52 protein-coding genes and 1 pseudogene (1 of these 53 cut by a window edge) are annotated in these 56,842 nt (G+C 61.4%); 32 read left to right on the top strand and 21 right to left on the bottom strand.

The features are described from left to right. Both GHK62_RS27595 and GHK62_RS27590 read right to left on the bottom strand, forming a co-directional pair. On the bottom strand, positions 1-265 hold the start of the coding sequence (locus tag GHK62_RS27595; protein WP_153442129.1) for a protein adenylyltransferase SelO. Its footprint begins 1,241 nt before the window's first position; 265 of the gene's 1,506 nt are visible here — the first part of the coding sequence; its start codon is at positions 263-265; the stop codon falls past the left edge of the window. A gap of 151 nt (positions 266-416) precedes the next feature. Further along, positions 417-1,373, bottom strand: coding sequence for a homocysteine S-methyltransferase family protein (locus tag GHK62_RS27590; protein WP_167528380.1), 957 nt, complete (start codon positions 1,371-1,373; stop codon positions 417-419). A 226-nt stretch (positions 1,374-1,599) separates the two neighbouring features. On the opposite strand from GHK62_RS27590, the gene GHK62_RS27585 reads away from it, so the two are divergent. Then, positions 1,600-2,220, top strand: coding sequence for a TetR/AcrR family transcriptional regulator (locus tag GHK62_RS27585; protein ID WP_153442127.1), 621 nt, complete (start codon positions 1,600-1,602; stop codon positions 2,218-2,220). Positions 2,221-2,226: 6 nt separating this feature from the next. Here the strand turns inward: GHK62_RS27585 and GHK62_RS27580 are convergent, their stop codons facing one another. From GHK62_RS27580 to GHK62_RS27570, 3 genes are all read right to left on the bottom strand, one after another. Next, positions 2,227-2,754, bottom strand: coding sequence for a DUF1697 domain-containing protein (locus tag GHK62_RS27580; RefSeq protein WP_153442126.1), 528 nt, complete (start codon positions 2,752-2,754; stop codon positions 2,227-2,229). Positions 2,755-2,771: 17 nt separating this feature from the next. After that, positions 2,772-4,880: a S9 family peptidase gene (locus tag GHK62_RS27575; protein WP_153442125.1), complete on the bottom strand. Its 2,109-nt coding sequence runs from the start codon at positions 4,878-4,880 to the stop codon at positions 2,772-2,774. A gap of 118 nt (positions 4,881-4,998) precedes the next feature. Next, a complete protein-coding gene (locus GHK62_RS27570; protein ID WP_153442124.1) occupies positions 4,999-5,892 on the bottom strand; it encodes a VOC family protein in 894 nt (297 codons plus the stop codon). Between the two features lie 347 nt (positions 5,893-6,239). Here GHK62_RS27570 and GHK62_RS27565 point away from each other — a divergent pair, with 347 nt between their 5' ends. The 3 genes from GHK62_RS27565 (at position 6,240) to trhA (ending at position 8,081) form a co-directional block, all read left to right on the top strand. Then, entirely contained in the window at positions 6,240-6,662 is a 423-nt protein-coding gene (locus GHK62_RS27565) for a universal stress protein (RefSeq protein WP_153442123.1), read from the top strand. 61 nt (positions 6,663-6,723) lie between these two features. Beyond that, entirely contained in the window at positions 6,724-7,065 is a 342-nt protein-coding gene (locus GHK62_RS27560; RefSeq protein ID WP_153442122.1) for a TraR/DksA family transcriptional regulator, read from the top strand. Between the two features lie 353 nt (positions 7,066-7,418). Further along, positions 7,419-8,081, top strand: coding sequence for a PAQR family membrane homeostasis protein TrhA (trhA, locus tag GHK62_RS27555; RefSeq protein ID WP_184108510.1), 663 nt, complete (start codon positions 7,419-7,421; stop codon positions 8,079-8,081). 3 nt (positions 8,082-8,084) lie between these two features. Here the strand turns inward: trhA and GHK62_RS27550 are convergent, their stop codons facing one another. Continuing rightward, on the bottom strand, positions 8,085-8,585 hold the full coding sequence (locus tag GHK62_RS27550; RefSeq protein ID WP_153442120.1) for a hypothetical protein: 501 nt from the start codon (positions 8,583-8,585) through the stop codon (positions 8,085-8,087). Positions 8,586-9,210: 625 nt separating this feature from the next. Between GHK62_RS27550 and GHK62_RS27545 the strand changes: the two genes are divergently transcribed. From GHK62_RS27545 to mucR, 8 genes are all read left to right on the top strand, one after another. Further along, a complete protein-coding gene (locus GHK62_RS27545; protein WP_153442256.1) occupies positions 9,211-11,571 on the top strand; it encodes a putative monovalent cation/H+ antiporter subunit A in 2,361 nt (786 codons plus the stop codon). Then, a complete protein-coding gene (locus tag GHK62_RS27540) occupies positions 11,568-11,987 on the top strand; it encodes a Na(+)/H(+) antiporter subunit B (RefSeq protein WP_153442119.1) in 420 nt (139 codons plus the stop codon). The genes GHK62_RS27545 and GHK62_RS27540 overlap by 4 nt, the downstream gene beginning before the upstream one ends. Next, on the top strand, positions 11,987-12,364 hold the full coding sequence (locus GHK62_RS27535) for a Na+/H+ antiporter subunit C (protein ID WP_153442118.1): 378 nt from the start codon (positions 11,987-11,989) through the stop codon (positions 12,362-12,364). The genes GHK62_RS27540 and GHK62_RS27535 overlap by 1 nt, the downstream gene beginning before the upstream one ends. Positions 12,365-12,371: 7 nt before the next feature. Beyond that, on the top strand, positions 12,372-13,931 hold the full coding sequence (locus GHK62_RS27530) for a Na+/H+ antiporter subunit D (protein WP_153442117.1): 1,560 nt from the start codon (positions 12,372-12,374) through the stop codon (positions 13,929-13,931). Positions 13,932-13,942: 11 nt separating this feature from the next. Next, positions 13,943-14,419, top strand: coding sequence for a Na+/H+ antiporter subunit E (locus tag GHK62_RS27525; RefSeq protein WP_153442255.1), 477 nt, complete (start codon positions 13,943-13,945; stop codon positions 14,417-14,419). Beyond that, on the top strand, positions 14,416-14,793 hold the full coding sequence (locus GHK62_RS27520; RefSeq protein ID WP_380784860.1) for a cation:proton antiporter: 378 nt from the start codon (positions 14,416-14,418) through the stop codon (positions 14,791-14,793). Before GHK62_RS27525 ends, GHK62_RS27520 begins: the two co-directional genes overlap by 4 nt. After that, complete coding sequence (mnhG, locus tag GHK62_RS27515; protein WP_153442115.1) at positions 14,793-15,152, top strand: monovalent cation/H(+) antiporter subunit G; 360 nt, start codon at positions 14,793-14,795, stop codon at positions 15,150-15,152. The genes GHK62_RS27520 and mnhG overlap by 1 nt, the downstream gene beginning before the upstream one ends. 406 nt (positions 15,153-15,558) lie before the next feature. After that, the gene (mucR, locus tag GHK62_RS27510) at positions 15,559-15,990 is read left to right on the top strand and encodes an exopolysaccharide biosynthesis transcriptional regulator MucR (RefSeq protein WP_153442114.1); all 432 of its coding nucleotides are present in this window, start codon (positions 15,559-15,561) and stop codon (positions 15,988-15,990) included. Positions 15,991-16,126: 136 nt separating this feature from the next. Here mucR and GHK62_RS27505 read toward each other — a convergent pair whose 3' ends face one another. Further along, positions 16,127-16,549, bottom strand: a complete 423-nt coding sequence (locus GHK62_RS27505; RefSeq protein ID WP_153442113.1) for a SufE family protein — start codon at positions 16,547-16,549, stop codon at positions 16,127-16,129. A gap of 268 nt (positions 16,550-16,817) precedes the next feature. Further along, positions 16,818-17,243, bottom strand: coding sequence for a DUF5330 domain-containing protein (locus GHK62_RS27500; RefSeq protein WP_153442112.1), 426 nt, complete (start codon positions 17,241-17,243; stop codon positions 16,818-16,820). Positions 17,244-17,882: 639 nt separating this feature from the next. Here GHK62_RS27500 and GHK62_RS27495 point away from each other — a divergent pair. From GHK62_RS27495 to GHK62_RS27485, 3 genes are all read left to right on the top strand, one after another. Further along, positions 17,883-19,424 (top strand): sensor histidine kinase, encoded by a 1,542-nt coding sequence (locus GHK62_RS27495; protein ID WP_153442254.1) that lies wholly within the window; start codon positions 17,883-17,885, stop codon positions 19,422-19,424. Beyond that, the gene (locus tag GHK62_RS27490; protein ID WP_153442111.1) at positions 19,396-20,334 is read left to right on the top strand and encodes a peptidoglycan-binding domain-containing protein; all 939 of its coding nucleotides are present in this window, start codon (positions 19,396-19,398) and stop codon (positions 20,332-20,334) included. Before GHK62_RS27495 ends, GHK62_RS27490 begins: the two co-directional genes overlap by 29 nt. Positions 20,335-20,476: 142 nt before the next feature. After that, positions 20,477-20,836, top strand: a complete 360-nt coding sequence (locus GHK62_RS27485; RefSeq protein ID WP_153442253.1) for a DUF1491 family protein — start codon at positions 20,477-20,479, stop codon at positions 20,834-20,836. Positions 20,837-20,859: 23 nt separating this feature from the next. Here GHK62_RS27485 and GHK62_RS27480 read toward each other — a convergent pair whose 3' ends face one another. Then, positions 20,860-21,906, bottom strand: coding sequence for a DUF2336 domain-containing protein (locus tag GHK62_RS27480; RefSeq protein WP_380784857.1), 1,047 nt, complete (start codon positions 21,904-21,906; stop codon positions 20,860-20,862). Between the two features lie 293 nt (positions 21,907-22,199). On the opposite strand from GHK62_RS27480, the pseudogene GHK62_RS27475 reads away from it, so the two are divergent. Continuing rightward, positions 22,200-22,640 (top strand): annotated as a pseudogene (locus GHK62_RS27475) (SH3 domain-containing protein); the annotation flags it as partial. Positions 22,641-22,902: 262 nt separating this feature from the next. Continuing rightward, on the top strand, positions 22,903-23,187 hold the full coding sequence (locus GHK62_RS27470) for a hypothetical protein (RefSeq protein WP_153442110.1): 285 nt from the start codon (positions 22,903-22,905) through the stop codon (positions 23,185-23,187). Between the two features lie 643 nt (positions 23,188-23,830). Here GHK62_RS27470 and GHK62_RS27460 read toward each other — a convergent pair. The 3 genes from GHK62_RS27460 to GHK62_RS27450 all read right to left on the bottom strand — a co-directional run bounded on the left by GHK62_RS27460 (position 23,831) and on the right by GHK62_RS27450 (position 27,332). Then, positions 23,831-24,376, bottom strand: coding sequence for a DUF1254 domain-containing protein (locus GHK62_RS27460; protein WP_153442109.1), 546 nt, complete (start codon positions 24,374-24,376; stop codon positions 23,831-23,833). Next, positions 24,369-24,956, bottom strand: coding sequence for a DUF1214 domain-containing protein (locus tag GHK62_RS27455; protein WP_153442108.1), 588 nt, complete (start codon positions 24,954-24,956; stop codon positions 24,369-24,371). Before GHK62_RS27455 ends, GHK62_RS27460 begins: the two co-directional genes overlap by 8 nt. Positions 24,957-25,052: 96 nt before the next feature. Beyond that, positions 25,053-27,332 (bottom strand): transglycosylase domain-containing protein, encoded by a 2,280-nt coding sequence (locus GHK62_RS27450; RefSeq protein ID WP_153442107.1) that lies wholly within the window; start codon positions 27,330-27,332, stop codon positions 25,053-25,055. 80 nt (positions 27,333-27,412) lie between these two features. On the opposite strand from GHK62_RS27450, the gene GHK62_RS27445 reads away from it, so the two are divergent. After that, entirely contained in the window at positions 27,413-27,880 is a 468-nt protein-coding gene (locus GHK62_RS27445) for a YcgN family cysteine cluster protein (protein ID WP_153442249.1), read from the top strand. 125 nt (positions 27,881-28,005) lie between these two features. Here GHK62_RS27445 and GHK62_RS27440 read toward each other — a convergent pair whose 3' ends face one another. Continuing rightward, positions 28,006-28,341: an MmcQ/YjbR family DNA-binding protein gene (locus GHK62_RS27440; RefSeq protein WP_153442106.1), complete on the bottom strand. Its 336-nt coding sequence runs from the start codon at positions 28,339-28,341 to the stop codon at positions 28,006-28,008. Positions 28,342-28,479: 138 nt separating this feature from the next. Further along, positions 28,480-28,620 carry a hypothetical protein gene (locus GHK62_RS33770; RefSeq protein WP_167528379.1) on the bottom strand — a complete coding sequence of 47 codons (141 nt, stop codon included), beginning with the start codon at positions 28,618-28,620 and terminating at the stop codon, positions 28,480-28,482. Between the two features lie 616 nt (positions 28,621-29,236). Here GHK62_RS33770 and GHK62_RS27435 point away from each other — a divergent pair. From GHK62_RS27435 to GHK62_RS27380, 12 genes are all read left to right on the top strand, one after another. Next, positions 29,237-29,488: a hypothetical protein gene (locus GHK62_RS27435; protein WP_153442105.1), complete on the top strand. Its 252-nt coding sequence runs from the start codon at positions 29,237-29,239 to the stop codon at positions 29,486-29,488. A gap of 41 nt (positions 29,489-29,529) precedes the next feature. After that, positions 29,530-30,201 (top strand): two-component system response regulator FeuP, encoded by a 672-nt coding sequence (feuP, locus tag GHK62_RS27430; protein ID WP_136504056.1) that lies wholly within the window; start codon positions 29,530-29,532, stop codon positions 30,199-30,201. Next, on the top strand, positions 30,191-31,576 hold the full coding sequence (locus GHK62_RS27425; protein ID WP_153442104.1) for an ATP-binding protein: 1,386 nt from the start codon (positions 30,191-30,193) through the stop codon (positions 31,574-31,576). Before feuP ends, GHK62_RS27425 begins: the two co-directional genes overlap by 11 nt. Positions 31,577-31,754: 178 nt before the next feature. Then, positions 31,755-32,201 (top strand): hypothetical protein, encoded by a 447-nt coding sequence (locus GHK62_RS27420; RefSeq protein WP_153442103.1) that lies wholly within the window; start codon positions 31,755-31,757, stop codon positions 32,199-32,201. Between the two features lie 142 nt (positions 32,202-32,343). After that, on the top strand, positions 32,344-33,489 hold the full coding sequence (gene ccmI / locus GHK62_RS27415) for a c-type cytochrome biogenesis protein CcmI (RefSeq protein WP_153442102.1): 1,146 nt from the start codon (positions 32,344-32,346) through the stop codon (positions 33,487-33,489). Then, positions 33,486-33,938 carry a cytochrome c maturation protein CcmE gene (ccmE, locus tag GHK62_RS27410; RefSeq protein ID WP_153442101.1) on the top strand — a complete coding sequence of 151 codons (453 nt, stop codon included), beginning with the start codon at positions 33,486-33,488 and terminating at the stop codon, positions 33,936-33,938. The genes ccmI and ccmE overlap by 4 nt, the downstream gene beginning before the upstream one ends. Next, positions 33,935-35,923: a heme lyase CcmF/NrfE family subunit gene (locus tag GHK62_RS27405; protein ID WP_153442100.1), complete on the top strand. Its 1,989-nt coding sequence runs from the start codon at positions 33,935-33,937 to the stop codon at positions 35,921-35,923. Before ccmE ends, GHK62_RS27405 begins: the two co-directional genes overlap by 4 nt. Further along, the gene (locus tag GHK62_RS27400; protein ID WP_153442099.1) at positions 35,920-36,375 is read left to right on the top strand and encodes a cytochrome c-type biogenesis protein; all 456 of its coding nucleotides are present in this window, start codon (positions 35,920-35,922) and stop codon (positions 36,373-36,375) included. Before GHK62_RS27405 ends, GHK62_RS27400 begins: the two co-directional genes overlap by 4 nt. A gap of 351 nt (positions 36,376-36,726) precedes the next feature. Then, positions 36,727-38,280, top strand: coding sequence for a Do family serine endopeptidase (locus tag GHK62_RS27395; protein WP_153442098.1), 1,554 nt, complete (start codon positions 36,727-36,729; stop codon positions 38,278-38,280). A 304-nt stretch (positions 38,281-38,584) separates the two neighbouring features. After that, the gene (locus GHK62_RS27390; protein WP_153442097.1) at positions 38,585-39,283 is read left to right on the top strand and encodes a response regulator transcription factor; all 699 of its coding nucleotides are present in this window, start codon (positions 38,585-38,587) and stop codon (positions 39,281-39,283) included. Beyond that, entirely contained in the window at positions 39,280-40,686 is a 1,407-nt protein-coding gene (locus GHK62_RS27385) for a sensor histidine kinase (protein ID WP_153442096.1), read from the top strand. The genes GHK62_RS27390 and GHK62_RS27385 overlap by 4 nt, the downstream gene beginning before the upstream one ends. A 32-nt stretch (positions 40,687-40,718) precedes the next feature. Then, the gene (locus GHK62_RS27380) at positions 40,719-43,676 is read left to right on the top strand and encodes a bifunctional [glutamine synthetase] adenylyltransferase/[glutamine synthetase]-adenylyl-L-tyrosine phosphorylase (RefSeq protein ID WP_153442095.1); all 2,958 of its coding nucleotides are present in this window, start codon (positions 40,719-40,721) and stop codon (positions 43,674-43,676) included. Positions 43,677-43,700: 24 nt separating this feature from the next. On the opposite strand, the gene GHK62_RS27375 is transcribed toward GHK62_RS27380, so the two are convergent. After that, a complete protein-coding gene (locus GHK62_RS27375) occupies positions 43,701-46,034 on the bottom strand; it encodes a PAS domain-containing sensor histidine kinase (protein WP_167528378.1) in 2,334 nt (777 codons plus the stop codon). Between the two features lie 446 nt (positions 46,035-46,480). After that, the gene (gene pepN, locus GHK62_RS27370; protein WP_153442094.1) at positions 46,481-49,129 is read right to left on the bottom strand and encodes an aminopeptidase N; all 2,649 of its coding nucleotides are present in this window, start codon (positions 49,127-49,129) and stop codon (positions 46,481-46,483) included. Between the two features lie 421 nt (positions 49,130-49,550). Here pepN and GHK62_RS27365 point away from each other — a divergent pair, with 421 nt between their 5' ends. Further along, positions 49,551-50,489, top strand: coding sequence for a DMT family transporter (locus tag GHK62_RS27365; protein ID WP_153442093.1), 939 nt, complete (start codon positions 49,551-49,553; stop codon positions 50,487-50,489). 16 nt (positions 50,490-50,505) lie between these two features. On the opposite strand, the gene GHK62_RS27360 is transcribed toward GHK62_RS27365, so the two are convergent. From GHK62_RS27360 to GHK62_RS27340, 5 genes are all read right to left on the bottom strand, one after another. Continuing rightward, entirely contained in the window at positions 50,506-51,798 is a 1,293-nt protein-coding gene (locus GHK62_RS27360) for an MFS transporter (protein ID WP_153442092.1), read from the bottom strand. 288 nt (positions 51,799-52,086) lie between these two features. Beyond that, the gene (locus tag GHK62_RS27355; RefSeq protein WP_153442091.1) at positions 52,087-52,242 is read right to left on the bottom strand and encodes a hypothetical protein; all 156 of its coding nucleotides are present in this window, start codon (positions 52,240-52,242) and stop codon (positions 52,087-52,089) included. Between the two features lie 63 nt (positions 52,243-52,305). Continuing rightward, complete coding sequence (locus tag GHK62_RS27350) at positions 52,306-52,485, bottom strand: hypothetical protein (RefSeq protein ID WP_153442090.1); 180 nt, start codon at positions 52,483-52,485, stop codon at positions 52,306-52,308. 140 nt (positions 52,486-52,625) lie between these two features. Further along, positions 52,626-53,510 carry a uracil-DNA glycosylase gene (locus GHK62_RS27345; protein ID WP_153442089.1) on the bottom strand — a complete coding sequence of 295 codons (885 nt, stop codon included), beginning with the start codon at positions 53,508-53,510 and terminating at the stop codon, positions 52,626-52,628. Positions 53,511-53,519: 9 nt separating this feature from the next. Then, the gene (locus tag GHK62_RS27340) at positions 53,520-54,842 is read right to left on the bottom strand and encodes an Hsp70 family protein (protein ID WP_153442088.1); all 1,323 of its coding nucleotides are present in this window, start codon (positions 54,840-54,842) and stop codon (positions 53,520-53,522) included. A gap of 316 nt (positions 54,843-55,158) precedes the next feature. Here GHK62_RS27340 and GHK62_RS27335 point away from each other — a divergent pair, with 316 nt between their 5' ends. Beyond that, positions 55,159-56,823 carry an electron transfer flavoprotein-ubiquinone oxidoreductase gene (locus GHK62_RS27335; protein WP_153442087.1) on the top strand — a complete coding sequence of 555 codons (1,665 nt, stop codon included), beginning with the start codon at positions 55,159-55,161 and terminating at the stop codon, positions 56,821-56,823. Positions 56,824-56,842 lie beyond the last annotated feature (19 nt).

Raw genomic sequence — 56,842 nt, 5'->3', positions numbered from 1 at the left:
ACTGGTGTCCCGCATAGGCCATGGCAAGCGGCTCCGCACCCGGCGGCACTCTGTTGCCCGAAAGGACCGCCGCGCCGTCACGTTCGAGCGCTTCCGTGTCTATGCCAAGCTCTTCGGCGAGCTTTCGGTTGAACTTGATCAGCCAGGGCTCCGCAACCGGTGTCGGCTCGACACGAGCATAGAAATTCGCGGGCAACCGCGCATAGCTATTGTCGAAGGGGAAGGGGCCCGTTTCAGAGGCCGGTTGCGGGGGTACGTAGTTCATCGTTCCTGGTCCCGTTGCGTGCGCCGGAGCGGTGCCGACGAGCCACACTCTCAGGACAAGTCTACACGAGCGCCGATTGTTCCGCGAGGCCGGGACTTAATCCGTCGCCTCTCCGGTGTATTGCCGGAGAGGCGACGGTTCTATCTCCGCGTCAGGCGCTGAGCGCGGTGCGAGGAAGGCAAGCCTCGCAGATCGCCGCGATGTGGCGGTGGTCGGTGCCGCAGCAGCCGCCGAGCACACGCAATTGCGGCAAACGGCCGGTCAGCGACCGATAGCGCCGGGCGAGATCTGCAGGATCCCCCGCATCGAGCGTCTCGCTCTCGTCGAGTTCGGCATGGCTCATCATCGAGGCATTGGCGCGTATGCCGCCGATCCGCTTGACCCACGCTTGGCCTTGGTCCAGTGCGCCATCGAAATGGCTCGGATGGGCGCAGTTGATCATGTAGTAATGCGGATAGCCATTCGTCTCCGCGTCCACGGTCTCGATCGCATCCTGCAGTGACTGGCCGGTCACCAGCCGGCCATCGGTCTCGACCGTGAAGGAGATCGCGCAGGGCATGCCATACCTTCTGGCCGCGCGAGCAATGCCGATGCCTTCATTGACATTGTTCAACGTAACACCGGACACCAGATCGGCTTCGCTTGCGGCGAAAGTGGCAATCTGGGCCGCATGGTAATCCTCCGCCTCGTCGGCGCTCATCCTGCCGGCCTTGTAACCGTCGCCGCGCGGGCCGATCGCGCCATTGAGGACAATAGGTGCTTGTGGCCGCTCGTATTGGTCGCGCAACTCGGTCAGCAGATAGACGGCGTCTCGGTTGGCCGTTGCCAGCGCGTCCGCATCGTAGCCAAGCTTCTCGCCCCAATCGGCATTGGCTCGCCACGTGGCAGTGTCGAGGATGAAGCCGGTATTATGACGTCGGGCGATGTCGAGATAGTGCGTGTAATATTGCAGAAGCTTCCGGCGCCCCTCGGCCGACGACAAGAGCACGAAGGAAGCGAAATGCGGAAGCTCGAAGCCGTCATGAAAAATCAGCGTCGTCTCCATGCCGCCATCGCTGAGGAATGTGCCTCCGTTCAGTAGCGGCAGGTTTTCTCTGTACTTGGCCATCTCTTGCTCCATCCTCTTTCCTCCTGACCGGATCTTCCGTGCCAGGGATTGGATGAATTTCTGCCTTTTTATCATCTGCTAAACTAGAGGAGTTGCGGTATACTACTTACGGGAGATCCCCATTTCGATGTGAAAACAGATACTTGCCGTTGAGATCGGATGGCGGCGGAGGACGTGGGAGGCGTTTTCTAAGCTGAAAACCGTACCGGCGGTACAGGAGCGGACCATGCGAAAGGGTGAGGAAACGCGGACGAGGCTCCTCGATGTCGCCGAAGCCGCCGTGCTGGCGAAGGGTTTTGGGGCAACCTCGATCGACGAACTGATCGCCGAAACCGGCATCACCAAGAGCGGTTTCTTCTATCATTTCCGCGACAAGAACGAACTCGCCAAGGCACTCCTGGAACGCTACATCGAAAACGACGAACGGATCTACGACGAGATCTTCAGCCGGGCACACGAACTCTCGGATGATCCTCTGCAAGCCTTTTTGCTCGGCCTGAAGCTGCTGTCTGAATTGCTCTCGGACCTGCCGAACGGCCATCCAGGTTGCCTTGTTGCAACCATGTGCACGCAGGAGCGCGCCTTTGACCGCGAGATCCAGGAGATCAACCGGCAGGCTGCACTGATGTGGCGCCGGCGCTTCGGCGGGATGTTCCGGGACATCATGCGCCACTACCGCCCGCGCGAAGCGCTCGACGCCGACCAACTGGCCGACATGGTCTCGACCGTGATCGAGGGCGGCATCGTAATTTCGAAGGCGTTGAAGGAACCGAAGAGCCTGCCCGACCAGTTGCTGGTCTTCCGCACCTTCGTGCGGATGCTGTTTCAACCAATCGCGCAGGCGTGATGGGGTTCAGGCACGGCTTTCCTCGAGCTCTGCGGCCAGCTCGGCGAGTTTCCGGACGGTGTTGAGATTGCGGGCTGTGCCTGGCTTGAGTGCAGGCAATTTCAGCTTCGACTTTCCCGAGCCGTTGGGGAAATGGATATAGATCTCCCTGCCGCTGATCCGCACCTCTTCGCCGTCCGGCGCGACGAGCTTCTCGAGCGCATCGGCCGGCGGCGGCTCGGGCAGGAAGGTCACCAGCAGAAAATTCGGCTTGGCGCCCGCGAACGGCGCCTCGTCGGCAATCTTTTCGAGTTGGCTCCGGCTGCGCAAGATGACGCCGGGCGCCTTGCCCATTCGTTCCGCCAGAGCATCTTCGAGCCGTTTCTGCACCTTGGCTTCGGAAAGCTCGGAGCGAAAGAGCACATTGCCGCTCTGGATATAAGTTCTCACATCGGTGAAGCCGAGGCTCTCGCAAATAGCCTTCAGCTCCGCCATTGGAAGCATGCCGGTCCCTCCGACATTGATCGCCCGCAGCAGTGCGACGTAAACCGGCATTCGCCTCCTCCAGCCCGTTACATCTTTTCCGCGACCTTGATGGCGAAGGCGTATTCGAAGGCGATTTCTTCAAGCCGCTGGAAACGCCCGGACGCGCCACCGTGGCCGGCATCCATGTTGGTTTTCATCAGGATCGGAGCGCTGCCGGTGGTCTTCTCCCGGAGCTTCGCCACCCATTTCGCCGGCTCCCAATAGGTCACGCGCGGATCGGTCAGGCCACCGAGCGCCAGGATTGCCGGATAAGGCTTCGCCTCCACCTTGTCGTAGGGCGAGTAGCTGGCGATGATGTTGTAGAATTCGGCGCTCTCGATCGGGTTGCCCCATTCCGGCCATTCCGGCGGGGTCAGCGGCAGCGTGTCGTCGAGCATGGTGTTCAAGACGTCGACGAAGGGAACCGCGGCAATGATGCCCTTGAACTTCTCCGGCGCCATGTTGGCGACCGCCCCCATCAGCATGCCCCCGGCTGAGCCGCCCTCGGCGATGATGTTCGCGTAGGACGTGAACTTCTCCTGATTCAAATAGTCAGCGGCAGCGATGAAGTCCTTGAAGGTATTGGTCTTCTTCGCCATCTTGCCGTCTTCGTACCATTGGAAGCCCTTGTCCTTGCCGCCGCGGATATGGGCGATGGCATAGACGAAGCCGCGGTCGACGAGCGAGAGGCAGTTGGTGTTGAAGCCCGCCGGGATGGTGATGCCGTAGGCGCCGTAACCATAGAGCAGGCAAGGGGCGGAACCGTCGAGCGGCGTATCCTTGCGGTAGAGCAGGGTGACAGGGACGTCGACGCCATCCCAGGACGGCGCGAAGACGCGGCGGGTCACATAGTCGTCCGGATTATGGCCGGAAGGCACTTCCTGGGTCTTCAGGAGCGTGCGCTGACGCGTTGCCATGTCGTAGTCGAAGAGCTGCGACGGCGTCGTCATCGACGAGTAGGAGAAGCGGATGACGTCGGTGTCGTATTCGGCAGCGCCGGAGAGCCCCAAGGAATACGCTTCCTCGGCGAAGGCGATCGCGTGCTCCTCGCCGGTGCTGCGGTCACGGATGACGATTTCCGGCAATCCCTCACGCCGTTGCAGCCAGACCAGATGGCGGGCATAGGCCATGTGATTGAGGATCAACGTGCCTGGCTTGTGCGGCACGACCTCGCGCCAGTTTTCCTTCTGCGGCGCCTCCACAGGCGCTTCCATGATCTTGAAATCCTTGGCGCCGTCGGCATTGGTGAGGATGTAGAAGACGTCGCCGCCTTCCGTCATCGAGTATTCGAGGCCGGTTACCCGCTCGGCCACGAGCCGCGGCTCGGCCGTCAGATCCGTGGTCGAGAGCAGCCGGTATTCGCTGGTTTCGTGGTCGTGGATATCGATGTATATGAAATCGTCGAGCAGCGACCCGCCGACTGACATGAAGAAACCCGGGTCCTTTTCCTCGTAGACGAGCCGGTCGGTCTTCTGCGGTGTGCCGATGACGTGGTGGAAGATCTTCGACGGCCGATGGTTCTCGTCGAGCACGGTGTAGAAGAAGCTCTTGCCGTCCGGCGCCCATGCGCCGCCGCCACCCGTATTCTCGATCACATCGGGCAGATCCTCGCCGGTCGAAAGATCGCGCACCTTCAGGGTGAAATATTCCGAACCCTTGTCGTCGTAACCCCAGATGCCTCGGGAATGGTCGCTGCAATGGTCGATACCGGCGAGGCGGAAATAAGCCTTGCCCTCGGCTTCCTTGTCGCCGTCGAGCAGCACGTGGCGGATCGCCTCATCCTTGGGGTTGCCGTCGCGCGGAATCCGGAAGTAGCGGGGCTGTTCGCCGCCCGTCACGTAAGAGGTACCGTAAGCGAAGGCCCCATCCTTCATCGGAACCGAAGAGTCGTCCTCCTTGATGCGGCCGCGCATCTCGCCGAAGAGCGCCTTCTGCAATTCCTTCGTGTCAGCCATCGCCGCGTTCATATACGCGTTTTCCGCTTCGAGATGCTTGCGGATCTCCGGATCGAGAATGGAAGGATCCTTGAACATCGCCTGCCAGTTGTCGGCCCTGAGCCAGGCATAGTCATCGGTGCGGGTAATGCCGTGACGTGTATCGGTGACCGGCTTCTTCGGAGCGACGGGGGCGGTGGGCAGGTTCTTGAAAGCAGACAAGGCGCGTCTCCGGATTTCATGGGAGACCATGAGATAGAGAGCGTCACCGCAGCGATCAAGCAGAAAGCAGGTGCCCGTTCTTCCTATTGGCGCTTCTCGACGATTGCTCGCCACCCCCTTAGGGGGCGACGAGCAGGAGGCCGATGCCCCATGGATCGACCAGGCTGTGGACACTGCCTTCCGTGCTTACCGGTATTTCCAGTTCGTCGAGCTTGCCCAGCGCCGCTGCGAGCTTCGCGGGATCGTTGAAGCGGACGGTATAGTCGGCAAGACCAGTCATGTTGCCTTGGCGTTTGGACGCACCTCGGGAGTTCCAGATGTTGGCCGCGACGTGGTGATGATACTTGCCCGTAGCAAAGAAACTTGCCCCTGGGTAGCGCGCCATCAGGTCCAGCCCGAGCGCGTCGCGGAAGAACGCGTCCGCCTGAGGGATGTCAGAGACCTGCAGGTGGATATGGCCGATAGCAGTTCCCTCCGCGATGCCTTCCCAATGGTCCTTCGGTGCTTCGTCGTAGAGGGCCTGCAGGTCGAGCGGCAGCGTGCTCATCGCCACGGTGCCATCGGGCTGGTAGTTCCACTCGCCGCGCGAACGGTCGCGATAGACCTCGATGCCGTTGCCCTCGGGATCGGCGAGATAGACCGCCTCGCTGACCAGGTGGTCGGATGCGCCCTGGAGGCGAATGTTGTTGTGCGCCGCGTGCGCAAGCCAGTGTGCGAGATCACGTCGATTGGGAACCAGAAAAGCCGTGTGGAACAGACCCGGCGCACTGCGCGGTGCTTTTGCCGCGTTCCGTTCGGTCGTCAGCGTCAAGAGAGGTCGGCCGGCGACGCCGAGGGTTTCGCCGTTGGCGCCGCTTTCGATCGGCGTCAGCCCCAGAATTCTCTGGTACCAGTTGGAAACCATCGGCAAGTCCTGGACCACGAGGTGGGACCGTTCGACATAGGCCGGCATCGCGACCGCGTGGTCCGCGGGTATGCTAACTGCAGGGTGCGACTGGGTTGTAGCTTGCATGGCGTCGCCTTTCGGGGCCGGACCGGTAAGCCCCGTGGCTGCCGGTCGCAATTTGTTGAAAGTGCCACAAATATCGGCCCGTGACCACGTTCAGGAAAGCTATTATATTACTTGATGTTGTGTTCGATGAGCGTTGACAGTCATGACCACCGCACTACCTGATCTTTCAGTGATGCTAATACGACGGTGGCGGCCGATTTGATTTCAATCAATGCTGGAACATCGCCTCCGCGCAAATTCATGTTGGCGCGGAAACGGGAGAAGTGAAGACCGGTTTTCTCCTTGATCCGCGCTAGGGGCTGGCCTCGCCATATGGCGACCCGGGAACGCAGCAGAAGGAGTGCAGCATGTACAAAAAAATCATCGTCCCGATCGCCATGGATCAGCTGGAGCATGGCGAATCCGTACTCAATATCGCCGAGAAGCTGATCGACGAAGGGGGGGAAATCGTCCTGCTCAACGTGGTCGAGGACCTCAACGCCTATGCACAGGGATACATGATCGTCGATTTTCCGCTCGAGATGATCGAGGAGTCACGCAAACACGCCGTCAGGACGTTGGAAGCGCTGAAGACCAAGCATGGGATCAAGGGACGTATCGAAATCCGTACCGGCGGAGCGGCGGGCACCATCAACGCTCTCGCCAAGGAAGAGAATGCGGACCTCGTGATTATTGCGTCGCACCGGCCGGGTTTGATCGATTATTTTATCGGTTCGACCGCCAGCCGCGTGGTCAGCCATTGCCCCTGTGCCGTTCTCGTCGACCGGTAAAATGCCAAGAACAAGAAGGCGGCGTGATTCGAACCGCGCCGCGACCAAGGGAGCCCTGCAAATGGATAAGTACGCGCTTGATGACTTTCGCGAACAGCTTCTCCGCCGCAAACGCGAGCTTTACGGTCGGCTGGTGAAGATCGAGGAGGATCTCGATCAACCGATGAATGCCGATGTTCCGGATCGCGTTACCGAACGAGAAAACGACGAGGTATTGGAGGGCCTCGGCCTCGCAGGTCAGAGCGAGATCCGCGCCATTAATGCCGCTCTGGACCGAATTGAGTCCGGAACATTCGGCATCTGTGTGCGCTGCGGTGACCCGATTTCGCCGGAAAGATTGCACGCCGTACCGCACGCGCCGCTCTGCCAGACCTGTGCAGCGGAGGTAGCAGGCGCAAAATAAGCTAGGCCCCCACGCATTTTCGTCTGGCGTCGCTCTCGCCCGCTGACGCATTTAAGCGCCGACGATTGTCGCTCCGACAGCCAGCCGGCGAGGCATGCCGCGTCCGCTTTCCGGGACATTAGCCGACTGTTGTAATAGGTTGCAAAAATTGATCCTTTCGTCGTCCGGCTGCTCTTTGCTGTGGGCGCATGTTGTGGCACGTTAAACGGGTAGAACACGTGCCTTACCGGACCGAACATCAGCCGCCAATTGGGGAAATTGTGTCGATTTCCGGTCGCTGTGCGGACCCGGGCATGAGCAGGCCCTTTGTGCATCCAAGGGATGTTTGGCGCTGGCGTCGAGGGGAGGAACGCGTGGAGATCGACGGTGTCAAGTGGAACTATGACCGATTCGAATTGATTGCGGATGGAATCGTTCACGGCATCGGTCTTGCGGCAGCGCTCTGCGGTGTCACGGCGCTGATTTTCTATGCGACGCTATGGAGCACGTCCGGTCAGCTTGCCGCCGCCTGGATCTATGGTGTCGGGCTCGTCACCACCCTTTCGGTGTCCTTCCTTTACAATCTCTTCCCGATCTGCCGGTTGAAGTGGCTTTTGCGCCGGTTCGACCATTCCTCGATCTTCCTGCTGATTGCGGCGACCTATACGCCGTTTCTCCAGCGCGGCTGGGACAACCCGTTCCTTTCCAGAATGCTGATCGGCATCTGGGTCATCGCCGCGCTCGGGGTAGCGATCAAATGTCTCTTCCCCGGGCGGTTCGACCGGCTTGCGATCCTGCTCTATATGGGCCTGGGCTGGAGCGGCGTGCTCGCCGCCCGGTCGCTTTTATCCACGCTGACGGCGACGACACTGATCCTGATCCTGATCGGCGGCGTCATTTACTCGACCGGAGTGATCTTTCACGTCTGGGAACGCCTGCGCTTCCAGAACGCCATCTGGCACGGCTTTGTCGTCGCCGGTTCGGCGGTACATTATTCGGCGGTCGTGACCTGCTTCAGCGGCACGGCCCTCTCCTGACTCTCATTCCGGTGCGGGCCGGCAGCCGTCGGACGGCCTGAGAGCTGCGGCCATGCGCGAGATGATCCCGTCGAAACTCGTCAGCGGGTTCTTGCGATATTGCAGGCGGAAATAGGCGGCACTGCCGTCGCAAAGGGCGATCGCCCGGGCATAGAACACCTCGCCGTTACGCGCGCCGGAGAAACTGGCCCAGGCAGGCGTCACGCGCGAAAACAGCATTCTCCAATCATCCTGTGTCTCAAGGCTGATGCGATCGGCGACATCCGTTTCGAAATCACCATCCGGCGGATGGCTTCCGAACACAGCAAGCGTCGCTCCGTTGTCATCCGCATGGAATCTCGCGCCGTCGCCATCATCGGGCGCGTCCTGGCGCAGCTCGAAACCCGGCGGGATCTCGACGGTGTAGCCGAAGCGAGGATTGGCATAGGGGTGCCAGTCGTCCTCCGCGGCTGCGGGGAACGCAAGCCCCGTGGCAAGGGCGAGGGCGAAGAAAGCGCGGCGCATGCGGGGCATCCTCTTGGCTCGCTTCGATCTGCCGCTCCCTCGTAGCCCGGCCCCGAAGCCCTTGCTATTTGTCCTGCAACAGCAGGAGCGCCGCGTGTTCGACACAACGTACAAAAGCAGCGCTCGCGCTCATGGCACTGCTTCCGTCTCGCGCTGTCAATCCTCTTCGAAGGTATGGCGTGCCGTCGAAGCAGCAACGCGAAGCTTGTCGCCGAGGGCGGCCGGGAAAACATGGCCGAGATGGCGTCGCGCTGCGCGCAGCGGATTTCGGTCCGCACCATGAAATGCGTGCGATCAACATATTCTTTGATCGTCCGCTCGTCGATGGGTGCGAAATAGCTCCACCTGAATGGAATTTCGTATCTGACGAAAGGGAGCCCGGCTGCGACAGGCCCGCATGTCGGCGCCGACCGTTTCTCATTATTGGGTAAGGCTCGGCAAAGGGGTACTCCGTACCATCTTCGCGCATGACGCGACACTGTAAGATTTGCCTGCGCTTTGCATTGTATTACTGTCGCGCAACTCCGATTCGTGCCGATTCACTCTTGAGGCGTAGCAGGCCTTATTTTATGTCCGGTGACAATTTGATCGGATGGTCAAAACGGCGAAGGAGCTTGCCAAGACGATGGATATCGCGGCCCTGACATTTCTGGCCCTCGGTCTCCCCTTCGTCGCGGCGCTCGTGGCCCCGGTGCTGACGCGGCTTCTCGGTCACAATGCCGCCTGGCTCCTGGCTCTCGCGCCGGTCGCGATCTTCGTGCATTTCCTCCACTTCGTTCCGGAAATCGCCGACAGCGAAATTGTCACCGGCGGCTATGCCTGGATTCCTTCCTTCAACGTCAGTTTCTCCTGGCTGATTGACGGCCTGTCGCTAACCTTCGCACTTTTGATCTCCGGCATCGGGGCGCTGATCGTCCTCTATTCGGGCGGTTATCTCAAAGGCCACCCGCATCAGGGCCGGTTTTTTTCCTTCATCCTGATGTTCATGGGCTCCATGCAGGGGCTCGTCCTTTCGGACAGTTTCCTGATGCTCTTCGTCTTCTGGGAACTGACGTCGATTACGTCCTTCCTGCTGATCGGCTTCGATCACGGCCGCGAGGCCGCACGGCGCGCGGCGCTACAGGCATTGGTCGTGACGGGGGGAGGAGGCCTGCTGCTGCTTGCCGGCCTTCTCATTCTCTGGAACGTGAGCGGCATCACCCAATTCTCTTTGCTTCTTTCCTTCGGCGCCGAGTTGAAGGAAAGCCAGTTCTATCTCGCAGCACTTCTCCTCGTGCTGGGCGGAGCCTTCACCAAGTCTGCGCAGTTTCCGTTTCATTTCTGGCTGCCGAATGCGATGGAGGCGCCGACGCCGGTTTCGGCCTATCTGCATTCGGCGACGATGGTGAAGGCGGGCGTCTACCTGCTGATGCGGCTCAATCCAGTGCTTGGGGGCACGCCGGAATGGCAGATCCTGCTGCCATTGTTCGGGGCGGCGACGCTCGTGAGTGGTGCGGCGCTGGCAGTGCGTCAAACCGACCTCAAGCTGATGCTTGCCTATACGACGATGGCGTCGCTCGGTCTTCTGGTCCTGCTGACGGGCCTTGGTTCGCCGCACGCGATCGAGGCGGCGGCGCTCTATCTCGTGGCGCACGCGCTGTTCAAGGGCGCACTCTTCATGGTCGCCGGCATCATCGACCACGAGACCGGCTCTCGCGACCTGACGAAGCTCGGCGGGCTTCGCTCGGCCATGCCGCTGACCTTCGTGATCGCCCTTGCTGCCGCGCTTTCGATGGGCGGTCTGCCGCCCTTTTTCGGCTTCCTCGCCAAGGAAGAAATCTACGAAGCGCTGTCCAGCTTCGACCGACGCTCTGTAGTCTTTGCTGCGCTCACCATTCTCGGCAACGCCCTGATGTTTGCCGTCGCTTTCGCCATCGCCTTGAAGCCGTTCCTCGGATCAAAGATAGAGACGCCGAGGCGCGCCCACGAGGCGCCGATCCTCCTCTGGCTTGGTCCGGCGATCCTGGCACTGAAGGGTCTCTCGATCGCTCTGATGTCCGCCTATGCCCATCGCCTGATTTCTTCGCCGATGTCCTCCGCCATTGCCGGCGAACCGCGAACGGTGACGACTTCGCTGGCACCGCATATCGGCGCGCCGCTGCTTCTTTCCGCTGTCACCCTGCTGCTGGGCGTCGTCTTCTATCTCAACCTCGACCGTCTCCGCGCAGCCATGACGGTTATCCTTGCCGATATCGGCTGGGGCCCGGATCGGGGTTTCGACCAATTCATCCGCGGGCTCTTGCGGCTCGCCGTGGCCGTCACGCGCCGCCTGCAGAGCGGCAAGCTCGATGTCTATATGACCGTCGTGTTCGTGTTGATCGCGGCCGTTCTTCTTGCAACTCCGGTACATTTTGGAGAACTGCCGCGCGCGCCGTTCTTCGCTGCGGATGTTCCGGTGCATGAACTTGCGATCATGGCCATTGCGGTCGCTGGCCTTTTCGCCGTCGTGCTGGCGGCCGATCGTCTGACTGCGATCGTCTCGCTCGGCATCCAGGGCTTTGCCGTCGCGGTTATCTTCTTGCTCTACGGTGCGCCGGACCTCTCCTTCACGCAGTTCATGATCGAGACGCTGTCGGTGGTGGTGCTGGCGCTGGTCATGACCCGGCTGCGACTTTCCCCTTCGGATCGGCGGCCGCTACGCCAGAAGGTTCCCGATTCGATGATCGCGCTCGCTTGCGGGCTCGGTTTCGGCCTCTTCCTGCTCAAGGCCACGGGCAGGCCGTTCGACGCGACGTTGACGGATTTCTACAATCTCTATTCGAAGTCGATCGCGCACGGAGCCAATGTCGTCAACGTCATCATCGTCGATTTCCGCGGTACGGACACGCTTGGCGAAATCGCCGTGGTGATGATCACCGGTCTAGCCATCCTCTCGCTCGTGCGGCTGAGGGCGGGGTCGCTCAAGCGCGGCGCCGATGATCGACAGGATGTGGAGGAACGCGCATGAAATCGGTGATTTTCAAGACCGTCGCGCCGTTCCTGACAAGCCTGATGACGCTGTTCTCGATCTTCGTCCTGTTGCGGGGCCATAACGAACCGGGCGGCGGGTTCATCGGCGGATTGATCGCCGTCTCCGCCTTGGCGATCTACGGCATCGCCCACGGCGTCGAGACTGTCAGGCATGCAATTTACTTCCATCCTATGGCGATCGCCGGCGCGGGGCTCTTTGCGGCGACGGTCGCGGGTCTAATTTCGCTCGTCGCACATGTGCCCTTCTTGACCGGCCTGTGGATCTATCCGTCGCTCTTCGGCATCGAGATCCCGCTCTCGACCGTAATGCTCTTCGATACCGGCGTTTATCTCGTCGTTGTCGGATCGATCAGTTCGGTCGCGCTTTCGCTTGAGGAAAGGGGAGGCGAGTAATGGAGGCCTGGTTTGCATTGCTTGTCGGCATCTTCTTCGCTGTCGCGGTCTACCTGATGCTGTCGAAGTTCATCATCCGCGTGCTCCTTGGCGTGGCGGTTCTCGGCAATGCCGTCAACCTGTTGATCTTTACCGGGGGGCGGCTCACACGCGATGTGCCGCCGGTCATTGCCGGCGGCGCCGACGCGCTGGATGGCCCTGCCGCCAATGCGTTGCCGCAGGCGCTGATCCTGACCGCGATTGTCATCTCCTTTTCCTTCTTCGCCTTCCTCCTGGTTCTCGCCTGGCGCGCCTATGAGGACCTGTCGACCGACAACACGGACGAGATGCGTGCGGCCGAGCCGGTGAAGGAACCAATGCCGCCGCTTGGATATTGATCGACCCATGGCTGTTACGACCTCATCCCCCGTCGATCTTTCCGCCGCGCTCGTTCTCGGCCCGACGGCGTTCGCCGATTGGCTGGTGATACTGCCGGTCGCCTGGTGCTTCGCGATCGGCGCGCTTCTGGTCATGTTGCGCCGCGTGATCGGCCTTCATCCGATCATCGCGGTTGCAGGGCTTGCGGGACTTGTCCTGATCGACGCCTTGCTGCTTGGACATGTGGCAGCCAAGGGGCCGGTGACCATGGTCATGGGCCGATGGTTGCCGCCCTTCGGCATTGCCTTCACTGTCGATCTGACGGGTGCGCTCTTCGCACTGGTCGCGGCAATCGTTGCGCTCGCGGGCGGTATCTATTCGCTCGCCGATATCAACGACGGCGGCAGGCGCTACGGCTTCTATCCGTTCCTGATGCTGCTGATGGCGGGCGTCTCCGGCGCCTTCCTGACCGGGGACATATTCAACCTCTACGTCTGGTTCGAAGTTCTGCTCATTTCCTCGTTCGGGCTCCTGGTTCTCGGTTCCGAGCCCGAGCAGATCGACGGCACGGTGAAGTACGGCTTCCTCAATCTCGTGGCAACGACGCTGTTCCTGGTCGCGACGGGCTATCTCTACGCCGTGTTCGGGACACTGAACATGGCCGACATTGCCCGCAAGGCAGAAGGCCTGCGGGGGAGCGCGCCGTTGATGACGCTGACCGCCGTCTATGTGCTCGCCTTCGGAATGAAGGCAGCGGCATTCCCCGTGAATTTCTGGCTGCCGGCCTCCTATCACACCCCGCGCGTCGTCGTATCGGCTCTTTTTGCCGGCCTGCTCACCAAGGTCGGTATCTACGCGCTGATCCGCGTGATGGTCATGCTTTTCCCGGTTGAAAGAGAGGAGCTGAGCTTCGTCATCGCATTGGCGGGAGCCTTGACGATGGTCGTCGGCGTGCTCGGCGCGCTGGCGCAGACCGACTTCCGCCGCATCCTCGGCTATCTCGTCGTTTCAGGGATCGGGTCGATGCTGGCGGGGATCGCCGTCGGCGGTCCCGGCGGCATCGGTGGCGCGATCTTCTATGCGCTCCATTCGATGGTGGTGATGACCGGCCTCTATTTTACTGCCGGAATCGCCGCGCGGCTCGGCGGTGACTCTTCCATCGCGACAGTCTCGGGTCTCTACCGCAAGAACGTTGGATTCGCCGCGCTGACCCTGATGCTGTGCTTCGCCGTTTCCGGGCTGCCGCCCTTTTCCGGCTTCTGGCCAAAGGTTATGCTCGTGAAGGCGTCGCTCGACATCGGCGCCTGGTGGCTTGCGGCGACGCTCCTTCTGGCCGGCTTCTGCACGGTGATTGCGACCGGCCGCCTGTTCCTGCTTGCCTACTGGCGTGACGAGGCTGGCGCGGCCGTCGAGACGGTGCGGCTGCCATCGGCCGTGTTGGCGCCGCTTGCGGTCCTTGCCCTCCTTACGCTCGGGATCGGCCTTTACCCGGAGCCGCTGCTGGCGACGATACGGAGCGCGGCCGCGGGGCTTGCCGAGCCGTCGGCCTATCTGAACTCGGTCTTTCCTGCGGGAGGCCTGCAATGAAGTTCACTGGAATGAAGTTTCTTGCGATCAACGTGATCTTCACCTTTATCTGGGGCGCCATCAGTTCGAGCTTCACGCTCGCAAATCTCGTGCTTGGCTTCCTGGTCGGCGCACTGTCGCTGGCGCTCATCCGGCGTGAGCTGCGGCCGGTGACCTATCCGATCCGGCCTCTGCGCATGTTGCTTCTCATGCTGCTCTTCTTCAAGGAACTTGCCGTTTCCGCGACCAAGGTCGCCATTCTCGTCATGCGGCCGAGGATGGCGCTGAAGCCCGGCATCTTCTCCTATCCGCTGACGCTCAAGAGCGACTTCGAGATCACCCTGCTCGCCAATCTGATCACTTTGACGCCGGGAACCCTGTCGGTCGACGTCTCTGACGATCGTAAGACCCTCTATGTCCATGCGCTTGATTGCGCCGATCCCGGCGCGCTTCGACAGGACATCGCGCGCGGCTTCGAGCGCCGAATCCGGGAGGCCTTTGGATCGTGATGGCTCAGACCGTGCTATCCGCAGCGATAGGCTTCGCGCTGGCGCTCCTCTCCGCCGCCCTGTTGCTCACGGTGTTGCGTATTGTCCGCGGGCCCACCTTGCCGGACCGCGTCCTTGGGCTCGACATGCTGGTGGCGATCGCGATCGGTTTCATCGCCGTGATCGCCATAAAGACCGGCTTCAGCCTTTACATAGACATCGCCATCGCTTTGGGCCTGGTCGGCTTTCTTGCGACCGTGGCTTTCGCCCGTTTCATCCTGGCGCGCGGACTGGCGCCCGAACAAGCCGCGGAGGCCGTTTCGGCCAAGAAGATACCCGCGAAGCGCGGCAAGACAGTCCAGTCGGCGCGCCGCAAACGCAGAGGAGCACGGTGATGGAAGCGCAAGTCAATGCCGCAGTCGAGCTTGGCGTCGCGTTGATCGTCGTTGTCGGCGCCGCCTTCTCGTTGCTGGCGGCTTTGGGGATCGTTCGGTTTCCTGATCTCTACACCCGCATGCATGCCGCTTCGAAAGCGGGAACCATCGGGTCCGGCCTCTTGCTCCTGGCAGCGGGGTTGCATTCCCTTGATGGTGCAATTCTTGTGCGGGCGCTTGCCGGCTTTGTTTTCTTCGTTCTGACCGCGCCGATCTCTGCCCATCTCTTGGCCAAGGGCGCGCACCAGGCGGGTTACAAACTGACGAAACTGTCGGTCATAGATCAGCTTCCACAAAAGGAAGAGCCACGTCGGCTTTGATTGACGCCGTTTCTGTCTCTGTATTTCCGAACAATTCCGCGCGCGGGGACAATTTTAGCAATTTGGAATAAAGTTGCTGCTTTTCCATAAATTTATGTTTGGACTTTTCGGCGATCAGTGTTAATGCAGTAAATGCAAAGTGTCGTCGTGGAAAATACTTTGAACTGAAATTCCAGCTTGAGTTGTGAATATTATCCGTTGCTTTGAGGTGTCGATTGTCCTGATGCCTTGGTGGCGGGTTTCGCTATCCCAATTCGAGCCTTGATGTTGCGGCAGAACCTTGGTCCCTGCCGCGCAGTTATCGGTCAATTCCAAGGCAGCGGGCGCTGTTCGGCGGCATTTTCGCGAATTCCTCCCTCTGAAACGCTGTTTCAGATTTGTTGCTGGATTCCGATAGGAGAAAGAAATGATAGAAACCACGCCCGGCGCGAGCCATGAACTCCTGGTTGAGTTGACGGCGGAAATCGTTGCCGCCTATGTAAGCAACCACGTGGTTCCGGTTGCCGAGCTTCCGACACTCATAGCCGATGTTCACTCGGCGCTTAACAACACGACGGCTCCTGCACCGGTGGTGGTTCCGGTCGAGAAGCCGAAACCCGCGGTTTCGGTGCGCAAGTCGGTTCAGGATGATCAGATCACCTGCCTTGAATGCGGCGGCACGTTCAAGTCGCTGAAGCGCCACCTGATGACCCATCACAATCTTTCGCCTGAAGAGTATCGCGAGAAGTGGGATCTGCCTGCCGACTATCCCATGGTGGCGCCCGCCTATGCGGAAGCCCGCTCGCGCCTCGCCAAGGAGATGGGCCTCGGACAGCGTCGCAAGCGTCGCGGCAAGTAATCCCGTTCGCCGCTTGGCCCGGCTAGGCTGAGCGCGCGCAAGCGTGCGCCCAGCGTTTCGTCTTGGAAAGAAGGGTCGGGCCGAGCAAGGGTCCGGCCTTGCTTGTTTTTGCGACAAAGTCTCCGACCGCGCGGCGTCAGGCAGCCAGCCGGACCTCCGCCTCGTTCTTGATCCGCCGGACCATGGAGCGCAGGCCATTGGCGCGCTGCGACGACAGATGCTCGATGAGGCCGATCTTGCCGAAGACGTCGAGGGCGTCGAGCTGTGCGATTTCGGAAGCGTGCTTGCCGGAATAGAGGGCGAGAACGATTGCCACGAGACCCCGGACGATATGGGCGTCGGATTCGCCTTCGAAGGTGAGGACGGGGTTCTCCGGATCACCGCTCGTGTGCGTCACGAGCCATACCTGGCTTGCACAACCCTGAACCTTGTTCTCGCTCGTCCGCAGGGCCTCCGGCATCTCCGGTAAGCCCTTGCCCAGCTCGATCACGTAACGGTAGCGGTCCTCCCACTCGTCGAGGAAGGAAAAATCGTCGATGATCTGGTCAAGTGAAGTCATAGTCCGTCCAATTCTCGGCGCCGCTTCCTGAACTGCGCCTGTCTCGATCCCGCCCATGCCGGCGTCATCGGGATTTCACCCTTTCATATAGGAGATGCGGGCGGCAATGAGAACAGCCAATACCATTTCGTCCCGCACATCGTCGCACTCTCGTTCCATCTCGTCAAAAAAAGACACCGCGCAGGATGGGCATCCTCGCGGCGGCCGAAACGGAACGGCTAATCAGGCAGTTGAATTGTGCTGACTGCAGGCGTCTGTAGTCCGATCGTCATTGCGCCACGGCGGCCTTTGGGTCGAGACGCTTCTCGGGAACCGGTGTGCGCTTGAAGATCGGCGCGCTATCGATCGCTTCTTCATGCGAAGAGCCCGTGGGCGCCACCGTGCCCGTCATGATCTTGGCATCGGGAACATCGGTCTCGGCGAACTGTGTGTCGAGAAACTCATATGCGATGCGCGCGCCTTCACGGGCTCGATGGCCAAGCGCGACGAAGGTCTCGGCACCTTTCTCGCAGACGTCGGGCTTTTGCACGCAGATGGCGCTAACATACCGGAAAGCCTCGCTGGCCGCCGAAAAGGTATCGCCGATCTCAACCTTCGGTCCGTGCTGAAGCTTCTCCGTGCTCGATGGATCCAGGAACGGCAGGAGTACCAGGACCAGAGAAAACCAGAATGCTGCCTTGACGAGAAACCACATCTTCTGCCCATCCTTTGTTCGGCTGTCGCAGGTCCCGGTCTTTTAACCGATTTTGCCCTTCTCGACAGTCCCGGACGAGTGTTATCGCCTGATATACCCGCCCGCTTGCATTCGCTCCATGTCCGGAACCGATCACGCGTCCGGCTCTTCCATGCGTTGTGGCCGACATTAGAGCGGGAATCACAAGGTCGCTTTTCCAAAACCAGTGGAATTTGTCTCGAATTTTAATGAAATGCGCGATCTTGGTATCCGAGGTGGCATTTATCTCGAATTTTAGCGATAGCCGTTAAGGTTCATGGCAAGGCTCCAGCCAGCGACCGCATATGGCGCGGGCGACAGGCCTCAAAGCGGCTGCCCAAATTCTTAACAAGAACCGGAAAATCCACGGAAATCCGGCGCTTACGCCCCGTTAACCAAAAGCAACGAAGCTCGCCGGAATTGCCCCAAAACAGGATTTTTCGCCGGTTTTGCGCCCGCTCCGAGGCGGCCCGTTTATTCTTTCATTAAGTCGGGAGTGCGAGATTCGGACCATCACGAGACAGCCCGGCCAACCGCCCTGCGAAAGCGAAAAAAGGCGTTCCGGATCGGCTCGAAAGAACAACAAAGGTGGCAGGGCAAAGCGTGAATGTATTGCGTGACATGGCTGGCAGATGGGCATCCCGCGTGGATGAAGCTGCCGCCGCGTGGCTGCCACATCGTGACCTCAAGCGTCTGCGCGCCGTCGCGGCCGTCTCTCTGACGGCTCTGCCGGTCGTACCACTGGCGCTCATGGCTGTGTTGCCGGTCTCCGCCGCCCTGCCGGTCGGGACGGCGCTGTGGGCTTCGGCATCGCTCCTGGCCTCCGCCGCTGCCATTGGTTGGGATGATCAGCGTCAGGCATATGGCGAGCGCGGGCCTGCAACTGCGCTTCCCGATCTTTCTGCAGCCTACGATCTCTTCGCCGGTCTGGTTACGGTGCATGACCTGCGCGGCAATGTCCTGTCCGTGCATGGTCGCGATGCCGCCGAACATCTCACTCTGATGCGCGATCCATGCGGCCGCGGGTTCATCGAGCAGATCCACGTCTCGGATCGGATCACGTTCCTCACGGCTATCGATGCGCTGCGCCAGAATGGCGAGAGATCGGCGGTCGATATCCGCCTCGAGCGGCTGTCGGCACCGGCCGAAGGGGCGCAGTTCGTGCACATGCGTTGCGAGATGACCCCGATCCGGGATGCCGAGGATCGGCTGACTGCCATCGTCGTGCAATCCCGCGACGTCTCCGAGGAAGCCCGACTGCGGGCGGAAGCAACCGCCAAGGCAGCCCATGCCGAATCGGCGAACGACGCGAAGACGCGTTTTCTCGCGGCCGTCAGCCATGAACTGCGTACGCCGCTCAACGCCATCCTGGGCTTTTCTGATGTGCTGGCCGGTGAATATTTCGGGAAGCTGGAGAACGACAGACAGCGCGAATACGTCTCGCTGATCCACAAATCCGGCGCTCACCTCCTGTCTGTCGTCAACACGATGCTTGATATGAGCAAGATCGAGGCCGGCCGTTACGAGCTTGTTCCGGAGCCCTTCCGTGTGGCCGATGCCGTTGCCGCTTGCGAGGCCATGCTTTCCCATCAGGCGCGCGAGAAGGGCGTAAGGCTGGTGAGCCGCGTCACGCGCGCGGTCGGTGAAATCAATGCCGATCAGCGCGCGTTTCAGCAAATATTGATCAATCTTGTCGGCAACGCGATCAAGTTTACCAATCAGGGCGGGCTGGTCACCATCGATGCCGAAACCGACGGCGCCCTATTGAAGCTCACGGTGAGCGACACGGGGATCGGCATTGCCGAAGACAAGCTGCAGATGCTCGGCCAACCTTTTGTCCAGATTCAGAATGACTATACGCGCCGCTACGAAGGGACCGGACTCGGTTTGTCGCTGGTGAAGGGGTTGGTCACACTGCACGGGGGCAAGGTTTCGATCCGTAGTTCCGAGGGCGAGGGGACGGTAATCGTCGTTTCAATCCCGCGCGACGGATCCGGCATTGCGAACGGCGAACAAACGAGCATTCCCGTTACCGTGGAGTTCCCTCCGCGCCTCAAGGAGCGCGGTGAGGGAGGAGCGGCACGTATACGGGGGGTTGGCTTCCAGGACGAGGGATTGAACGAGGACCGGGGACATGGCTCCGCGCAAGCGCAAACAGCCTGAGCGGAAGAGAGCGGCACGAAATCGACCAGGCGTCGCACTGCGCGGCCTGGCCGTCGCCGCTCGCGGTCTTGCATTTGCCGGCAGAATGATGGCGCGCCACCCCGTCGGCGCCGGCGGATCGGCAGCCTTCGTCGTCGTCTTCAGTTTCGTCGCTGCCAATGCCATGTGGTATCAGCACGGGGCCCACCCGTCGCCGCTTTTGCGCACCCGTGTTCCGTTGGTCGGACCCGAAGTAGCCGAGCGCCTGGCGGCTGCCAAGGGTGAGCCGGTCGAGCGTCGTAACGTAACGACCTTCGTCATCGAACGGGAAGGCGCCGAAAGATCCGAGACCATCGGCGACGCGGCCGCTGCACAAGACGAGCCGGATGAACAGGCGAAAACCGCCTCGTCTGCCTCGCCGCTTGTTGCGGACGTACAGAAAGAGCTGGCGCGGCTGGGACTTTACGACGGAGCCCCGGATGGGCGTAGCGGCCCGAAAACCTCAGCCGCGATCCTGCGCTTCGAAAAACAGGCCGGCCGTATGCAAAGCGGCGAGGCCAGCGACGAGTTGTTGCAGGCGTTGCGTGCGGCGGGCGATACCGGACGTGCCGTAGCAACCCCTGGCGATCGTCCCTATTCAGACCCGAAGGCCGCACCGGCAGAAGTCGATCCGATCGCCGCGGCGATCCGCACTGCCGAAGAGGACAAGACATTGCTCCCTCGGGCCGACATTCCTGTATCGAGCGAAATGGTGGTGAGCATCCAGAAGGGGCTCAGCAATCTTGCCTATGCCGACATCGTGGTCGATGGCGTCGCGGGCGATCAGACGCGCGCCGCCATCCGGCATTTTGAAAAGCATTACCGCCTGCCGCAGACCGGTGAACCCAATGCGAAGGTTCTCAAGAAGCTGAAGGAAATCGGTGCGCTTTGAGCCGCGCCGGCAATTTGAGTTCGTGACCGCAGCGGCTTGACGTTTCCCACTACAGCACCGCGCGTCCAATCGAACGCGCCAAGATCGCTTGGTTTGAATTGCTGCAATTGCATGCCGGTGGTCTCACGTGTATCAGCCTCCGATGCGCCTGAAATCCGATATCTTCGTGTCCTCCTTGCTGCGCCGCGTCTTTGCCGTCGGTGGCTATGCCGCCGTGCTGCGCAAGGGTGCGCAAGAGGCCGGCGCGATCTTCATTCGCCAGCGCTCGCGGTTGGGGATCGAGACCCTCTACGCGCCCGCGCCGCAGAACTTCTTCGAAGATGAGGCCGATACGGGCCGCAAGTTCGAGATACGATTGCAGAATACGGAAGCGCATCACGTCGACAGCGCGCTTTCCTCCGAGATTCGCTTCGATCCTGATTGCTGGATTGTCGAAATCGAACTGGACGATTGCGACGGTCTGTTCGAGGTCGTGGACGACGACGTCGATCGCCGGCGATAAGCAAGGCGCGGGCGATGTCAGGGTTAGCGCCGCCCGAACCCTCGCATGGGCTGGGTCGTGCCCTGATGAGCGACGGCTGGACGGGCCTCTTGCTGGCGAGGGTCGGCGCCACGATTGTCGGCGAAATGGGCTTCGTAGCGGGCTGGCTCGGCGGCACCCTGGCCATCCGCACGCAGCCAGGCCTCTACCCGTTCGACGCTCGCTTTCTTCGCAACGGACTCAACCAGGGCGGTGGCGCGAGTGCCGCCGCCGAGCCTCTCGGAAAGGTGCGGATAAAGCGCCTCGAGCAGAGGTCTAGTCTCGCCGGCTGGGAACTCAAGTGCAGAAAGGGTTGCGGCGAGTTGCCGGCCTGAAATGTCGAGCAGGATCCGCTCCGCAAGCGCTCGACTCGATCGCAATGCGTCGGCGAGAGCCGTAGCGAAGAGAACCGCTTCGCCACTGCGGGCAAACCGCATGAGCAACGCCTGGTGCAACTCGTCGATCGGCCGAATTCGCGACGTGCCTTCTCGCGGCTCCGCCCGCACCAATGCCTTGATTTCCTCGCGCAGCTTGTCTTCGCGGGCGATGCGATCGGAGGAAGCGCTGCCCCCGGCTGACGGCGATGGACGTACGGCGTTCGGCTCCGGCTGATTCACGCCGGATTGCCCGCCGGGATACACGGACTGGTGGTGTTCGACTAACGCATCGACGACCGAGGGCGAAAGGTTTTCCCGGTGCGCGATCGCGCTGGCATGGGCCGGTCCCTGCCGACGGATGATGGAAACCAGCACGCGATCGGAAACTGCTTTCGATCGGGTCAGAAAGGTGGCGGCGATGGAAATCGGCATGCTGCCGATCAGCAGGGCGACGGGTTCGGGCACCTGTGCACATTGCGAAAGCGCGGCGGCCGCCTGCCGGCGGGCTTCGTCGCTTGATCCGAGGAAAAGCGGTTCAAACAGCTCGGCAAACTGCTTCATATCCGACTTGCGCGGGACGCGAAGGCTCTCGAAGCCGGTGACGGTCGCCATCAGCACGACGTCCTTCAGTCGGCCCGTTTGCGGCCTTTCCAACTCACGAAACCGGTTCGTCACAATTTATCCTTGCACGCAAAACACGACCGCCATCGGCGATGGCCCGGAACGGCACACGTCATCAAAAATAGATCTAAAACGTTAGCGTAGCATTAACTATGGACGTTGGGGCTTTATTCAGGCTTGCGGCACTGTCGTGGCGAAGCGGAATTTTCCTTGATCCACAGAAGTCGGGCGCCCGGGCTGCTTTCAGCCATAAAAACTCCACATGCACTTCTATGTGATCCGCAAATCGGCGAAGCGCTGGTGCCAGCCGAAGGGGCCGGAGGTAGGCCCTCTATGGAGATAGATCTGTGAAAGATGCGTTTTTTCGGGCAGCCATTGTTTGTGCGCTTCTGCTCGTCCCGGCGGTAGCCGATGCTGCGGAAGGTTTTTCCACCGCCAATGTCAACATGCGATCGGGGCCGAGCACACGCTATCCGGCCGTGACCGTCATCCCGGCCGGCGAACCGGTGGAAATCCACGGCTGCCTGGCGGACCTGCCCTGGTGTGATGTTTCCTTCTATGGTGGCCGCGGTTGGGTTGCCGGCCGCTATGTGCAAGCTGCCTACCGCAGCCGGAGGGTTTATCTGGAGCCGGAATATTACCGCCCGCTTGGCATTCCCACGGTCGTCTTCCAGTTCGATCGTTACTGGGATCGCAACTACCGGGGCCGCGACTTCTATCGTGACCGTGACCGCTGGCGCCGTGGTCCCGACTGGGCAGAGGATCGGGACCGGCGTGAATGGCGGCGCGACGATGAAATGCGCATGGTTCCGGTGTGTGGTTTCGACAACGCCTCGTGTGAGAACGACTGACGCGCCGTGCGATCTTTCGCCGGCGGGCCGCTGGAAGATCAGGGTGCGAAACGCAGGTAGTGAGAACGGCTACAGATGGTACCGAGAGGGCGGGCGGCAATTGCCGCCCGCCCTTTTTCGTCGGTCTATTTGCGTCGCCTCGCGGGAACCAATCCTGCCTGGGTGCGTTGACATCGCGCGAAGATAAGGGAGCGACGAAATGGCGGAGAAGAAACTGGCAGCCGTCGCGGCGGAAGCGGATGCTGAAGCACGCACTGCGAGCGCGCAGGCGGAAGTGGAAGCGCAGATTGCTGACCTCAGAACGGAGATTGCTCGGCTAACGGAGACGGTTTCAGCCATCAGCACCGGGGCAAGGGCCGTCGTGCAGGGGGAGGCGGAGTTGATGACGGAGCGCGTCCGTGAACGCGTTCGCGACGAACCGATATCGAGCCTGTTGACGGTCGCGGGTGTTGCGTTCCTTTTCGGGCTGCTTGCGAGACGCTGAGCGCTCCAACTCAAGACACCGGGATAGCGCACCAAAATGGGGGAAGCACGATGAGATTAAGATAGTGTTAACTAGGCTATGGCTCAATCAGGATGGACCGGCTATCATCGGTCCGGCATCTGATGTGAACCGAAACAACGTCCGGGTCACCGGAAGAAGGAGCAAATGAGAACGGCGCGTCTGTCCAGGGAATGTGGTCTTTGGAAAATGCGTCAGCCCGAGGGCGGGCAGGGTGAAATCGGTACGGTAGTTCATCCGTCTCATGGAAATCTGGAGACGAGCATGGCAGACGTAATCAGAATGCAGGACCGGAGGGTTCAAAAGCCGCGAAGGCGGCCCGTGAAATCGGGCAGTGCCACTGTGCTGTTGTTTACAGGTATCCGCTACGAGCGTCTCGATGGCCGAGGGCCACAGCCCAACGCACCAGCCGGACGGCGGATCAAGAAGCAGTAGTTTAATTTGTAGCGTGCGGCACTGCCGCCCACGCGGGTGCGGCCGCGCGACTTAAGTCGTCACTTCAAAGCCCGGGATGCCGGGCGCCTCCACCGACCTTCGAGCATAATGCCATCCGGAATGCCCGGTCGATGTCGGACTCGGGTTTTGCCTGCGATAACGAGGCACCGACAATGCCGGCCGTATCGCGTCAACGCCGGAAGGGCTCGCAACTCGACTCCGTCAGGAAATTGCGAACCTGTTCCTCGAAGCTGTCGAGCGGGGCAAGAGCCCGCAGAACCGCATAGCCCTCATCGTCCTTCATCTCGATCATGATGGACTGAGCCAGCGTTTCGGGGGGCGATTTGCGCAATTCGACCAGTTGGATAGGCGTGGCGACGACCAGGTCGAGACTGCCGTTGACGGCCGTGTGGTCGTTCATGCTGAACACCTCGTTCGAGTTGCTGTCGAAGACGGAAAGCGACCAGAACGGCACCGCGCCGCGGGCGATGAAGCGCGCCGGCGCCTCGGCGATCGAAAAGCTGCAGACGGCGGTTCGCAGATAGGGGTCGCTGTTGTCGAGCCCGGTTGCCCCCGGCTCGGCCGTCAACGGGAAGAAGCTGTCCATCTCGAGGAGGCCGAGCACGCGCGTATAGGCGTCCCGGCCGGTGAATTGCGGCAGGGCAAGCACGATAATGATATGCAGCAGGGCCGCGCCAAACAGGCCGACGAGAATGGCGAACAGCGTGCTACGCATTTCCGCATCCCGTCTTGACGATTTTCGGCATCGCAAGATCGATCAACCCCGAGGAGCCGGCAGTCGGGGTATCGAGCAGGGTCAGGACAAGCTTGAAGCTGCCGCCGTGGCGGATGGCGAGCCAGTTTTCCGGCTGAGCGAAAGGCGAGGCGTGGACGACGAAACTGCTGTCTTCGGCGCGCAGCACCGTCCAGGAGTTCACCGCCGACGGCAGGTCCGGTCCGGCCCGCAAGGTCATGCCGTCGGATGTCGTCGCATAGAGGGTCCAGAAACGGGCCGGCGGCGTTATGCCCGAAATATCGTAGGAGCAGGCAGCCGAAAGGCGGGCGCCGCTGTCGTCGGTCGCCGCGGTGAAAATCAGCCCTTCCGCGCCTCCAAAGAGCAACTCGCCGGCGCGGGCGCGATGCGCCTTGGCGTAGGGGTCCGCCGCCGCCGTCTGTGCCTCGGGGAACGCGACCCAGGGGCCGATCGCGATTGAGCCGAAACCGACGGTCGCCTTCAGCGCCCAGACGGCCGAAGTGATCCCGCCGCCAAAGGCGACGATCAGAGCGAGAGCGACGAGGAGGGGGATGCGAAACAAGGAGCGGCTCTATCGTATCTCGTTTGCCTGGCAATTTGCGAAAGCCACGCGGCGTGATCGCTACGTTCGTCAGGGAACGGATTTTTGGCTACAAAGTCAATTGTTTGTGGCATTCGTCGTAACGCGGTCCGGGGAGTTCGTCGTCGGCGTCTCAAGCACTGCGACCCTGCCGGAGTTCTTTTCGGGTGCTTTGAGCGGAGAGGCTTTTTCGAACGTTGCGCCGATCGCTTTCAGCAGCCTGGTCACCTCGGCAGAGAGAGAGCGCGGGCGAACGAGCGGCGGAAGGGCACTTTCATCGGGCTTTGCATCCGCCACTGCCTCCGGCTTCTTGGTGGCGCCGGGAAGCGGGTTGTCTATGCCGGGGATCGCGCGATGCTCGATGCCCTGCTCTGCATAATCCATCAGCCGTTTGAAGGTCATGGCCGGCAACGAACCACCGGTCATCTCGTTCGTCGATGTATAGTCGTCATTGCCGAACCAGACAGCCGTCGTATAGTCGCCGGTGAAGCCGATAAACCAGGCATCGCGATAGGCCTGCGTAGTGCCCGTCTTGCCGCCGGTGATGATGCCGTTGTCGAGGGCCGCGCGCCGCGCGGTGCCAATCACCGGAATCTGCGTCAGAATGCGGTTCATCGACGAGACCGCCTGCTCGCTTAGAACCCGTTGCGGCGGAGGCGCATCGCGGCCGAAATCGTAAAGGATGTCGCCGTCGTAGTTGAGGATCTGGCTGATGCCATGTCGCCGCGCCTGCAGGCCGCCCGCAGGAAAGACGGCGTAGGCCGTCGCCTGGTCGAGCACGGTCACTTCGGAGGTGCCGAGCGGCATGGTTTTGTCGGTGCGGATGGGCGTTTCGACGCCCATCTTCTTTGCGGTGGCGGCAATGATCTCGGTGCCGAGCTTGTCCTTGGCGAGACGGACAGGGACGGTATTGATCGATCTCGCCAGCGCGTTCATCAAGGTAACCCGACCGGCATACTTGCGGGCGTAATTCTGCGGCGACCAGCCGCGCCAGGTGATCGGCGCATCGACGACCACCGTCTCCGGGGTCATGCCCTTTTCCATCGCCGCGGCGTAGGTATAGACCTTGAAAGAGGAGCCCGGCTGCCTCAGCGCCCTTGTTGCCCGATTGAACTGGCTTTCGCCATAGTCGCGCCCGCCGACCATAGCACGTACGGCACCGCCATTTTCCACCATGACCAGAGCGCCCTGCTTCACCTCATAACTTTCGCCATACTGCCGGAGGCTTGACTCGACCGACTCCTCGGCCGCTTGTTGCAGGCCCATGTCGATCGTCGTGCGCACGATCAGCGAGTGCTGCGCGAAGGGGGCGGCGACACGCTGGACTTCGTCAAAGGCCCAGTCGAGGAAGAAGTCGGGCGCCTTGACTTGGGCGCGGTCGACCACGGTCGCGGGATTGAGGCGGGCGGCAATCACCTGGCCCTCAGTCATCAGGCCGCCCTGAACCATGTTGGTGAGAACCTCGTTGGCGCGGCCGCGTGCGGCCGGCAGGTTCACGTGCGGCGCATAGCGCGCCGGGGCCTTGAAAAGGCCGGCGAGCATGGCGGATTCGGCGAGATTGATGTCGGTGATGGCCTTGCCGAAATAGAATTGCGAAGCCGCAGCCGCCCCAAAAGTGCCGCCGCCCATATAGGCGCGATCAAGGTAGAGGCGCAGGATTTCCTTCTTTGACAGGTTGCATTCCAGCCAGACGGCGAGGAAGGCCTCCTTGATCTTGCGCTCGATCGTGCGTTCGTTCGACAGGAACAGGTTTTTGGCAAGCTGTTGGGTGAGAGTCGACCCGCCCTGGACCACGCCGCCCGCCCGGGCATTCTCGGTCATGGCGCGTGCCAGGCCGAGAAAATCGATGCCCCAGTGATCGAAGAAACGCCGGTCCTCGGTGGCGAGCACTGCCTTGATGAGATGGTCCGGCAATTCGTCGATTGGGGCCGAGTCTTCATGGATGATGCCGCGGTGTCCGATCTCATTGCCGTAACGGTCGAGGAAGGTCACCGCAAAGTCGCTCTGGGCGCGCCAATTGCCCTTGGTTTCCTCGAATGCCGGCAAGGCCAGAGCCAGCATCAGCACCGAGCCCGCAGTCCCCCACGTCGCCGCTTCGCCAAGCAGTTCGAAAACCGCCCTCTTCCAGCCGCGTACGCGAAAGCGCCGGAAGAAGATCGTCGTGTCTTCCCACCATTCGCCCAGCCGGAATCCGGCATTCCACACCGTCGAGTCGATCCAGGAATCGATTCTGAGAAAGATGTGTCGCCTCTTCGGCCGGTTGTCCTCTTTCTTCGGTTCCTGCACGGCGTTCTCGTCTCGAAGGTTCGCTTGCCCATAATGATATTTGCACGAGGCGAGTTTCCAATCTACTTGCATATCGTGCTGCCGGCCTTAAAAAACCGGCAATTTTCTGCGAATGTTCCATGTTGGCATGGAACGGACGAAAGTGTGACATGATGGGCGAAATGCCTTTCTGGAAAACCAAAAGCCTTGAAGAAATGAGCAATGCCGAGTGGGAAAGCCTTTGCGACGGCTGTGGGCTTTGCTGCCTGAACAAGCTCGAGGACTGGGATACGGGCGAGATCGCCTGGACGTCGATCCGCTGTACTCTGCTCGATGGTGAAAGCTGTCGCTGCAAGGATTACGACAACAGGCAGGCGACTGTACCTGATTGCATCCAACTGACGCCGAAGGTGGTTCATGAGATCTCATGGCTGCCGCCGACCTGCGCTTACAGGCTGATCGGCGAGGGGAGGGACCTCTACTGGTGGCATCCTCTCGTCTCCGGCGACCCGGAAACCGTCCATGCGGCCGGCATATCCGTGCGCGGGCGCACGGTCGCCGAGGACGGTATCGATGTCGAGGATTATGAGGACTACCTGGTTACCTGGCCGCTGGAAGTTGGACTGGAAACGGCCCGCTAATGCATGTCGCCCAAAAGTGTGCATCGGTTTTGGACAAGGACATAAAAGCAAAGACCGCGTGAGTCCGATTGAACGCCAGGTGCTTTAGCGACCGTAGTGGAGCGGCCCGAAAGGTGAGGCCAGGATCAAGCGCCGCCGTTCTTCTTCACGAGGCTTTTCGGCGCGACGTTGCGCCATGCGGTTTCCATCGACTGCCGGACAAGCGCCTCGTCGGCGTCGGCGAAATAGAGCGAGGTCCAGCCGCGCTCTCCCCAGCCGCCGGGCACGGCGGCGCAAAACCCGGGCTCCATTTCCAGCAACATGCGCTGTTGATCGGGGGTGAATTTGAAGACCGCGCGACCTGCCTCCGGCAAGGACATGAAAATCCGCTTGCCCACGCGAAAATCCCGCGTTCCGAAATGGGCATTCTCTTGCGTTCCGGGCAGGCTGAGCGCCAGCCTTTCGAGCTCTTCGGTCAGCATGGCCGAAGAGTAGCATGGAATTGTGGAATGGTAAAAAGGCCGCAAAGGCTGCGTCATCGACGATCAGCAAGAGTTGCGACGCCGTTTTGGTGGGGTGGCACCGCTGTAGAACCGCGTTCTTTCAGCGGTGCCGGAACATCATTCTGCAGGCGGAACGGGCTTCTGTGCAGCCTCGCCAGCCGTGCGCATCTCGCGCCACTCGTTCTCGAAGCGATCGAGAAGGGATTGCGGAATCCTGGATTGCGGTAGTGCGGGCTGTTTGTTCGCGAGCGTCTGCATCCGTTTCTCCCGGGTTCATGATGGTTGAAGGATGCGAGGACCATTCCACATCGTAAATACTTTGTAAATCAGTGGCTTAAATCATTTAAACGATTGAAAATTCTTTAAATCGATTAATGTTCGATTGATCCACAAATTTGTTCGTGAACTCGTTGCCGGGTGAAATCGCTGCTCTCGGAGCCGGCAGCGGCGCAGGTGGAAACGTTCGCATTTTCAAATGCTTGAACAAGGACATGGATTCGCGTTCGGAGATCGCCGCTTCACCTCTGAAGGATCGGACTCAAGTCTTGAGAAAACGGCCGCAAGCCGCTCGGAAGAATCGCGAATTCAGGAAGGATTAAAGCCCCGGGTGGGTGGTCCGACCTCCAGAAGGGGCGATCGCGGTTCTTGTGGCGGATGTTCGTGAGCATTCTCCCGCGAAGATCTAATGAACCACTGTCCGTGGCGTGCGACGCCGTTGACGTCGTGCGAACTTTTGCAAGCGGGGGAATCGCTGCAATCTACGGTCGTTCTCCCGTGACGCCGGAGCAGGTGCGGCATCCGACATTCATTTGCCATTCAGCCTGTATCAGTTAATGATTTTCGCCATGATGCTTCCCAAGTCGAAAGTGCGTTCATGTCTTCACCAGTGATCATAGCCGCGCTTGCCGCAGGCCTAGCGGGCATGTCGCTGCCTGCCATCAACGTGCCTTCGGCTGTTGTCCGCGCGGCTGGCGATTGCAGCGCTGCCGCCGCGCAAGTGGTTGCCGAGACGGGTGGAGAGTTGCTCTCCGCCCAGCCGACATCCGACGGCCAGTGCGTGATCACGGTGCTCATCCCGGGCAACGGTGGGCGGCCGAAGAAGGTGACGGTGAAGGTGCCGATGTAGGCTGCTTGCGGGCAACCTACGAGCAAGGGAAATGAACGCAGATGCGCATACTTATAGTCGAGGACGACGCCAACCTGAACAGGCAGTTGGCGGACGCGTTGAAAGAAGCCGGCTACGTCGTCGATCAGGCCTTCGACGGCGAGGAGGGCCACTATCTTGGCGACGCGGAACCCTATGACGCGGTAATCCTCGACATCGGCCTGCCGGAGATGGACGGCATTACCGTTCTCGAAAAGTGGCGCGGCGACGGCAAGACCATGCCGGTCCTGATTCTGACCGCGCGCGACCGCTGGAGCGACAAGGTGGCCGGTATCGACGCCGGCGCTGATGATTATGTCGCCAAGCCCTTCCATGTGGAGGAGGTTCTTGCCCGTATCCGCGCATTGATCCGCCGGGCCGCAGGCCATGCGAGTTCTGAGATCGTTTGTGGTCCGGTGAGGCTCGATACCAAGGGCTCCAAAGCGACCGTTCGCGGCGTGCCGCTGAAGCTCACGTCACATGAGTTCCGGCTGCTCTCCTACCTGATGCACCATATGGGGCAGGTGGTTTCGCGTACGGAACTGGTGGAACACATGTATGATCAGGATTTCGACCGGGACTCCAACACGATCGAAGTGTTCGTCGGCCGGTTGCGCAAGAAGATCGGCAACGACCTGATCGAAACGGTCCGCGGCCTCGGATATCGCATGCAAGCGCCCGGCAATGGCAATTAGATCACTCACGGCCCGCGTACTGGCGGTTTCGACCGTTTGGGCCGTCGTCGCCCTCGTTGTGATCGGAGTGGTTATCTCCGCGCTGTACAGGCAGGGGTCTGAGCGCGGCTTTCAGGATCTGCTGCGCGCACAGCTTTACAACGTTATCAATTCGATCTCCGTCAACGAGAAGGCCATTCTGACCGGAAGCCCGCAACTCGGCGACCTCCGCTTCTCCCAGCCCCAAACCGGATGGTACTGGATCGTCGAACCGATCGGCGAATTTGATACGCCGCCGCTGCTGTCGACGTCGCTCGGCTCCGCAAAACTGCCGATCGCCAGTGTCGACGAGGTTCCCTTCGATATTCGCTACGAGCGCTTCTACACGACCATGGATCCGTTCGGAAACGAGGTCGAGGTGGCCGAAACCGAGGTCGTCCTCGATATTCAGGGCCATGCCGCCCGCTTCCGCGTCGCGGGCAATCGCGATGTGCTGGAGGCGGATATCGATCGCTTCACCCGCAATCTCACCATCGCGCTGTCGATCTTCGGTCTCGGCGGCCTTGGCGTCAATGCATTGACCATTCTGTTCGGTCTCAGGCCGCTTGACCAGGTGCGCCGCTCGCTCGAAAAGATCCGCGCGGGCGAGAGCGAGCGCCTGGACGGTGCTTTCCCGCGTGAGATCCAGCCGCTTGCCAACGAGGTGAACGCGCTCATCGACAGCAATCGCCGCATCATCGAGCGGGCGCGCATGCAGGTCGGCAACCTTGCCCATTCCCTGAAGACGCCAATCGCCGTTCTGCTTAACGAAGCGCGTGTACTGGAAGTACCGCACGGGGAATTGGTGAAGACGCAGGCCGATGCCATGCAGACCCAGGTGCAAATCTATCTCAGCCGCGCGCGGATCGCCGCGCAGCGGGGCTCGATCCTCGCCAGAACCGAGGCCCAGCCCGCGCTCGAACGGCTTGTCCGGGTGATGCGCCGCCTCAATCCCGAAAGGCAGTTCAGCCTGTCGATCAATCCACCTGGTTTGATATTGGCGATGGAGCAGCAGGACGTCGAGGAGACGGTCGGCAATCTGCTCGAAAACGCCGCGCGGCATGCACGCGACCATGTCTCGTTAACTGTCCGGCCCGCCCCGGAAGACGTGCACGGCAAGGACCACGGCCGGCACTGGATCGTACTCGATGTCGATGACGACGGCCCGGGGCTCGACCCCGACCAGATCGCCTTGGCAATGAAGCGTGGCAAAAGGCTCGATGAGAGCAAGCCCGGCACCGGGCTTGGACTTTCGATCGTGAGCGAGATTGTCGGAGAATACCAAGGCACGATCGAGCTTTCGCGGCGCGATGAGGGAGGATTGCGGGCCCAACTCGTTCTGCCTGCTGCGGTTTAGCGGCCACACACGGGCCGAAAATGCCGATCCCCAAGTGGGTGTGGTTGCCTGATGCGTTGGGGAGTGCCAAAAGAAATCGACAGGGTGCCACCTGTCCGCCACCGGATGCGCGGGAAGGCGGATACGGTTGTTCGCGGTAGAGTTGAGTTGTCGGGGGATCATGAGGAACCACGCAGTAATGACACGAGCCTTTGTCGCCAGCGGTAGGATCGCGGTCATCGCGTCTGCCGTCGCACTGGCGGGTTGCGGCACGGCATCGAACGGCCAGCGTGGGGCCGTCTCCGGTCTTTCTGCGACCGCAACGCGAGGGGCGTCGTCGACGGCCTATATATCCGCGCTGCAGGGTGGTGTCATTGCGCGCATCGAGGGCATCGATCTCGGCAAGTCCGATCGGCAGAGGGCACTGGAGGCGGAGTACCGGGCGCTGGAGGCCGCACCAGGCGGGCAGCCGGTCGTATGGGAGGGGCGCGGCGTCAGCGGTTCCGTCGTCGCCGCGGCACCCTATCAGGTCGGCTCGCAGAATTGCCGGCAATACAGCCACACGGTGACCGTGAAGGGACAGCAGACGACGGCACGCGGAGCGGCGTGCCGCAATCCCGATGGAAGCTGGACGCCACTCACATAAGCTCGCCGCGTCACTTCGGTGACGCGCCTTCGGCCGTCAAGCCGGCGAAACACGCGGGCGACCTTGCGGCGAAACGCCTCAAATCTCCGTCATTGCCTGTTTTCGAGTTGGAATGGCACGGGGCTCATAGTATTTCCCCTCCATGTTGTTTTGGATCCTCGTCGCTATTTTGACGGCGGCAGTTGCTGTCGTGCTCGTTCTCCCGCTGATGCGGGCAACGGCGCCGCTTTCGTCTCCACACAGCCATGACATCGAAGTTTATCGCGACCAGCTCGAGGAAGTGAAGCGGGATCAGAAGTCCGGCCTGATCAGCGGCGAGGACGCGGAACTCGCGAGCGCCGAGATCGCGCGCCGGCTGCTTGCGGCAAGCGCCGCGGACGCGCCCATCGAGCAGAGCGGTTTGAAATCTCTGCGCTCGAATCGCATCGCGCAGCTCTTCGTTCTTGTCAGTCTTCCCGCCGTGGGGCTTTTTGTCTATCTCGTCACCGGCAGTCCCGGCGTGCCGGCGCAACCGCTTGCGGCCAGACTTGCCAATCCGGGCGACGACATCAACATTTTGATCGCGCGGGCCGAGAACCATCTTGCGGCAAATCCGGGCGATGGCCAGGGCTGGGATCTGCTGGCACCGATCTACATGCGCAGCGGACGGGTAGAGGACGCCATTGCCGCTTACGACCAGGCGATTCGCCTGCTCGGACCGACACCCGCCAGACTCGGGGGTTATGCGGAGGCCTTGATCGTGCAGTCCGGCGGCCTTGTGACGGCCGATGCGCAGGAAGCCTTGAAGAAGTCGCTTGCCCTCGACCCCAACGACCCGCGCTCGGAATTCTATCTGGCTCTTGGTCTCAAGCAGGAGGGTAAGCAGCAGGATGCGCTCGCCGCGTTCCGCAGGCTTGCCGGCAATTCTCCTGCCGACGCGCCCTGGGTGCCATTGGTGAACCAGCACATCGCGGAGCTCTCCGCTGGTCAAGCGCCCGCCGGCAATACGATGCCCGCAAACCCGACATCCGAGGATATGGCGGCTGCCGCGCAGATGGACGCTGGCGATCGCCAGGCCATGGTCCGCGGCATGGTCGACAGCCTGTCGAGCAAGCTGAAGGAAAACCCCGCGAACTTTGAAGGATGGATGCGCCTGATCCGTTCCTACGTTGTGCTTGATCAAAGAGACGAGGCGCGCGACGCTCTACAGCAAGGGCTGAAGGCGTTCCCGGCCACCGGGGATCAGGGAAAGCAGTTGCTGGCTCTCGGCCGCGAACTCGGGATCGAGGCGGGCGGAGAAGAAAAATGACACGCAAGCAGAAACGGTTGGCGATCATCGGCGGTGGCGTTGGCTTCTTGATGGCCGCCGTCTTGCTGGTGATGTTCGCCTTCAGCCAGGCGGTCGCCTACTTCTATGTTCCGGGTGATCTCGCCAAGGCAGGCCTTGCGCCGGGAACGCGCATTCGCCTCGGCGGCCTCGTCGAAAGCGGCTCGCTCAAGCGTGGCGAGGGCAAGACCGTGACCTTCAACGTGACCGATACGCTGGGAACGGTACCGGTGACCTATACCGGCATCCTGCCCGACCTCTTCCGCGAGGGACAGGGTGTGGTGGCCGAGGGTGCATTTGTTGCAGGCAGCCCGGTGTTTGTCGCGGATACGGTGCTTGCCAAGCACGATGAAACCTATATGCCGAAAGACGTTGCAGACCGCCTGAAGGCCCAAGGTGTTGCGCTCGGCGGCAAGGAAAACATTCAATGATCATCGAGCTCGGACATTATGCCCTGGTGCTGGCACTCGCGACCGCGCTCGTCCAGGCGATCTTGCCGATCGCCGGAGCGCGGCTCGGTGACCGCGCGCTGATGGAACTCGCCTCGAGCGCTGCACTTGTCTGCGCCTTGCTCGTTGCCTTCTCCTTTGCGGTGCTGACCTTTGCCTACGTGACCTCCGACTTCTCCGTGCGCAACGTCTGGGAGAATTCGCATTCGCTCAAGCCCTTGATCTACAAGATTTCCGGTGTGTGGGGGAACCACGAGGGGTCGATGCTGCTGTGGCTGCTGATCCTCGTCTTCTTTTCCGCTCTCGTGGCGTTGTTCGGCCGCAACCTCCCGGAAACGCTGAAGGCAACCGTGCTCGCCGTACAGGCTTGGATCGCGGCCGCCTTTGCGCTCTTCATCCTGCTGACGTCCAATCCCTTTGCTCGCCTCATCCCGGCACCGGGCGAGGGCAAGGACCTGAACCCGGTGCTTCAGGATGTCGGCCTCGCCATCCACCCGCCGCTGCTCTATCTCGGCTATGTTGGTTTTTCCGTCTGCTTTTCCTTTGCAATCGCGGCGCTGATCGAAGGCCGCATCGACGCGGCCTGGGCGCGTTGGGTGCGTCCATGGACGCTTGCCGCCTGGATCTTCCTGACGGCGGGCATCGCCATGGGCTCCTACTGGGCCTATTACGAACTCGGCTGGGGCGGCTGGTGGTTCTGGGACCCGGTTGAAAACGCCTCCTTCATGCCGTGGCTTGCAGGCACGGCGCTGCTGCACTCGGCACTGGTGATGGAAAAGCGCGAGGCGCTGAAGATCTGGACCGTGCTGCTGGCGATCATGACCTTCTCGCTGTCGCTGCTCGGCACCTTCCTCGTCCGTTCGGGCGTGCTCACGTCGGTGCACGCTTTCGCCACCGATCCGACGCGCGGCATCTTCATTCTCGCCATTCTCGTTGTCTTCATCGGTGGCGCGTTTTCACTCTTCGCGCTCCGGGCCTCGCGTCTCAAGTCCGGCGGGCTTTTCGCGCCGATCTCGCGCGAGGGAGCCCTCGTTCTCAACAACCTCATTCTCACGACGGCGGCGGCGACCGTGCTCACCGGCACGCTCTATCCCCTGGTGCTCGAGGCCCTGACGGGGGAAAAGATTTCGGTTGGCGCACCGTTCTTCAACATGACCTTTGGTCTGTTGATGCTGCCGCTGCTTTGCGCAGTTCCCTTCGGTCCGCTGCTTGCCTGGAAGCGCGGCGACCTCACCGGCGCTGCCCAGCGTTTGTTCGTCGCAGCCGCGGTCGGCCTCCTTGTCGCTGCGGCCTATTACTACGCAATGAATGGCGGCCCGGTAATTGCCCTCCTCGGCATTGCGCTCGGCGTCTATCTGATCGTGGGCGCGCTGACCGATCTCATTCTGCGCTCCGGTATCGGCAAAGCGGCCGGCAGCGTTGCCTGGAAGCGGCTCTCGGGCCTGCCGCGCTCTGCCTTCGGGACGGCGCTCGCCCATGCGGGACTCGGCGTCACATTGATCGGCATCGTCGCCGTCACCGGCTTCGAGACCGAGACGGTTGTCGAGATGAAGCCGGGCATGACGGTGGACGCCGGTGGCTATACCCTGCGCTTCGACGGCATGCGCCCAGGGCGCGGGCCGAACTATACCGAGGAAACCGGGCATTTCACCGTCAGCCGGGGCGGCGTGGCGGTCACGGAAATCTCGTCGTCGAAGCGGCTTTATACGGCGCGCCGGATGCCGACCACGGAAGCCGGAATTCGGACCTTCGGCCTCAGCCAGCTCTATGTATCCCTCGGCGATCAGATGACCGACGGCGGAATTGTCGTGCGTGTCTGGTGGAAGCCGCTGATCCTTTGCATCTGGGGCGGGGCGCTGGTCATGATGGCGGGCGGCGTTGTCTCGCTCAGTGACCGCCGCCTGCGGGTTGGCGCGCCGACGCGCGCAAGAAGGGCCGCACGGCTCGCCTTGGGGGCAGCCGAATGATCCGCCTGCTGCTTGCGCTTTTCCTTTGCCTCGCTTCTGTGCTGCCCGCTTTGGCGGTCAATCCGGACGAGGTGCTTGCCGATCCGGCACTCGAAGCGCGCGCACGGGCGATCTCGGCCAAGCTTCGCTGCATGGTCTGCCAGAACCAGTCGATCGACGACTCCAATGCCGAACTTGCCAAGGATTTGCGGGTGCTGGTGCGCGAACGGTTGACGAATGGCGACACGGACGAAGCGGTGATTGCCTATGTCGTCTCCCGCTACGGTGAGTTCGTCCTGTTGAAGCCGCGCTTCGAGGCAAAGACTGTCATCCTCTGGGGCATGCCCGTCATCCTGCTTCTTTGCGGTGGCGTTGCCCTCGTCGTGGCTGCGCGCCGACGCAGCGCCGGTATGCCCGGCACGCCGCTTTCCGACAAGGAAAGGGAAGAGCTGGACAAGCTTTTGAGGTCCTAGGGCTTCTTTCCCCAGATGCCCCGGACCTCGAAAACGGGGTTTTGATACCGAAGGATAATTCAGGATGCTGAGGCGGATTTCGCCTAGTCGAAACGAGATATCGCGCCTTACTGCACGGCGCTGAGCAGTCTCTCTCCCGCTTCCGTGCGAACATTACCAAATATTCATCTGTCGGACAGAACTCAGTAAGGTCCCATCCGTTACACCTTTCATCATCGGCTGTTCCTCCAATCACAGCCAGGCGAGCAGTTCCCCGAACGCCAAATACCGCTTCGGGAGTGCTCGTGGTCAAGGTTTTGAAGCCGCATGCCGATTGGCGATGGCTTCAAGGAAGAGAGAAGGCAAAAGCGAATGTCCAAGATCACACGTCCATCCCTGAAGACGGTTCTGAAAACCTCCACCGTCGCCGGTCTCGCGGCGGTCATGCTGACCAGCGGCCTGCCGGCTCAGATTTCGCAGTCCTTCGCCGAGGCGGTGAAGGCAGAGGCTCCCTCGGTCCCGAGCTTCGCGAATGTCGTCGACGCGGTTTCGCCGGCCGTCGTTTCCGTTCGCGTGCAGTCGCGCGTGAACACTTCCGAAGATGAATCCAGCAACTTCAGCTTCGACTTCGGCGGCCGCGGCCTCGAAGATCTGCCCGATGATCATCCGCTGAAGCGCTTCTTCCGCGAATTCGGCGGCCCGCGCGGCGACGATCGTGCCGAGCGTCGGTCTGATCGCCGTGGTCCGCGCGACGAGGGTCGCCTTCGCCCCCGCGGCCAGGGTTCCGGTTTCTTCATCAGCGAAGACGGTTACCTGGTGACCAACAACCACGTCGTTGCCGATGGCTCCGCCTTCACGGTCATCCTGAACGACGGAACGGAGCTGGATGCCAAGCTGGTCGGCAAGGACAGCCGTACTGACCTTGCAGTACTCAAGGTCGACGACAAGCGGAAGTTCACCTACGTGAGCTTCGCGGACGACAGCAAGGTGCGCGTCGGCGATTGGGTCGTTGCGGTGGGCAACCCGTTTGGCCTCGGCGGAACCGTGACGGCCGGTATCGTCTCGGCTCGCGGCCGCGACATCGGCTCTGGCCCCTATGACGATTACCTGCAGGTCGACGCTGCCGTGAACCGCGGCAACTCCGGTGGTCCGACCTTCAACCTTTCGGGTGAGGTTGTCGGCATCAACACCGCTATCCTGGCCCCCTCGGGCGGTAATGTCGGCATCGCCTTCGCGATCCCTGCATCCGTTGCCAAGGACGTCGTCAACGATCTCATGAAGGACGGCACCGTCTCACGCGGCTGGCTTGGCGTTCAGATCCAGCCGGTAACCAAGGATATCGCCGATTCACTCGGCCTCTCCGAGGCAAGCGGCGCTCTGGTCGTAGAACCGCAGGCCGGTTCTCCGGGAGAAAAGGCCGGGATCAAGAAGGGCGATGTGGTGACGGCACTGAACGGTGAGCCGATCAAGGATCCGCGCGATCTGGCCCGCAAGGTGGCGGCGCTGCGTCCGGGCTCTTCTGCCGACGTGACGCTTTGGCGCGAGGGCAAGTCGCAGAGCGTCAAGCTCGAAATCGGCAACCTGCCAAGCGACACGAGCGACTCCGCGCAGCCGAAGGACGAGCGGTCCGAGCAGCAACCGCCAGCCAGCGATGAAGCGCTTGCCGGTCTCGGTTTGACGGTGACACCTTCCGAGGACGGGACTGGCGTGACAATCGCCTCCGTCGATCCGGACTCGGATGCCGGCGACCGTGGTCTCAAGGAAGGCGAGAAGATCGTCACGGTCAACAATCAGGATGTGAAGTCGGCGGACGACATCCTCAAGGTGATGAACAACGCCAAGAAGGAGGGGCGGACCAAGGCGCTCTTCCAGATCGAATCCGGCGAAGGTAGCCGCTTTGTCGCGCTCCCGATCGATCAGGGTTGATGTCGCGACTATCGAAGGATTGGAGCGGGTCGCCCGCCCCAATCCATTCTGACCGATCACGGTGAATGGATCGGCACAATCCGAAAATCACCATGATCCAAGGGCGCCGCGACATCCGAGTGATTTCGCGGCGTTTCTCCGTCCGGCCGAAGCGACGGTTGCCATGGCGCTGTTGCATGATTGCGTGGATCGAAAATCATGCAGCAATTCAAAGCGCTACAGCGACCATTGCGCGTCTCGTGAGACGGGCGGCGCTGGAGGTGTCGGAACCGAAACCGGTTGAGATAGATAGGGATCCGGGACTATGGTCACGCGCATGAAGATTCTGATTGTTGAAGACGACCTTGAGGCAGCCGCGTATCTGGCGAAGGCATTTCGCGAGGCCGGAATTGTTTCCGACCACGCCAGCGATGGCGAAAGCGGGCTGTTCATGGCGAGCGAGAACGCCTATGACGTGCTGGTCGTCGATCGTATGCTGCCACGCCGCGACGGTCTGTCGCTGATCACCGAATTGAGACGGCGCGACATCCACACGCCCGTTCTCATCCTTTCGGCGCTCGGCCAGGTGGACGACCGCGTCACGGGCTTGCGCGCCGGCGGCGACGATTATCTTCCGAAGCCTTACGCTTTCAACGAGCTTCTCGCTCGGGTGGAGGTACTCGGTCGCCGCAAGGGCGCGCCCGAACAGGATATGGTCTACCGCGTCGGCGACCTCGAACTGGACCGGCTCGCTCACTCGGTTCGACGGCAGGGCAAGGAGATCCCGTTGCAGCCACGCGAATTCCGGCTGCTCGAATACCTCATGAAGAATGCGGGCCAGGTCGTGACGAGGACGATGCTGCTTGAAAACGTGTGGGATTACCATTTCGATCCGCAAACCAATGTCATTGACGTGCACGTCTCGCGTCTGCGCTCGAAGATCGAAAAGGACTTCGACATGCCGCTCCTGAGGACGGTGCGTGGCGCCGGCTACATGATCAAGGACGACCGGACTGAGACATGAGCAAACTCAGGGTTCTGTTCAGAACGACGGCAGTCCGGCTCTCCGCACTCTACCTTGTTCTCTTTTCCCTCTGCGCGGTCTTCCTCGTCTTCTACGTGACAGGTATGTCCGAGCGCCTGCTGGAGCAGCAGACGCGCGATGCCATCGCCGCCGAAGTGGGTCAGATCGAAGCCGTCTATGAGCGCGCCGGCATGAATGGCCTGCTTCGCTCGCTCGAACGGCGTGCACGCCAGCCGGGCGCAAATCTTTATGTGATCGCCGGCCCGAGCGGAGAAATCCTCGCCGGCAACGTGGCTGGTCTGCAGCCGGGCCTGCTCGACGACGAAGGCTGGAAGTCGGAGCCGTTTCGTTACCGGCGGTTCGCCGACGAAAGCCGCGGGGAGAGCCACGTGGCGCTTGCCCAGGTTCTGCTGCTTGACAACGGTCTCAGGATTCTCGTCGGTCACGACCTTCAGGAGCCGGAGAAGTTTCGCGTGCTCGTGCGACAGGCCTTGGTCGTCGCCCTTGGCGTGATGGGGCTCGGTGCCCTCGTCATCTGGTTCGGCATTGGCCGCAACGCGCTGAAGCGTATCGACCGAATGTCCGAGGCCAGCACGAAGATCATGGCGGGCGATCTCTCGCAGCGTCTGCCGACGAGCGGTTCGGGCGACGAGTTCGACCGGCTGTCGGAATCGCTCAACGCGATGCTCGGGCGGATTGAGAAGCTCAACGAAGGGCTGAGACAGGTCTCCGATAACATTGCGCACGATCTCAAGACTCCGCTGACGCGCTTGCGCAACAAGGCCGAAGCTGCACTCTCCAGCAAGGGGGACAGTGGCCAAAGTGGCGCGCTTGAGGAAATCATCGCCGAGTCGGACCAGTTGATCCGTACGTTCAACGCGTTGCTGATGATCTCCCGGGTCGAGGCGGGTTCCGCCGTCGCCGAAATGAGCGATGTCGACCTCTCCCAGATCGTCGCCGATTGGGTCGAGCTTTACGAACCGGCGGCTGAAGACAATGCCTTGAAGCTGGAAGCGGATATCCTGCCGGGCGTCGTGATCTCGGGCAATCGCGAGTTGATCGGACAGGCGCTGGGAAACCTGATGGACAATGCGATCAAATATGCCGAGGGAGCAGCAAATCCTCTGATCCGGGTGGCGATGACGAAGAGCGGCAATGAGGCGGTGCTGACGGTCGCCGATCACGGCCCCGGCATCCCCGAAGACATGTATCGCGAAGTGCTGAAGCGCTTTGTCCGTCTGGATGAAAGCCGCTCGAAGCCCGGGACCGGTCTTGGTCTCTCGCTTGTCGAGGCAGTGATGGAGATGCATCGAGGCTCGCTCACGCTCAGTGCGACCGAGCCGAACACCGAGGATGGCAAAGGATTGACGGTGCGCATGGTTTTCCCGGCTCGTACAACCTGATAGACCGGTCATGAGATCGGGAGGAGGTGTTGATGCTGGAAACGGACGAGCGGCGTCTGGCCGATATCGAAGTGGTTCCGATCCGTCCGACAAGCCAGGCGGATGCAAAGGCCGCCTTGTCCGTTTTGAAGGATGTCGCCAAAGGACACGATCGCATCGCCGATTTGCTGGCGTCCAATGGGCCGCTCAAGGACTTCGTCGTCTCGGCGCTCGCGCTCTCGCCGTTTTTAAGGGACACGACTGGCAGCCATCCGGCGATTCTCGAAGATCTGCTCGCCACGCCTCTGTCCGAATTCCTGAAGCGCCGGATCGAGGCAGCCCGGTCAGCCGGGCAACCCGAGCCGACGACCGCTGCCCTGCCGGATGGGGAAATCATGTCCAGGCTGCGCAGGGCAAAGCGCGAAATGGCCTTCGCCGTCGCACTGGCGGATCTGTCGCGGCTTTTCGACGGTCGGGAAACCACGCGCTGGCTAAGCGATTTCGCGTCTGCCGCCGTCGCCGCCGCGATCGATCACCTGCTCCTTGGCGCCCATGAAAGCGGCAAGCTCAAACTAAAAGACGCGTCGGAGCCGAGCGTCGGCTCAGGGGTTGTCGTTCTGGGGATGGGGAAGCTCGGTGCTTGCGAACTCAACTATTCCTCCGACATTGACCTCGTCATCTTCTATGATCCGCAGTCCGGCATCATTGTCGACCGGGACGACGCTTCGGAAATCTTCGCGCGTCTGCTGAGGCGCTTGATTCGCATCCTGCAGGAACGGACGGGCGACGGTTATGTCTTCCGCACGGATCTGCGCCTGCGCCCCGATCCGGGCTCGACGCCGCTCGCGATCTCGATCGAAGCGGCGATGCTCTACTACGAGAGCAGGGGGCAGAACTGGGAGCGTGCCGCCTTCATCAAGGCGCGACCGGTTGCCGGCGACCTGGAGGCCGGCGAGCGTTTCCTGCGGGAGCTGACACCGTTCGTTTTCCGCAAATACCTCGACTATGCGGCCATTGCCGACATTCATTCGATCAAGCGACAGATCCACGCGCACAAGGGACATGGCGAAATCGCCGTCAAGGGCCACAACATCAAGCTCGGTCGCGGCGGCATCCGCGAGATCGAGTTTTTCGTCCAGACGCAGCAATTGATCGCCGGCGGCCGCATGCCCGAGCTTCGGTTGCGCGCAACGGAGCCGATGCTGCAAGCACTGGTGAAGGCCGGATGGATCGATCAGTCGACCGCCGATGAGCTCGTCGATGCCTATTGGTTCCTGCGCAACGTCGAGCACCGGATCCAGATGGTGCGCGATGAACAGACGCACGTCCTGCCGGAAACGGAGGCAGATCTCAAGCGGATTGCCTACATGCTCGGCTTCGAGGATACCGCTTCCTTCTCAACGGAGCTGTCGCGCGTGTTGCGGACGGTTGAGCGACGTTATGCGCAGTTGTTCGAGCAGGAGGCAAAGCTTTCGACCGAGACCGGAAATCTGGTCTTCACCGGACAACAGGACGACCCGGACACGCTGGAGACCCTCAAAAGGCTCGGCTTCCAGCGCCCGTCCGACATAGCGAGGACGATTCGCACGTGGCACTACGGGCGCTATCGGGCAACGCAGTCGGTGGAAGCGCGCGAGCGGCTGACCGAGCTGACGCCGGAGCTCCTGCGTGTATTCGGCGAAAGCAGGCGGGCTGACGAGGCACTGCTGCGGTTCGACCATTTCATTTCCGGTCTGCCGGCAGGTATCCAGCTCTTTTCGCTGCTCGGCAACAATCCGAGGCTCCTGTCGCTGATCGTCAACATCATGTCGTCTGCCCCTCGGCTGGCGGACATCATCGCCGCAAGACCTCATGTCTTCGACGGCATGCTGGATCCGGGGCTGCTCGCGGAGCTGCCGACACGGGAATATCTCGCACCGAGGATCGCAAATTTCGTTGCTGGCGGCCGTCACTACGAGGAGGTGCTGGACCGCCTGCGCATCATCGCCGCCGAACAGCGTTTCCTGATTGGCATAAGGCTATTGACCGGTGCCATTTCCGGCATCCAGGCAGGGCGCGCTTTCACCGATCTAGCCGACCTCATCATCGCCGCGGCGCTCGACGCGGTGATGGAGGAAGTCCGCGCGGCGCATGGACGCTTTCCCGGGGGCAGGGTCGCCGTCGTCGGCATGGGCAAGCTCGGCAGCCACGAGTTGACGGCCGGCTCCGACGTCGATCTCATCCTGCTCTACGACTATGACGGCGACGCGGGGCAGTCCGACGGCGCCAAGCCGCTCGATCACGTGCGCTATTTCACCCGGCTGACGCAGCGGCTGATCGCGGCGCTTTCCGCACCGACCGCCGAGGGCATTCTTTACGATGTCGACATGAGGCTGCGGCCGTCGGGGAACAAGGGGCCCGTGGCGACCCGCATCACGGCCTTCGCCAAATACCAGCGTGGAGAGGCCTGGACCTGGGAACACCTGGCGCTGACGCGCGCACGCTGTATCTGCGGCGATGAAAGCCTGATCAGCGAGGCGGAAGCGATTTTCGGCGAGGTCCTTTCTCAAAAGCGTGACATCGGGAAGGTCCGCAAGGACGTGGAGGAGATGCGCGACCTGATCGACAAGGAGAAGCCGCCGAACGACATCTGGGATTTCAAACTCATTCCCGGCGGCCTTGTCGATATCGAGTTCATCGCGCAATACCTCGCCCTGATTGCGCCGGCAAAAGGCGTGACGCCGCCGCCGGCGGGCACGCACACGCTTGAAGCGTTGAAGAGCCTCGGCGCGGCCATGATGGATGCGAACGATCTGGATGTAGCCGTCGACGCGTTGACGCTTTTCACCGAAGTCTCGCAGATCGTGCGCCTCTGCATCGACGGGGATTTCGACCCGAAGGATGCCCCCGCTGGCCTGGTCGATCTCGTTTGCGGGGCAGGGGACTATCCGGACCTGAAGCACCTCGAGGCGGATATCCGAAGCCTCTCGAAAGCGGTCCGTGGGATTTTCCAATCCGTCGTCGTTCAGTGAACGGCAATGCGTCGTCGCGTTGTTTCAGACGCCGACGCGGTCGGGAATGCGCACGGATATGATCGTGCCGACGTTTTCGGCGGAGTGGATCTTCATCGTTCCACCGTGAAGGCGCGTCAGCGAGCGGGAAATCGCAAGCCCGAGGCCTGAACCGCCCTTGCTCTTGGCGTACTGGCTCTGCACCTGCTCGAACGGCTGGCCAATCTTCTGCAATGCATCCTTCGGAATACCGATGCCGGAATCGGCGATGGTCAGCGTGACTGCCCCGGTGACCTTGCGGGCCCTTAGCGAGATCCGGCCCCCTTCATTGGTGAATTTAACGGCGTTCGAAAGCAGGTTCAGCAGCACCTGTTTCATCGCACGGCGGTCGGCGACCATGGTCAGGCCTGAGGAAATTTGCTGAACGACGCGGATGTTCTTCTGCTCGGCTGGAATGGTGGTGAAGCGAAGCGTCTCTTCGATCAGTGGAGCGAGATCGATCGTCTCGCGCGTGATGCGCATGTGGCCTGCCTCGATCTTTGACATGTCGAGGATGTCGTTGATGACGTTGAGCAGGTGTTTGCCGCTTTCGAAGATGTCGCGCGAATACTCGTGATATTTCTCGGATCCGAGCGGACCGAACATCTGGTTTTGAAGGATCTCCGAAAAGCCGAGAATGGCGTTCAGCGGCGTGCGCAATTCATGCGACATGTTCGCCAGAAATTCGGACTTGGCCCGGTTCGCGGCTTCCGCACGCTCCTTCTCCGCCTGATAGTTGGCGTTGGCGACAGAAAGCTCGGCCTTCTGCTGTTCCAGCGTGATGCGTGATGCCGAAAGGTCGCCGATCGTTGCCATAAGCCGGCGTTCGGATTCGCGCAGGCGCACCTGGTGGCGCTTGAGCAGCGTGATGTCGGTGCCGACAGAAACCAGACCGCCATCGCGCGTGCGGCGTTCATTGATCTGAAGCCACCGCTCGTCGGCAAGCTGCACCTCGCTTGTCTGCGAGTGATTGCTGCGATCCGGATCGGCCACCCGCCGCTCGACGACCGGCCGTGCCGCGGCGGCATAGACGACTGTTCGCTCGGTGCCGGGCACGAGCACGTGATCCGGCAATTGATAGGCCTCTTGATAATGGGTGTTGCACATGACGAGGCGGTCGTGCTTGTCCCAGAGCACGAAAGCCTCCGACGTGCACTCGATGGCGTCGGCCAGACGCTGATCCGCTTCCGCATAGCGCTGGGCAAGGCGGTGTTGCTCGGTGACGTCCATGGCGATGCCGATCAGGTGGGTGCGCCCCGAGACGGTGCGGATGACCTGGGCACGCGCGCGCAGCCACACGTAATGGCCGTCGGCATGGCGCATGCGAAACACTTGGTCGATCTGGCGCGCGTTATCCCGCGCGATCGCCCGCGCCACGCTGTAGATGCCACGATCTTCCGGATGCATCAGCCGCGCAGCGTCGCCGAAGGACAGCACGCTGCTGTCGCCTGGCATGCCCAGCATCTCGTACATCGACCGCGACCAGAAAAGGCGCCGGTTGGCGAGGTCGAAATCCCACAGGCCGCAGCGACCGCGCGAGAGCGCGGTTTCAACGCGCAGGTTCGATTCGGCGAACACCGCATCGGCATCGCGCGCGCGCTTTGCCTGAATGTAATAGGCATAGAGCACGACGAGCAGGATCGCCGAGATGCCTGCAAACAGGGTGACATTGAGCGAAACTTCGTCGCGCCACGCCGTTTCGAGTTCGGCGATCGGTATTGCCGCCAGAATGACGCCAGCGGCTTCCGGAAGCTGCGTCAAGGCAACGAGGTGGGCGACATCGCCGATTGACGTCTCCATCACGCTCGATCCCTCGCCGTAATACTGCAACGAGGCGAGGTCCGGAGCGATCGATGCCAGCGTGCGTCCGATGAAATGCACCCCTTCGGGCGTGCTTGCGAATATCCGTCCGTCCTTGCGAACCGTCAGCAGGAACATGCCGCCGTCGAGCGTGTCCGCAGGAAGATATTCGCCGAGCCGCTGTTCGGCGTCCCATCGCCGGCCGTCGGCAAAAAGTGTCGCGCCATCGGCGTGGAAGGCGGCGGCAGCCGCGGCCGCCGCGAGGCCGACGGCCTGCCGGGAACTGCCCTCCATCCGGGCGTGTTCGCCCATGATGCCTGACATGCGGGAAATAGCCACGATGACCAGGAAAGCGATGATCAGGACGGGAATGGATCGCTTGAGAATAGGCTCGGCGCTTGCGAGCCGCTGCGATGCGGGCTCGGCAAACAGCTTTGCCTGCTCGATGAACTCCCGCTCCAGGCTGGAAAGGCCCGGAAACTTGAGTCGCAACCGCCCGTCGGCTGCGCTTCCCCGTCGCGCGTCCGCCATCTTTCCCAATCTTGTCATCCTCGAAAGCGCCCGGCATTCCCAATGAATGTGCCGAAGACGCCTGATCCTCTAGATCTGAGACATTGAGCCGTCCCAGCGTTTGGCTGGGGAATGGTTGCCTCAGTGATTCGGCGCGCCGCTCGCCCGAATCTGACTCAATGAATCACAGGGCGATTCGCCTTGTCCAGAGGGAATGGTAAAGATTTCTTAACCAATTCTCATCGTTGGAAAATCACAGGCCGGATTACCGTTGCGGCTTCGGCTCTTTCTGTCAGATGAGCTTTAGTTCATTGGAATCGTTCATGGCGGCATTACGGCGCCGCCCGTCCAATCGGACGCGCACAGGTCGCTGCAGCCCTTTGAGCTGCTGATTCCTTAAATCGATTTCGATTTAAGGAATCATGCAGTAGCCCGATTCGAGCCAATGCTGCCGTGATCGCTGTGCACGAGAGCCGTCAGGCCTCCAGCATGCGGTCGACGATATCGCTGACATCTGCGGACAGGTTGGCCGCGCCGGCGATCTCCGCAAGCGCGTTGCGGGCATGATCCGATCGGACTTTCTCCAGCGAACGCCAGGAGCGCATCGACGTCAGAATGCGCGCCGCGAGCTGCGGATTGCGCGGATCAATGTCGAGAATCTGTCGGGCAAGGAAGCGATAGCCTTCGCCATCGGCCCGATTGAACCCGGTCGGGTTGGAGAAGGCGAACGTTCCGACCAGCGAGCGGACACGGTTTGGATTGTTGCCGTTGAAGAGCGGATCGGACATCAGCGTCTTGACGCGATCGAGGGTCCTGGGGCCGGGAACCGTCGCCTGGATCGCAAACCATTTGTCGATGACGAGGGCGTTGTCCGCAAAACGTTGTTTGAAATGAGCGAGGGCCTCGGCCGTCTCTTTCGCATCCGGGAAACGATGTGCCAGCAACGTCAGCGCGATGCTGAGATCGGTCATGTTGTTGGCGGCACGGAATGCCTCGGCCGCCCTTTCCGGCCCCTTGTCACCATAGACGAGGAAGGAAAGGGCGCTGTTGCGCAACGCTCGACGTCCGGCGCTGGTGGCATCCGGGCTGAATGGGCCTGGGGCTGCCATGTCGTCCATCAGCCGGTTGAAGGTATCCCGTCCGGCTGCGGCGACACCGGCCAGGATCTGTTGACGGCCGGTGTGAATGGCATCCGGGTCATTGTCGCTGCCGATTTCCCGGGCGATGTCGGATTCACTCGGCAGCGTCAGGGCCTGCGAGCGGAACGCCGGCTCCAGCCGGTCATCCGCCGCCGCGGCAATCAGGCCGGCGACGAGGGCGTTGTCGCAGACAACCGGTTGGCCGTTGCGCGCCTGCGTGGTGGCGGCAACCAGATTGTCGAGCGCAATGGCGTTCAGTGCCTGCCAGCGGGCAAAGAGATCGATCTCGTGGCGCGCGATCAGTGCGCGGTCCCCGGGGCTCTGCTCGATGTGGAGGTTGATCGGCGCCGAGAATCCGCGGTTCAAGGACGGCACCGGGCGCGACGGAATGCCGGAGAATAAAACCGTCTGCTTGCGTTTGGTGAGATGGATGACATCTTCCGTGATGTCGGCGCCCGAAACCGACGCGGCTTTCGCTTCGCTGCCGTCCTCAAGCAAGAGTCCGAGCCGCAGCGGAATATGCATGGGCTCCTTGGTGCTCTGGCCCGGCGTCGGGGGCACCGTCTGCTCAAGCGAAAGCGAAAAAGTCTGCTTGTCGGCATCGTAGGATCCCGATGCGGTGACGAGCGGCGTTCCCGCCTGGTGATACCAGAGCGAAAATTGCTTGAGGTTGCGCCCGCTGGCGTCCTCGAAACAGGCAACGAAATCTTCGATCGTCACCGCCTGACCGTCGTGACGGTCGAAATAGAGATCCATGCCCTTCTTGAAGAGGTCGCGGCCGAGGATGGTGGCGATCATCCGCGTCACCTCGGAGCCCTTTTCGTAGACAGTGGTCGTGTAGAAGTTGTTGATTTCACGATATTTCGTCGGGCGTACCGGATGGGCGAGGGGGCCGGCATCCTCCGGAAACTGCTCCGACTTCAGGTGACGTACCTCGGCGATGCGCTTGACGGCGCGTGAACGCATGTCCGCTGAAAATTCATGGTCGCGGAAGACGGTCAGGCCTTCCTTGAGGCAGAGCTGAAACCAGTCGCGGCAGGTGATGCGGTTGCCGGTCCAGTTGTGAAAATATTCGTGCGCGATGATCGCTTCGATATTGGCGTAGTCCGCGTCCGTCGCTGTTTCCGGGTCCGCGAGCACGTACTTGTCGTTGAAGACGTTGAGCCCCTTGTTCTCCATGGCGCCCATGTTGAAGTCGGAGACCGCGACGATCATGAAGATGTCGAGGTCATATTCGCGGCCGAAAACCTCCTCGTCCCACTTCATCGAGCGCTTCAGTGCGTCCATTGCATAGGAGGCACCGGCCTCCTTGCCATGCTCGACATAGATCCTGAGGGCGACCGTGCGGCCGGAGGCCGTCGTAAACGTGTCTTCCACGACGCCGAGGTCGCCAGCGACCAGCGCGAAAAGATAGCTCGGCTTCGGGTGCGGATCGAACCACGCCGCAAAATGACGGCCGTCGCCCATGTCGGCGCCACCGAGATGATTGCCGTTAGAGAGCAGCAGCGGTGTCGTCGCCTTGTCGGCGATGATGTTGACCGTGTAGACGGCGAGCACATCGGGTCGGTCGGGAAAGTACGTGATGCGGCGGAACCCCTCCGCCTCGCATTGGGTGCAGTAGACGTTGTTGGTGCGGTAGAGACCCATCAGCTTGGTGTTGGTCTCGGGCGAGAGCAGGGTGGTTATCGTGATCTCGAAGGGGGCCGTCTCCGGCAGCCCGCGGATCGTCAACGTATCGTCCGTGGCGTCAAAATGCGTTGGCGGTATTTCCACCTGATCGAGCAACAGGCCGGTCATGCGCAATTCGTCGCCGTCGAGGACCAGCGGCGCCGCCGGGCTTACCCCCTCGCGCCGGTGGAAAATGAGGCGCGCTTCGACCTTTGTTTCCTTCGGGTCGAGCTCGAAGGTCAGATCCACTCTCTCTAGAACGAAGTCGGTCGGCCGGTAGTCTTCCAGATGAATGGTCTGGCCCGTATTTGTCCGCATGGTCAGTCTCGCTCGCGCCTTCGTTGTACATTCGATTTGTAAAGGGCGCCTGTGATGGTGAAAAGCCCAAGGGGCGAAAAGCGAAACTTTGCCACATCATTGTGATGCCGGCGACCGCACTCCGGCGGACAAGACGTGGCTTCCGGTATTCTTCCCGTTCCCTTATCGATCAGTGGTTTATAGAAGCGTCACTAACAAGAACTAAATCGGCAAGGACTTTTTCGCGCTTGCTAAAAAATCTCGCAGAGCCCGAGCCGCGATGGCGGACGCATCACGAAAAAATGCTTGCCATCAAGAAATTTGATCCATATTCCGCCCCCGCATCGCTAGAGTGAGCGCGACCTTCCTGCGGCTTTTCTGCCGCGTCTTCCTCGGCCGAAATTCTCCTGCATTGGCCGGCGGCATTTGAAAAGTGCGTTTGATGGATGCGGACATCCAAAGCCCGATGAAGGGAATCCTGTTCAAGGTACTTTCCGTCGTCATCTTCGTTTGCATGTCCACTTGCATCAAGGCTGCCGGTGACGACATCGCCACCGGCCAAATTACCTTCTACCGTTCCGCCTTTGCGATGGTGCCGATCCTGGCTTTCCTGGCGCTTCGCGGCCAGGTGCGTGATGCGTTCAGGACCAAGAACCTGATAGGACATCTGGCGCGCGGCTTTGTCGGCATCCTTTCGATGAGCTGCGGCTTCTATGGGCTCGTCCACCTGCCGCTGCCGGAGGCGATCGCGATCGGCTACGCGATGCCGCTGCTTGCCGTCATCTTTGCCGCCGTTTTTCTCCGCGAGACTGTGCGGCTCTACCGGTGGTCAGCGGTCGTTATCGGGCTCACGGGCGTGCTGATCATCACCTGGCCCCGGCTGACGCTGTTCAAGAATGGAGAGTTCGGCTCGTCCGAGGCGCTTGGTGCAGCGGCGGTACTGGCTTCGGCGGCGCTTGGGGCGATGGCGATGGTGCTGGTGCGCAAGCTCGTCAAGTTCGAGCGAACGCACACGATCGTGCTTTACTTCTCCCTCTCGGCGTCGGTGTTTTCACTTGCGACACTGCCCTTCGGTTGGCCGGCAATGTCGTGGACGTCCTTTCTGCTGCTGATGGTCGCCGGCTTCTGCGGAGGCGTCGCACAGATCCTGCTGACGGAAAGCTACCGTCACGCCGACATGTCGACGATCGCGCCGTTCGAGTACACGTCGATCGTACTGGGTATTGCCGTCGGCTATCTTCTCTTCGGTGACATGCCGACGGGAACCATGTTGGCGGGCACCGCAATCGTTGTCTCGGCCGGCATCTTCATCATCTTTCGCGAGCATCAACTGGGTTTGGAGCGCAGGGGCGCTCGCAAGCACGTGACGCCGCAAGGCTGATGATTGCTCGCCAGCCCTATTCCGGCTGCCTCTCCCAAATGGGAACAGTGTCGTCGCTGATGAGCGCATCCGCATCCGCCTGCTGGGCGATCGGGCTCGTCACGTCCGGACCGGGCGTCGGCAGGACCGTGGTCGCCTGGAAGTCGGTCTTGGCGACGAGCCCCACGTGCTGGTCGCGCCTGAGAATGCGCCAGGCGGCATAACCACCGTAAAGCGCGAAGTAGACGGCGAGAACGACGAACAGTGCCGCGGGACCGAAGCGGTCCATCACCGGACCCACCATCAGCGGTCCGGCAATGGTACCGATGCCATACGTGATCATCAGGCCCGAAGAGATTTCCACGTATTCGTTCGGGCGGGCGAGATCGTTGGCGTGCGCGACATTGAGTGCATAGATCGGAAAGAGCACGCTGCCGATGCAGGCGGCGACGAGATAAAGCACCGTCGGGCTGTTGCCGATCGACACCGACATGACGAGGCAGGAGATGACGCCGACGATCCCGCAGCCGACCATGACGATGCGCCGGTCCATTCGGTCCGAAGCGCGGCCGATCGGTATCTGCGAGAGTGCGCTGCCCGTGAGCAGCGACGCAAGCAGCGTGGCGCCCTCGGCAGTCGAAAGCCCGATCCTCTGCGTGAAGACGCCGCCGAGATTGAGCCAGGCGCCGGAAAGCGCGCCTGCGAGAACGCCGCCGACGACGGCCACCGGCGAGCGGCGAAACAGGCCCGGAATGTCGAACTTCGCCTGCGCCGGCGGCGCCGGCATGGGCGAGGAGGAAAGCGCCGTCGGCAGCAGCGCTAGCGAAAACAGAACCCCGCAAAGAATGAACAGCGAGGTGTTGGTCGGATCGCCGAGCGGTACCAGATATTGGCCACCGATGGTCCCGACCATGGTTGTGATGAGGTAGAGCGAAAAGAGCAGACCACGGTTTTCGTTCGTCACACGCTCGTTGAGCCAACTCTCGATGACGAGATAGCTTCCTGAAATGGCAAAGCCTGAAATCGCCCGGAAGGCGATCCAGGCGCGCCAGTCGACGATGAGCCCGCACATCAGGATGGCAATGGAGAGCAGAGTGATCAACGCCGTAAAGACGCGGACATGCCCGACGCGCAGCACGAATCTCGGTGTGACAATGCAGGAGAGCGTGAAGCCGAGCGTGTATCCGGTGGCGAAGATCGAGACCGTGAGCGTGGACCAGCTTTCAGCCACGGAGCGCACCGGAATGACGTAGCTTTGCAGCCCGAAAGCCACCATCATCAGTAAGGTGGAGAGCATCAGGCTGAAAACGGAAGCGAGACTGGCCAGCATCGGCGCTCCTACTGCATGTTTCCTTAAATCGTCCCCGATTTAAGGATAAAAACATGCAGCAATTCAAAGTGCTACAGCGTCCTTTGCGCGTCTGATTAGACGCGCGGCGCTGTAGACATTGCTGGCGTCGTCTTCAGCCGTTGCGGAGAAACGCCCGGGGCACCGGGAAGGAGCGGTCGATCGGACGTTCGCCAGCTCACTCCGCGGATCGGAATGAGTGTGGCTTTATCGCAATCTTTTGACGCTGTCGATTGCGACAGTCGATGGCGAAAAGAAGCAGGAGAAGGATTAGTTCGGTAGCAGCGGGCTGACGGCAACACGGTGAGCGCGCCGCGAGTCCTTGATTGTACTTAAGCGGCTGTATTCGCGCGAGGCACGTACGGCTGTGCCGATGTCGGAGATCGTGTCGAGCAGAAGCCAAATGCTGCGAAGCGGCTTTGACATGACCCTTTTCCTTCTCTGCGATCCCAGAACGCGTGTTGCGGAGCTGAATGCTCCGCGCGATCGTCAGCGTTGGATGAATTCGGCGTAGATCTGGGCCGGGCGGCGCGTGGTCCGGGTAAGGCCGATCGCGGTCATCTGCTCGTTGGCTGCCGTGCCGAAGTTGTTGAATGGTGTCCGCAGCGCGGCGCCGGCATGGCGGAGCGTCTCAAAGCTGCTGTGAATCGGACGAAAGCGGGCAGTCATGGTTCATTTCCTTTTCCATTCCTCCCACATGCCCATATTGCGATGCAGCATCGATTTTGCAACGCATTAAAACGCGGCGCTGGCATGCGCAATTCGCATGGCTTTTTTCACCATTTATTCACGAATGGGCGCGGAACTTGTTAGGCGTTGATCTTCGCCTTGAAGACGAGCAGATCCTGCCAGGCAAACCGCTTGTTGACCGGAGCGGTCACGAGATCCTGGGGATGCAGGGTTGCCAGTGCCGGAACACGGTGGCCGCCTGCGGAAAGCTCGCGCCATTCCCCGCGCAATTGATGGATCGTATCGGCACCGCCGAAGAAGAAGCGCGCCGTGAAGTTTCCGAGAAGCAGCAATTGCTTCGGCTCGGCGAGTGCGATCTGTCGCTCGATGAAGGGGCGGCAGATATCCGCTTCGCGGCCCGAAGGCACGCGATTTCCCGGCGGACGCCAAGGTACGACATTGGTCAGCAGCACATCCTGCCGGGCGAGGCCGATTCCCAAAAGCATACGCTCGAGCATCTCGCCCAGCCTGCCGGAGAATGGCTGACCATCGCGATCGTCGTCCGCATAGGGCATCGGTCCAATGATCATGATCCCGGATGCGGGATCGCCCTCGGCGAAGACGAGATTGCGGGCGCTGTTTTTCAGGTTGCAATGGTTGAAGGATTCCATTGCCGTTCTGAGCTCCGGCAACGAGCGCGCTGTTTCCGCGGCGAATTGCGCCTCCTTAATGGCCTGCTCGTCGGGAATCGCGACCGACGGAGGGGAGGCCGCCGGTGCTGCGGGAGCGGCGCTGCGGGACTGCGCGGGTGCCGATTGCTGCGCTCCCGCACCTTGCCTTTGGCCGGTGCCCGTCGGAGCGCTTTGCGGGGCGCTGCGCGCCTCAGCGCGCTTCGCCTTCATCGCCTCGAACTCTGCGAACCGGTCGACGGCTTCGTCTTCCAACAACCATTCGACGCCCGCATCCGCATGGAAGGCGAGAAGGGCGGCAAGCTCTGCCGGGGAAAGGTGGTTGGCCGGGATCATGAGGCGAACTTAGCAGATCGGCGTGAGCGGTCCAGCGACATCAAGCGGCTCAGCCGTCCAGGTCGCGATGTCCTGCCGCTCGCCGATCAATGCTAGCCCATGTGCGATCGACAGGAGTTCTCCGCCGCTTTCGATCTTTGACCGGTCGAAACGGTTGTCGAAGACTCGCCTTACCGCCGGCACGAAGGACGTGCCGCCCGTAAGGAATACCTTGTCGATCGCTGCCGGCGCCGTCTCGGTCTTTTCAAGTACCTCATCGAGCGCCTGTTCGATGCGCGCAAGGTCAGGCGCGATCCAGGTCTCGAAGTCGACGCGTCGAACCGTCCGGCGAGCCCGCTCGCCGAGCGGCGCAAAAAAGAACTCGGTTTCTTCCTCCTGCGACAGTCGCATCTTGGTGGCCGAAACCGCCTGGTAGAGCGGGTAACCTTCGTCGTGCTCGATCAGATCCACGAAGGCTTCGAGTTTTTCCGGCTCAAGGCTCGCCCGGACAAGTTTCTTCAGCTCGGAAAAGTCCTTCAACGTCTTGAAGATCGACAGCTGGTTCCAGCGGCCGAAATTGGCGTAGTAGCTCGATGGCACTTCAAGCAGCTTGTCGAAGCTCTTGAACAGACTCCCCTTTCCGATGAGCGGCGAGACGATATTGTCGATGATGCGGAAATCGAAATGGTCGCCGGCGATGCCGACGCCGGAATGCCCGACCGGCGTCGCCGTCAGCCGGCCGCCCTCGCTCTCGAAGCGGATGATTGAATAGTCGGTCGTGCCACCGCCGAAATCGGCGACGAGCACCGTCGCGTCCCTGTCGAGCGTTCGTGCAAAATAGAAGGCGGCCGCGACCGGTTCGTAGACATAGTGGACTTCCGGAAAGTCAAAGCGTGCCAAGGCGCGATTGTAACGCTCGAGTGCCAGCGTCTCGTCCGGGTTTGCGCCCGCAAACTGCACCGGACGCCCGACGACGATGCGTTTCAGCTCGTTGCTCCATTCGCTGCCGGCATAGTCCCTCAGCCGCGCGAGGAACGCATACATGAGGTCCTCGAAATCATGCCGCTTGGCGAAGACCAGCGTGCCCTGGAACACCGCGCTCGCTGCGAAGGTCTTGATCGACTGGAGGAAGCGGCATTCGCCGGGATTGTCGATGAATTCCCGGATCGCCGCCTGTCCCGCTTCGATCTGTAACGGCCCGCGGTCTGCTTTCTTCAGAAACGAAAGTGCCGTCCGCGTCGTGTCGGATTTGCCGGTAGAGCTTTCGACGACGACGGAGCGAGTCGATGCACCCTGTGACAATGCCAGCACGGAATTGGTTGTGCCGAAATCGAGACCGAGGGCGGATGCCATGACTTTCTCCGTGTCTTGAGCAGGCCGAGGAAAATGTGCGCGGTTTTTCCGGCGTTGCGTTGGAAGGGAAGGGCGGGCCTCCTCGCACGCGGTTGCGGCAAAAGCAAGCCGTCTCAGCTGCCGAAGATGACGCCAATGTTTACGTTTACGTCTAAGTAATATAAGGCACGTGTGGTAAACTCATGAAGTTATGCGCAAATGCGGAGATTGTCTGTCGCATCCCGGCTCGACAAGCCCGACCGCATTTGCCATGACGGGGATGATTTGGCTTGGGAACAGAACCGGCGGAAGACCGACGACACTGGAGAGCATGAGAATGACCGAACGACAGGAACTGCCGGAACGCGAGAGCATGGAATTCGACGTGGTGATCGTCGGCGCCGGACCGGCAGGGCTCGCGGCGGCAATCCGGCTGAGACAGGTCAATCCGGAACTTTCGGTGGTGGTGCTCGAGAAGGGCGCCGAAGTCGGCGCGCATATCCTCTCCGGTGCCGTCGTCGATCCGATCGGCATCGACCGGCTGTTGCCCGGCTGGCGAGACGAGCCGGACCATCCGTTCAAGACGGAAGTCACCGACGATCATTTCCTGTTCCTGGGTCCCGCCGGCTCGATCCGCCTGCCGAATTTCCTGATGCCGCCCCTGATGAACAATCATGGCAATTACATCGTCTCGCTCGGAAACGTCTGTCGCTGGCTCGCCACCCATGCAGAAGCCCTGGGCGTCGAGATCTATCCGGGTTTCGCCGCAACGGAAGTGCTCTACAACGACGAGGGCGCCGTGATCGGCGTTGCCACCGGCGACATGGGCATCGAGCGCTCCGGCGAGCCGGGACCGAACTTCGCCCGCGGCATGGCGCTCCTTGGCAAATACACTCTGATCGGCGAGGGCGTGCGCGGCTCGCTCGCCAAGCAGCTGATCGCCAAGTTCAAGCTTGGTGAGGGCCGCGACGTGCCGAAGTTCGGCATCGGCCTGAAGGAACTCTGGGAAGTGAAGCCGGAAAACCATAAGCCCGGCCTGGTGCAGCATTCCTTCGGCTGGCCGCTTGACATGAGGACCGGCGGCGGCTCCTTCCTTTATCACCTCGAGGACAATCTCGTCGCCGTCGGCTTCGTCGTCCACCTCAATTACAAGAACCCCTATCTCCATCCGTTCGAGGAATTCCAGCGCTTCAAGACGCATCCGGCAATCCGTGGCACCTTCGAGGGCGGCAAGCGCCTCTCCTATGGCGCGCGCGCCATCACCGAGGGTGGCTACCAGTCGGTGCCGAAGCTGTCCTTCCCCGGCGGTGCGCTGATCGGCTGTTCGGCCGGCTTCGTCAACGTGCCGCGCATCAAAGGCAGCCACAATGCGGTGCTGTCGGGCATTCTGGCGGCGGAGAAGCTCGCCGAGGCGATCGCCAGCGGCCGCGCCAATGACGAGCCGATTGAGATCGAACACGGCTGGCGAGACAGCGCCATCGGCCAGGACCTGAAGCGGGTGAGAAACGTCAAGCCGCTGTGGTCGAAGTTCGGCACCGCGGTCGGCGTCGCCCTCGGCGGCCTCGACATGTGGACGAACCAGTTGTTCGGCTTCTCCTTCTTCGGCACGCTGCGGCACGGCAAGACCGACGCGGCCTCGCTGGAACCGGCCGAACAGCACCAGAAGATCGACTATCCGAAGCCAGACGGCGTCTTGACCTTCGATCGCCTGTCCTCGGTGTTCCTGTCGAACACCAACCATGAGGAAGACCAGCCGATCCACCTGCAGGTGAAGGACCCCGACCTGCAGAAGCGGTCGGAATACGACGTCTTTGCTGGCCCGTCGACGCGCTATTGTCCGGCCGCCGTCTACGAGTGGGTGGAGAAGGACGGCAAGCCGACCTTCGTCATCAACGCCCAGAACTGCGTGCACTGCAAGACCTGCGACATCAAGGACCCGAACCAGAACATCAACTGGGTGCCGCCACAAGGGGGCGAAGGCCCGGTCTATCCGAACATGTAATGTTCGGCAGTCGGGCCGC

Source organism: Sinorhizobium terangae, from assembly GCF_009601505.1.
Taxonomy (GTDB): Bacteria; Pseudomonadota; Alphaproteobacteria; order Rhizobiales; family Rhizobiaceae; genus Sinorhizobium; species Sinorhizobium terangae.
This window is presented reverse-complemented; position numbering and strand designations above follow the sequence as displayed.

Bases quoted from the DNA above. Each gene is read 5' to 3' on its own strand.
- GHK62_RS27450 (WP_153442107.1), bottom strand. From the start codon at position 27,332: ATGCAAGTAGATTGGAAACTCGCCTCGTGCAAATATCATTATGGGCAA.
- GHK62_RS27360 (WP_153442092.1), bottom strand. From the start codon at position 51,798: ATGCTGGCCAGTCTCGCTTCCGTTTTCAGCCTGATGCTCTCCACCTTA.
- GHK62_RS27400 (WP_153442099.1), top strand. From the start codon at position 35,920: ATGATCCGCCTGCTGCTTGCGCTTTTCCTTTGCCTCGCTTCTGTGCTG.
- GHK62_RS27490 (WP_153442111.1), top strand. From the start codon at position 19,396: ATGGCTCCGCGCAAGCGCAAACAGCCTGAGCGGAAGAGAGCGGCACGA.
- GHK62_RS27470 (WP_153442110.1), top strand. From the start codon at position 22,903: ATGGCGGAGAAGAAACTGGCAGCCGTCGCGGCGGAAGCGGATGCTGAA.
- GHK62_RS27440 (WP_153442106.1), bottom strand. From the start codon at position 28,341: ATGCTGACCGAAGAGCTCGAAAGGCTGGCGCTCAGCCTGCCCGGAACG.
- GHK62_RS27355 (WP_153442091.1), bottom strand. From the start codon at position 52,242: ATGTCAAAGCCGCTTCGCAGCATTTGGCTTCTGCTCGACACGATCTCC.
- GHK62_RS27525 (WP_153442255.1), top strand. From the start codon at position 13,943: ATGAAGTTTCTTGCGATCAACGTGATCTTCACCTTTATCTGGGGCGCC.
- GHK62_RS27570 (WP_153442124.1), bottom strand. From the start codon at position 5,892: ATGCAAGCTACAACCCAGTCGCACCCTGCAGTTAGCATACCCGCGGAC.
- mucR (WP_153442114.1), top strand. From the start codon at position 15,559: ATGATAGAAACCACGCCCGGCGCGAGCCATGAACTCCTGGTTGAGTTG.
- GHK62_RS27535 (WP_153442118.1), top strand. From the start codon at position 11,987: ATGGAGGCCTGGTTTGCATTGCTTGTCGGCATCTTCTTCGCTGTCGCG.
- GHK62_RS27540 (WP_153442119.1), top strand. From the start codon at position 11,568: ATGAAATCGGTGATTTTCAAGACCGTCGCGCCGTTCCTGACAAGCCTG.
- GHK62_RS27530 (WP_153442117.1), top strand. From the start codon at position 12,372: ATGGCTGTTACGACCTCATCCCCCGTCGATCTTTCCGCCGCGCTCGTT.
- GHK62_RS27550 (WP_153442120.1), bottom strand. From the start codon at position 8,585: ATGCGCCGCGCTTTCTTCGCCCTCGCCCTTGCCACGGGGCTTGCGTTC.
- GHK62_RS27505 (WP_153442113.1), bottom strand. From the start codon at position 16,549: ATGACTTCACTTGACCAGATCATCGACGATTTTTCCTTCCTCGACGAG.
- GHK62_RS27335 (WP_153442087.1), top strand. From the start codon at position 55,159: ATGACCGAACGACAGGAACTGCCGGAACGCGAGAGCATGGAATTCGAC.
- GHK62_RS27340 (WP_153442088.1), bottom strand. From the start codon at position 54,842: ATGGCATCCGCCCTCGGTCTCGATTTCGGCACAACCAATTCCGTGCTG.
- GHK62_RS27445 (WP_153442249.1), top strand. From the start codon at position 27,413: ATGGGCGAAATGCCTTTCTGGAAAACCAAAAGCCTTGAAGAAATGAGC.
- GHK62_RS27590 (WP_167528380.1), bottom strand. From the start codon at position 1,373: ATGGCCAAGTACAGAGAAAACCTGCCGCTACTGAACGGAGGCACATTC.
- GHK62_RS27425 (WP_153442104.1), top strand. From the start codon at position 30,191: ATGGCAATTAGATCACTCACGGCCCGCGTACTGGCGGTTTCGACCGTT.
- GHK62_RS27495 (WP_153442254.1), top strand. From the start codon at position 17,883: ATGGCTGGCAGATGGGCATCCCGCGTGGATGAAGCTGCCGCCGCGTGG.
- GHK62_RS27435 (WP_153442105.1), top strand. From the start codon at position 29,237: ATGTCTTCACCAGTGATCATAGCCGCGCTTGCCGCAGGCCTAGCGGGC.
- GHK62_RS27485 (WP_153442253.1), top strand. From the start codon at position 20,477: ATGCGCCTGAAATCCGATATCTTCGTGTCCTCCTTGCTGCGCCGCGTC.
- mnhG (WP_153442115.1), top strand. From the start codon at position 14,793: ATGGAAGCGCAAGTCAATGCCGCAGTCGAGCTTGGCGTCGCGTTGATC.
- GHK62_RS27545 (WP_153442256.1), top strand. From the start codon at position 9,211: ATGGATATCGCGGCCCTGACATTTCTGGCCCTCGGTCTCCCCTTCGTC.
- GHK62_RS27390 (WP_153442097.1), top strand. From the start codon at position 38,585: ATGGTCACGCGCATGAAGATTCTGATTGTTGAAGACGACCTTGAGGCA.
- GHK62_RS27395 (WP_153442098.1), top strand. From the start codon at position 36,727: ATGTCCAAGATCACACGTCCATCCCTGAAGACGGTTCTGAAAACCTCC.
- GHK62_RS27365 (WP_153442093.1), top strand. From the start codon at position 49,551: ATGGATGCGGACATCCAAAGCCCGATGAAGGGAATCCTGTTCAAGGTA.
- GHK62_RS27560 (WP_153442122.1), top strand. From the start codon at position 6,724: ATGGATAAGTACGCGCTTGATGACTTTCGCGAACAGCTTCTCCGCCGC.
- ccmE (WP_153442101.1), top strand. From the start codon at position 33,486: ATGACACGCAAGCAGAAACGGTTGGCGATCATCGGCGGTGGCGTTGGC.
- GHK62_RS27585 (WP_153442127.1), top strand. From the start codon at position 1,600: ATGCGAAAGGGTGAGGAAACGCGGACGAGGCTCCTCGATGTCGCCGAA.
- GHK62_RS27350 (WP_153442090.1), bottom strand. From the start codon at position 52,485: ATGACTGCCCGCTTTCGTCCGATTCACAGCAGCTTTGAGACGCTCCGC.
- GHK62_RS33770 (WP_167528379.1), bottom strand. From the start codon at position 28,620: ATGCAGACGCTCGCGAACAAACAGCCCGCACTACCGCAATCCAGGATT.
- GHK62_RS27420 (WP_153442103.1), top strand. From the start codon at position 31,755: ATGACACGAGCCTTTGTCGCCAGCGGTAGGATCGCGGTCATCGCGTCT.
- GHK62_RS27380 (WP_153442095.1), top strand. From the start codon at position 40,719: ATGCTGGAAACGGACGAGCGGCGTCTGGCCGATATCGAAGTGGTTCCG.
- GHK62_RS27460 (WP_153442109.1), bottom strand. From the start codon at position 24,376: ATGCGTAGCACGCTGTTCGCCATTCTCGTCGGCCTGTTTGGCGCGGCC.
- feuP (WP_136504056.1), top strand. From the start codon at position 29,530: ATGCGCATACTTATAGTCGAGGACGACGCCAACCTGAACAGGCAGTTG.
- GHK62_RS27345 (WP_153442089.1), bottom strand. From the start codon at position 53,510: ATGATCCCGGCCAACCACCTTTCCCCGGCAGAGCTTGCCGCCCTTCTC.
- GHK62_RS27500 (WP_153442112.1), bottom strand. From the start codon at position 17,243: ATGTGGTTTCTCGTCAAGGCAGCATTCTGGTTTTCTCTGGTCCTGGTA.
- GHK62_RS27385 (WP_153442096.1), top strand. From the start codon at position 39,280: ATGAGCAAACTCAGGGTTCTGTTCAGAACGACGGCAGTCCGGCTCTCC.
- pepN (WP_153442094.1), bottom strand. From the start codon at position 49,129: ATGCGGACAAATACGGGCCAGACCATTCATCTGGAAGACTACCGGCCG.
- GHK62_RS27580 (WP_153442126.1), bottom strand. From the start codon at position 2,754: ATGCCGGTTTACGTCGCACTGCTGCGGGCGATCAATGTCGGAGGGACC.
- GHK62_RS27405 (WP_153442100.1), top strand. From the start codon at position 33,935: ATGATCATCGAGCTCGGACATTATGCCCTGGTGCTGGCACTCGCGACC.
- ccmI (WP_153442102.1), top strand. From the start codon at position 32,344: ATGTTGTTTTGGATCCTCGTCGCTATTTTGACGGCGGCAGTTGCTGTC.
- GHK62_RS27565 (WP_153442123.1), top strand. From the start codon at position 6,240: ATGTACAAAAAAATCATCGTCCCGATCGCCATGGATCAGCTGGAGCAT.